The sequence below is a fragment of the Blautia sp. 1033sp1_1033st1_G9_1033SCRN_220408 genome (assembly GCF_040929965.1).
Taxonomy (GTDB): domain Bacteria; phylum Bacillota; class Clostridia; order Lachnospirales; family Lachnospiraceae; genus Blautia_A; species Blautia_A ammoniilytica.
In genome coordinates, this window is record NZ_JBFKZO010000003.1 from 1 (window position 1) to 57671 (window position 57671).

The window sequence follows — 57671 nt, forward strand, 5'->3', positions numbered from 1 at the left end:
AACGCCGGGCTTTTCGAAGCTCGGCGTTTTGTGTTGGATATATAAAATGAGCTGCCGCACGTTAGTGCGACAGCCCCTTTTTCTGTTAAGCTTCAGTGTCTTTCTCAGGTTCTTCTTTAATAGAATCACCTAAGACTTTTTCTGTCTGGCGGCAGTATTTGGAATCGCCAAAAGCAAGGATCATGACAAATACTGTGTTCAGTAAAAGCAGTCCTACAGTAAAAGCAGGACCATGTCCGAAACATACAGATAAGTGATGTAACAGACGGATGCTCCATACAAGGATTGCAATGTTTAAAGCAAGGATGACCAGTGTTACGAAAAGATTACTTCCAAGAGCAGTAAATACTGCTGAACCAATCATCAATCCAAAGTAAATCCAGAACTGTTTTGTTTCCCATACCATGTCATACAAAACATAGACATTGTACACCGGAATCAGACATTTCCATCCTTCCCTGCCGGCTTTTGTATATACTTTCCAGTTTGCAATAATAGAAATAACTGCGATAACAATTGTAACTACACAGAAGATTCCAAGATAAGCGCCCAGAAAAGCACCAATAGCCATTCCCTTTGATTCGTACATTTTACTTTTCCTCCTTTCCCTGCTTAAAAAGCAGATATTCAGATTTAATATGTCATTTCAAAACACATCCTAGCAAATTTCTTATAAAAACATTCATATAAGGAAAAAGATGACATATTAAAAATAAAAAAGGAGCAATTGTATGATCCAAACAAACGCACAGCGAAAATGCTCTTTCTGTGGAAAATCCAATCCGGTCATGGGAGGTTCTGCAAATGGGGTAACTATATGCAAGAAATGCGTATCATCCATGTATGAATGGATGTTTGAAGATGAAGATAAAAACAGCAGCCTTGATAAAGTTCAGAAGGAATCTTTTATTCCTTTAAAACCATCAAAGATAAAAGCTTGCCTTGACGAATACGTTATCAGTCAGGATGAAGCGAAAATTGTACTTTCCGTCGCCGTTTATAACCATTATAAAAGGGTTTTGACTGACGATAAAGATATTAAGATTCAGAAATCCAATATTCTTATGATTGGTCCTACCGGTAGTGGAAAAACCTATTTAGTCCAGACTCTTGCAAAAATCCTGGATGTGCCATTTGTGATTGCTGATGCAACTTCTTTGACTCAGGCCGGATACGCAGGTGAAGATGTTGAAGATATTATCACAAGACTTCTTTCAAATGCGAATGGAAATGTTGAAAGAGCAGAAAAAGGAATCGTTTATATAGATGAAATTGATAAGCTCTCTATGGCTTCTTCCAATTTTTCTTTTGAAAAAGATGTTTCTGGAGCAGGAGTGCAACAGGCTCTTTTAAAACTACTGGAAGGATCCGAAATAGAAGTTCCTGTTAAAAACATAAGGTCTGGTAAAACATCTCCTTTTTCTAATGTAAACCAGACTGTGACTATCAATACGACGAATATCCTTTTTATCTGTGGAGGAGCTTTTGAAGGACTGGAAAAATCTTTGCAGGATGCAGGTTCAAAACCAATCGGATTCGGTAAAACCGAAGAAAAAAAAGAAATTAAGCAGATTGAAAACCAAGATTTAGTCAAGTATGGATTAATGCCTGAATTTGTTGGAAGATTTCCAGTAATAACCATTCTAAATTCCATTGATAAGGAATCTCTGCTCCGTATTTTAACAGAACCTAAAAATGCCATTGTAAAACAATATCAGAAGCTTTTGCTAATGGATGGGGTACAGCTGGATTTTGATAAATCAGCATTGGAATATATCGCAGAAAAAGCCATACAAAAAGGCAGCGGTGCCAGAGGCCTTCGTTCAATCATAGAAAACTGTATGACCAGGATCATGTACGAAGTCCCTGATATGGATGATATTGAGGAAATACAGGTTATTGACACCACTATAGAAACAGGAATCCCTGTAATGGTGCATTCTCAGCATCTACAGAAGATCAGAGCCGGAAGATAAGTTTATATTTGCTATTTTTCCTCACATTCTGTATAATTATGATTTGTGCAAAGGAGAAAAAGCTATGATATTAATTACAGTTGTGGATGACCGAATGGGGCTTTGTTTTAACCATCGAAGATTAAGTCAGGATAAACTCCTGTCAAAAAAAATACTGGATATGACAGAAAATAAAACGCTCTGGATGAGTGCCTATTCTTCAAGGATGTTTGGACTTGAACATACCCAGATCAATGTAGATGATAATTGCCTGCATGAAGCTGCAGAAAGAGAATACTGCTTCATTGAAACAGAAGATCCTGTTATTGCAGAAAAATGGATTGAAAAAATTATTTTATTTCGTTGGAACCGGAAATATCCTTCAGATATCCGCTTTACTATAGACCTTAGTAAATGGAAGCTTTCGTCAACAAAAGAGTTTACTGGAAACTCTCATGATAAAATAACGATGGAGGTGTACGATGCCGATTAAAAAAGTTCTACTTCCTGTTTTTACTGCCATAACGATTCTTCTATCCGGATGTAATTTGGTGCAGGCAGATCCCGTTAAGCTTGCAGATATCCCAGAATATAATGGTGAAGCATATACGGAGATAAATGATAATGTTCCAGATTTTCCTGACGATGATTTTACCTCAACATCTTTTGAAACTTACAGTGATCTTGACTCATTAGGAAGATGCGGGGGCGCTTATGCAAATATAGGGCAAGACCTGATGCCTACAGAAAAAAGAGGCTCCATTGGTCAGGTGAAGCCTTCAGGCTGGCATACAGTGAAATATGATAATGTAGATGGGAAATATTTGTATAACCGTTGTCATTTGATCGGATATCAGCTTACAGCCGAAAATGCAAACGAAAAAAACTTGATCACCGGAACCAGATATCTTAATACGGAGGGTATGTTACCGTTCGAAAATATGGTTGCTGATTATATTAAAGAAACCGGAAATCATGTATTATATCGGGTAACACCCATTTTTGATGGAAATAACCTGGTAGCTTCCGGGGTTCAGATGGAAGCAGAATCAGTAGAAGATAAGGGAGAAGGTATTCTTTACAATGTCTTTTGTTATAATGTTCAGCCTGGAATTTCTATTGATTATGCGACCGGAGAAAGCTCTGACAACGGTACTCAAAAGTCAAGTTCAGAAAATTCAAAAGTTGAATATATTTTAAATACAAATTCCAAAAAATTTCATAAACCATCTTGTTCCAGTGTCTTTTCTATAAAATCTGAAAATAAAGAAATATATACTGGATCACGGGATGACCTTATCACACAAGGTTATGATCCCTGTAAAAAATGTAATTCATGAAAGAAGCCCCGTCATCTGACGGTGCTTCTCTTATTTCTTCTTTTCCGTTCTTCATCCTCCATGATCATCTGCTCATACAGAATGTCCTGCTGCCTCTGCATATCATTTCTCATATGATACTGATCTGTCTGCATCTGAAGAAGTGTATTCTGCTGCATTAACTGGTTCTGTTGCTGCAACATCCAATCCATGTTGTTTGCCATAAAAACACCTCCCTTTTGCTTTAATATGTATTTTTAAACTGTGCTTAATGAAAATTTCTCTATTACAGATGAACTCACCCACCGCCTGTGCTAACCGCTTAGAGGCAGAGAACTTTTCCTTATTCTGGGTTAAAAATGACATATTAAAAGAAAAAAAGGAGGTCTCTCATCATGAGAAGTACAGTCAAAAAACTTATGGTGATATTTACCGTTTTCTGTATGCTACTTGCATCTTTGCCAGTTCAGGCAGCATCTCCAGTAATCAGTAAAAAAGCTATCACTCTGACAGTTGGTAAATCAACAACTTTAAAAGTAAAAAATGCCAAGGGTAAGATCAAATGGAAATCTTCTAACTCAAAGATTGCCTCTGTCAGTAAAAGAGGAAAAGTAATTGGTAAAAAGACAGGAAAAGCTAAAATCACAGCAACTGTGAATAAAAGAAACTACAATTGCACCGTTATAGTAAAAGCCGCCAGAAAAGTAACCAAAGTAACAAATGTAAAATTGAATAAAAAGAATATCACTTTAAAAGCAGGAAAAGTTTATACATTAAAAGCTTCTGTATCTCCATCAAAAGCTTCTAATAAAACGTTAGTATGGAAGAGCAGTAACAACAGTATAGCTTCTGTAAACAGTAAAGGTGTTGTCTCAGCGAAGGAAGCTGGAACAGTAACAATTACAGCAACAGCTAAAGATGGTAGCAAAAAGAAAGCGTCTTGCAAAGTAACTGTAAAAAAGGCTTCTAAACCTGCCTCTGATAAGCGTGTTTCAAAAATCATCGTTAGCTCTAAAAAAAGTGTTAATATAAATGGAACACTTCAGTTAAATGTTTCCGTACAGCCATCCGAACTATCCAAAACTTTTACCTGGAAATCAGATAATACAAAAATCGCAACCGTATCCAGTACTGGGCTTGTAAAAGGTGTTTCTGCCGGAACAGTTAAAATCACTGTTACCACTAACGATAAATGGAAAGATTCCATTTCTGTATATATCACGGTAAATAAACCTCAGAATACTCCAACTCCGAAACCAGTCCATAAAACTATCACCGGCATAGAAGCTGTGTGCGGTATTACGGAAGCATCCTCTATTGATGATATCAAAAATCGTCTGACTGTTTACGTAAAATATTCGGACGGAACAAAAGATGAAGTAAAAAGCTATTCAGTAAAAGCAGAGTCAACTTCTGATGGTTATAAATGTACAGTCACAATAACTGGAACAAGCTTCTCAACCGTAATCAATGTAAAAAAGAAAGAATCTCCATCCTCAGTTACATTGGAGAGTATCGAAGCCTCCTGCAAACATTCAGAAGTAGAAAGCGGGTATACTTTTAAAACATCAGACTTTGATGTAAAAGGTGTTTATTCTGACGGTTCTAAAAAGAATATTGGATTTAAAGTAGATATTTCTTATTCCAACGGGGCGTATAAAGCTATCATTACTGCAGAAAATCACTCTGTAACATTAACTATCCTTGTAAAGAAGTCCAGCACACCCGAAGTAACAGGTATGACTTACTCTTTAAATCCTTCCTATGTATATGTGGATCAAAATCTGGCAAGCGGTCAGCTTAAAGTGACAGCTAAATATTCAGACGGTTCTCAAAAAGAAGTTACTGATTACGCTTGCGATTTCAAACCACAGTCCTCCGCAGGAGCTTATACTTTCAATGTGACATGGGGAACCTTTAAGAAGGCAATTTCTATTACTATTAAAGAAAAAACAGTCCCAACACCTGCCCTGACCGGATTAGATGCCCAATATAACAACAGTTATGTATATGCTGAAGAACCTTTTGATGCTTCTAAGATCATTTTAACCGGAACTTATAGTGATGGAAGCACAAAACAGATTACTGACTATACTTATGATTTTACACCAGCTACAGAACATCTTGGAAAAGCAACCCTGGTCATTCATTATGCCGGACAGAATATGACTATTCGCATTACTTCGATTGTAAAAACAGAACCTAAGTCAGTAAAGTTCAAATTTATGAATGTTCCTATCGGGGTTGGAGAGAATATCGATAAGAATAATATTACGCTCACGGCAACTGATTATGCTGGTACAGTAACAAATCCAACTGATTTTACAATTGATTTTTCCCCTAAAGCAGAAGCAGGAACTTATCCTTTTACCGTATCTTATAAAGGATTTTCTGAAACATTCAATGTAACCGTTAAATAAGTATCAAAGGTGCATCTTACGATGCACCTTTTTTCTTATAAAAATCAGCCAGCTTATAAAAAATATGACATATTAAATATGAAATTCCTGTATGGGATCCATACAGTTATATATACACATTATTATAAGGAGGAACCTATATGTTCAAATCAATCAAGTCCGCATTCCGAATAAAAGACCTGCGGCGAAAGCTTTTATTTACCCTACTTATGATCATCCTAGTAAGGGTAGGATCACAGATTCCGGTCCCAGGAATTAATACCTCTTATTTCAAACAGTGGTTTTCAAAAAATAACGATGGGGCGTTTAATATCTTTTCTGCATTTACCGGCGGCTCATTTGAGAATTTCTCAATTTTTGCTCTTGGTATTACCCCTTACATTACGGCATCTATCATCATCCAGCTTCTTTCAGTTTGTATTCCGGCCCTGGAACAGTTCCAGAGAGACGGAGAGTATGGAAGAAAAAAAATGGAATGGGTAAACCGTTGGACCGCTATTGGATTATCTGTAGTAGAAAGTGTATGCATGGCATACGGTTTTGGAAAATCTGGACTTATTCCGAATATGTCTATTTTTAGAGGGATTATCATTACCGTATTCCTTACCGGCGGCTGCGGATTAATGATATTCATGGGTGAAATGATCAAGAAACATGGTATTGGCAATGGAATATCTATTATCCTTGCGGTCAACATCCTGTCACGTATCCCTGGAAGCCTGTCTGTATTATTTGAAACTTTCGTATTCAATAAAACGATTGCAAAAGGATCCCTGTCTGCCCTTATCATTATCGCTATTATCGTAGCAACCATTGTGTTAGTCGTTATCCTGAATGATGGACACAGAGATGTCCCTGTCCAGTACTCTCAGAAAATGAATGGACGTCGTCTTACAGGTACGCAGGCATCAAAAATTCCGATCAAAGTCAATGTGGCAAATGTTATGCCTGTTATCTTTGCATCTTCTTTATTATCCCTTCCTCAGATGGTTGCTTCTATTACAGGAAAGGGATACGGTAGCGGAGTCAGCCGTATTATCCTTGAAGAAGTTAACCAGAATAACTGGTTTAATCCATCAACGCCTTGGTATTCTCTAGGATTGGTTATTTATATCGCTATGCTTTACTTTTTTGCATTTTTCTATACATCCATTTCCTTTAACCCTCTGGAAGTTGCTTCAAATCTGAAAAAAAGTGGTGGATGTATTCCTGGATTAAGACCTGGAAAACCTACTGAAGACTATCTTGCAAAGGTTCTCAGCCATATGGTGGTTATCGGGGCTACAGCTCTTATGATCATCGTGTTCATTCCAACGTTCTTTAACGGAATGTTTCATGCAAGTGTATCTTTTGGTGGAACTTCTATCATCATTATTGTCGGTGTCATGCTTGAAACTTTGGAGCTGATTGAAGCCCATATGCAGGTAAGAAAACACCAAGGTTTCCTTACAAAGGACAGGAGGGAATTTTAAAATGAGCAAAGTACGAGAATATTTTAAAGGTGTTAAATCTGACTGGAATAAGATTATCTGGTCTGATAAGAAAACCCTTATAAAAGAAACAGCTGTTGTAATTGGTTTTTGTGCCGTTCTTATCGTATTAATTGTTGGTGTAGATACCGCAACCCAGTATGCAGTGAATTTTGTTACAGGATTAATTGCAAAGTCATGAACCCCGAGCGACTTCGTCGGTCTGGTATATGTGAACTAGCCCTCCGTAAACTGGCGCTTATATCCCGCAGACGACTGCTTCGGCTGGGGTTTTTACGCGCTATTTCGATTATATATATATCCTATTGCTTATTTGATAGTGGGATATTAAGAAAGGAAATTTATTATGTTTTATTTAAACGAAGGAGAGAGCAAGGTATTCCGTGTTCTTATTAAAAGAGTGGAAGAAAAAATAGGTGCTAAAAATACCTATGTCAATGTCGCTTTTACAGACGGGGATGCCGAAATGACTGCGAATTCCTGGTGTACCGCAGCTGATTTTCCTTATGCAGGAAAAGTTGTCGATCTTACACTAACCATGAAAAATGGCTACATCAATATAAAGAATGCAGTCCCTGTTCCTGATGGGAATCCTTCTCAGTTTTTGATACATGCTCCGATTGACCCAGATGCCTGTATGAAAATGTTATACCATTACATAGCTGAGATCAATGACCGCGATTTAAAAACTGTAACAGAATATCTGATACGTGAAAATGAACAGAACTTTAGTAAATGGTCTGCGGCAAAGTCCGTGCATCATAACTATCTTAACGGTCTTCTGTATCATATCTGCAGAATCACAGCTAACGTAAAAACACTTTCTCATGTGTACTCTCTGAACAAAGATCTTCTGATGGCAGCAGCTATCTTGCATGATATCGGAAAGCTCCGTGAACTTAAAATGGATACTCTTGGAAACGCAGAGTATACAACAGAAGGTAACCTTTACGGGCATTTATACCTTGGGGCAATGATGGTTACAGAAGCCTGTAATTCCTGCATGATCAATACGAATTCTTCCAGTATCCAGCTCCTTATCCATATGATCCTTTCACACCATGGAAAAATGGAATACGGGGCAGTAAAAATACCGGAAACAAGGGAAGCATATATTCTTCATATACTGGATGATATGGACAGCAAGCTTTGGATATATGAAGATGTTATGCGTAATACAGAACCAGGGACTTTCTCTCAGCCAAACAGATGGCTGGATGGTGCTGTGGTTTACAATACAGATTCTGCCTTGAATTAATGTGATTCCCCCGGATATTAGACCGGGGGATTTTTTACTTTTCTTATAAAAACCAGCCAGCTTCTTCAATAAATGACATATTAAAAATAAAACAGGAGGAATTTACTATGGCAGCAAATATTATTCAGACGAATCAGATTGCTAAGATTCAGACAAATAAAAAGCTGATAGCTTTTTATGATAAACTTCAGCCTGCACCACTCACGCATTATGCACAGCTTCATGCAAAGGGAGAACAGAATGAATCAGATTTTAAGGTCAATTCCCTTATCGGTGTTTCAATTCAGGACTATTCTAACGGCACTGGTCAAAACAATACAATTGTATCTTTTAATCTTACGCCTGAACAAATCCAGTTCCTTTTGACTCGTATTGAAGTCGGATATCAGGATTTTGAATGGAATTTGGACAAAATCTTCGGAAGTCCGGATCGAAACGGCTACTCCATTGCACAGAAGTTTTTAATTAACCGGCATCCTATGAAGCCGGATGGAACAGTTTCTAATAATCCCTGGTTTATTTCCATTTCCAATGGGCATGGTATCCGCGTACAGAATAAAATGGGAGGATATTACATGAAAGGCGGTTCATATGCCCAGGATAAAGCGGCTTTTATTAATCTGAACGATATGGATCTGTATATGCTTCTCAAACGTACAGATTCCTTTATCCGTAACTGGGAAATGGTTACCGCAAACCGCATTATCCTGCAGGGACAGGCTTCTTACGCTAATTATCTGACCAGTTTAAGGCAGGCTTCGCAAAATCCATCACATCCGTCTGTACAACGTGAAATCGGTGACAACTATGGAGATAACGGATACCAGTCAACTTCTGCACAATCCTATCAGAGGGGAAATACTTATCCTGCTGATAGAGGTAACGGTAATTATAGAGATAACGGTTATCAGACGTCTTCTACACAGTCCTATCAGAGAAGCAGCACTTATTCTGATAATGGAAACGGATATTATGGCAGGTGATTCTTACAGGTCTGTTCTTAGATATCCTGGAAGCAAGTGGAGAATAGCAAAGAAGTTGTGTAGTCTGATTCCAGATCATCATTCGTATCTGGAGCCTTATTTTGGGAGCGGGGCGGTATTTTTTACAAAACCGCCCTCTGATATTGAAACAATCAATGATCTTGATACAGATGTCGTGAACCTTTTTCGATGCATTAAAGATGATCCTGATAAAATTGCAGCCATGGTTTATGCTTCTCCTTATTCCAAAGCTCTATATGAACAGCAATTTTCCGCAAACACAGATGATCCATATGAAAAAGCCCTGTCTTTTCTCATTAAATGTTGGATGGGACACGGTTTCCGCACTTCTGGATATAAAAGTGGCTGGAAAAATGATGTACACGGAAGAGAACGGGCCTATGCCTTATTAAATTGGAACAGACTGCCGGAATGGGTCTTACAGACAGCAGAACGTCTGAAACAAGCCCAGATAGAATGCAGCCCAGCTTTGGAATTAATACAGAGATTTAATTATGCTGATGTGTTCATGTATGTAGATCCGCCTTATGTTTTAAATACAAGGTATACAAAACAGTATAAACACGAGATGACAGATGACGATCATAAAAATCTTTTAGATGTTTTATTATCTTCAAAAGCCAAAATTATGCTCAGTGGTTATAGCAGCCCTTTATATGAAAATTTACTTTCTGACTGGGAAAAAACTGAGATATCTAATTATACGGAATCCGGTAAAAAAGCCGTTGAAGTAGTATGGATGAATTATCCGAAAGATACCTACTTCCAACAAACATTATTCTGAAAAGGAGATTAACTATTATGACAAAAAAAGATCTTGCGTTTATAAAAAGAATTATCGGAAAACCAGAGAGTACTTCCGTTGTTAAGACTGTATCCTGTTATGTAGATATCAATAGAGATGATATCCGTTTCCAGGAACCACAGACTTTTATGACTCTTGATGAGTCAGAACTTGATCAGTACTGTGCTTTTTTTAAAAAGGGCGTTTCCGGAAAACTTGGTTCCAGTGCCATTGAAGTCAAAGTTGAAGAAAATCTCTTAGAACCTTTAAGGGACACTGAGCTTAAGAACATGGAAAGAATTGAAAATGTCGCAATGAATATCAGGGATCATTACCTGGCTGACGAAAATTACAGCATCTTTTTCGCTTATGGAGCTTTCGACCTGCCTGGAAGCAATGGTGGAGACAGTGAAGAGGTTTACACTTTTGTTCTTGCGCTTATTCAGCCATGTGGCCTCAGTAAGCCTGGTATTAAGTATGATTCTCCTCAGAATGAATTTAAAAACAGGCTTACAGAGCCAATGTTGGGAGCCCCAACTTATACTTTCTTATATCCGGCTCTCGATAATCTTCATACTGATATAGAACACGCAGTATTTTATTCTAAAAATGAAAAAGCTGCAAGTAGAGCTGCAGACCTTATCCCTGTTCTTTTTGGTGCAAATTTTCCGTTAAGTCCGAAAGAACAAAGGGAAGGATTTCAGGAACTTTTGGATTCGGCGTATAAAGACAATGTTCCTTTTGATTCTGTTAATAGTATATTTGAACATTTTCAGGAGACACTAATTGATATGCAGATGACTGGCGAAGATGTTAGTATTTCAGGAAAAGAACTTGCGGATGCTATTATTGAATACGGAGATGTTCCAGAAGAAAGGCAAGAAGAATTAAAACAGGCAGCAGAGGCTTATGAAGGACAAAATTTTTCTGTAAATAATATCATTTCCGACAGCATAAACATAAATGCACGTGATATACTAATTAAAACAAAACTCGAAAGTCTTGCATCAATTGAACGTCGGAATATAAATGGAAAAGATTACTTTCTTATTCCGGCAAATAATGCTACTATTAATGATATCGTGTTAGCTAATTCATCAACTGAAAAATAAGGAAACCCCACCTCTAAGCAAAACGTAGGTAGAGGGTCAACTACCCACGGTCATATCCTTATGGACTGGCCGGAATATTACAGGCACCCCGGGATCTCCTGGCTATGGAAACCGAATATCACAATGACCGTAGAAAGAACCGTCGGACAGCCGGAACCATAAAATGTTTCGGAAACCAAAGTTTGACAACTGGGCGAAGAACCCGGTGGATGGGCATAAAAAATGGTTTGGTCCAAGCATCCAGCACAAGCTGGAAATTCAGGCCAGGCTGTTCCGTGAGTTTTGCAGCGTGGTCCCGGTTACCAGTGCTGTCTTTGAAATGGGGAAAGATAAGCCGGAACCACCAAAAAGACAGTGAGAACTTCCGTAAATACCGTAGGCATAAGCTTTCCAAAGGATGTTTTTCCATCCGCAAGGCGTGAACGTGGAATTTACCAGTCCTGCATCTAACGGCAGGAAATTCGCATCGCTGAAAAGTGCAACATCCTTACAAGGAACTATAACACTGGCTGGGTATCTTACCGGCCTGCATTAAAACGAAAGGAGGACGCATTCCGCCCTGGACATTATAAAAAAGGAGTGTTTATGATATCAGTGAATTTAGATAATCTTATTTCAGAACAAATTAAAGATGTTCTTTTTCTGAAAGAACATGGAACAAAGACGGATTTAGAACCCCTCATATTTCCATATTTAATAGCAAACAATGAAAAACTTTGTGTTGAAACTGAACAGTTTCCAGATATACCTATTATAACCTGGAATGGTTTTAAGATGACTTACATTTTAAACTGGAACATCCGTTTTACTACAATTACCACGTGGGATCCTCTGACGATTTATAAAATGGGAGAACTTGGGATTGAAGCTGCAGAAGTGTTTCCGATTGCATATCGTAATCTAAAAAAAATGAAAATAGTGTTTAATGAAAGAAAAGTTTCCAACATAACCTATTATGCATTTCAATTCGATAAGCACTTTGTAAATCCATCTTTCTGCAATAGCATGTTATTGATGAATGATATATGGAAGAGAGCAGCGGCTAAATTTCACTTTACAGATTGTTGCATTTTTCCTATTTATCGGGACTATATCTTTATAGCTGATAAAAATGAAATTGTAAAAAAAGGGTATAGCGTTCAGGCTTTCAGAGATATACTAAAAATAAAAGAGGATTATTATACAATCCCTTTTACAGACAGGATATTTGAATATAAATCGATAAATATGAAAAATCCAGCTACTTACTCCCATAACTTTAATTACGAGCAGCTTCACCAGAAAAACATATCAGTAATACCTTATCTGAACGAACTAATCTGACTGTGAACATTCCCCCTGCCTACGCTTGAGCTTAGAGGCAGGGGCTTCAGCCTCACGGCTTTCATTTCCTGCCTTACCGGGTGACATTTTCAGGGATGGCTGCGACCATCCGCGCCGTAGATGTACAGGCTACCCCCGGTGTCCCGACCGGTTGGGGTTACTGGTATCTTCAGGCTGCCTTTTGGCGGCCTGTTCTTTTTGCTTTATCCTGACCACGGAGAATACCCTCGCCTCTAAGCATTAGCGTAGGCGGGGGGATGAATTCGCTCTAGGTTCTCTTATTCGAGGGAGTTTTAGTTTTTGTTCCCAGATGCCAATTCTGACGGATACTTTCACTTTCTGATATCACAATCAATAAATTCTTCTGGGATTTCATAGATTTGAGAATACATTTTTAATTGTGCAATAGTAGGTTTTACTTTACCGGTTTCATGATTAACAATAGTTGTATTGGAAGTATGCATGAGTTCTGCAACTTCTTTTTGTTTTAGCCCTTTATTAATGCGGCATGCCGCCAGTTTCCATTTCATATAAAAATAAGTGTATGGTGCTCTATCTCTTTTTTTTGATATCTGGAGCAAAATACACAGCCTCCTTTCACTTGTATTTATATATTTAATATGTAAGAAAAAAAAATTTTTGTCAAAAATCCTTCTTCTCCAAAAATCCAAATAAAAAAGACCAGAAATCTGGTCTTTTTCATTCACTCTTGCTCTAATTGTAAGTATCTTATAATGTCTTTTACCTCATCATACATACTCCCCATAGATTTAATTTTTACGATATGATCTGCAAGAACCTTATTTTTTTCTTCAAATTCAAAAGAAATTATGCGGTCTGCAATCTGCTCTCTTTTAAGAGCTGGTTTTTGTATGATAGACATAACGCAGTCCCATTTATTACGGTCTGCATAAATAATCTCACACTGTCCAGGATAGACATTATAAACGCTCAGGCAACCAGATATATCCATCACAATTACCGGATATTTTCCCTTTTTTAAAGCTCTATCAATATCGTTTTTCCTGATTCCAAATCTTTCATGATTATACCAGGTTGTTTCGATAAATTCTCCAGCTTTATGTATACGGTCAAATTCATCCTGTGAAACTCGGTTTGCCCCCGCCTTTTTGGGTCTGGCTGTTGTACAGGTACTTATTCTTTCAAAAACACCGGCATTCATGCAGAGATAATCTGCAAGATCCTGTTTTCTGCTGCCAGATGGACCAACGATACAAAGTATCTTCGGGATTCTGGATACGGCTACTTTATCGCCATTCATAAAGTCTACCAAAGTCAAAAAATCTTCATAATTGTCTACGCAACAGATTCCAGATGCACTCTGGTTCCATGGTTGGCGGAACAATACTGGTAAATTACAATTTGATTCCAAAAGATTATCTATTTTATCATCCAGCATGATATCTCCCTGCAAAAGATCTTTCCTTTTTCCCATAATAATATGATCCACTGGAAATTCAGGAAACAATTCCTGTATTTTTGCAATCCGTTCTCCCATATGTTCCGGAGCCACTGCAGTAGCAATAAACACATCTGCTTTTTCCATCAGGGAAATAAGAAACTTCCTTGCTCCATTTAAAGCCGGCTGAGTATTATAAAAGAAATCTGTATTAAAATAATCCATCCTTTGATCGATCTCTTTTCCAAGAATTCCCCAGTCAGTAATTTCAGAAAGATCATACTTGTTCCCAGTGGCTGCAGATAGAAGATGCAATGCATATTCATTACAGGACATCAATACATCATCCGCATCGCAGACCACTTTTAGTTTCCTATAAGTATTTTTATAAACCATCGTATTTCCTCCTTTATTCTAAACTTATTTTTCATAACTAATATGTAATTTTAAAAAATTTCATATAAAAATGGCGCACATTTCTTAAATTCTTACATATTAAGTCTGTAAATATGGTTAAGAAAGAAGGTGTTCATTATTTCTCCCTGTAAAGTACGTTCAAATTACTATGATAATTTTCGATTCGAATTTAATGGACGAGTATTCAATAGCATAAAAAAATGTTGTACCTATTATGAAATCAGCTACAAAAACGTGATTCAAAGAAAATCTGATACTGGATGCTCAACTGAAGAATCCATACGATATTATATAGACTTAAAACGTAATAAAGCCTTTATTTTCAGAAATCGAAAATGGGATAATATTCATAATTGCTGCGTTTTTTACGGTCTAAATGAAGCTTCTGTAAAAAACACTGCTTGGAGTGATCATATTTCCATACAGGAGGCATTGGAGCGAAATATAACCTGGAAAAAAAATCATCAAATTATCTACCATGGGGAAAAATTTGCTTCTAAAACAGAATGCTGCAATAAATATGGAATTGTTCCCTGTACAATGCGAGCTTACTTAAAGAAACATCCAGAAGTTTCATTTACAAAAGCAATGTCTTTTCTCATTAGGGATAAGGAAAAAAGAAATATATTAAAAGGCAGACCTCAAGAAGTTGTTTTTCGTGATAAAATTTATGCTTCTATAAAAATATGTTGCGAAGAATACGGTTTGAGTCCTGAAGTTGTGACGCTTTATATGCGGAAGGAAAAAAATAAAAATGTAACACTTTCAAAAACAATTACTTTTCTTCTACAGCTCAAAAAAAGAAGCATCATTTTTCAAGGTAATTCTTTTTCCACCTTAGAAGAGTGTTGTAACCAATACAGCCTAGACATCAATAAGGTATTGTCCTATGTCATAAAAGACGAAATAACTTTGAATAAGGCTGTAAAACTCACAATATTAATGGATACCGCAATTGTAATTGATGGAAAAAGATATGCTTCAGTATCCGAATGCTGTAATGAATACGGAATTAACAGAAGCAGTGTAGGCAGCAGATGTACCCGGCTGCATTGTTCTGTTGAAGATTCCATTTATTATTACATAAAAAAGAAGCAAAAAGAAAAGAAGTTGGAGCCTATTGAATATAATGGGGTAGAATATCCAAGTATGACAGCATGCTGTCATGCTTATGGAATTTCTCCATCAACAGTTACTACTTACATGAATAAGCATGGCTGTAAGATGAACGACGCATTAAAAAATTGTATAACAAATAAACAAAATCGAAAAAATTCTTTCTTTGTTTTTGACGGCAGGCAATATAAATCACTGGTAGAATGCTGCAAAAAACTGGGGATAAATAAATCTAGTGTAGTTTCCAGAAAACACCGATTGAACTGTTCCTATGATGAAGCTATTAATCACTTTTTACACCAAAAAAGCGGAGAGGTATGATTATGATTAAAAAAGAAAAACAAACAAATGTTGAAGAATCAAAAATCCTGATTTCTGTAAAAGAAGCTTGTGAATACACTGGACTCTCTGAAAAAACAATGAGATCTTTGATGCGTAATAATGGCTTTATGATCCGAATCGGACGAAGAACACTTATTCATAAAGACCGATTTGAAAAATGGCTTATTAAACAAACAGACAGATTGTAGTAAACCACAGAATATTTTATCGTAATCCAGGTGAATACCCCTCTAAGTGTTAACATAGGCGTTTGGTGAGTTCACTTGGCTATAATCAATATGGCAGCAAAAGTCAGAATCTTCATGATTCTGACTTTTGGTTATTTATGCGTTATAAGGGCTATACAAATACTTCTGCCATAGAAATGGTAGTTCAACAAAAAATCAGTTCAGCAGATATTGGATTGTAAAATCATGTCTTGAAACTCCTTTTGGGGCATGTTATTATACTGTCGAGCTGTGTTTTAGGAGAAAAACATGGGAAAAGGAATAAACGGAAAGGAATTAGGAAAAGGAATACGCCAGCGTAAAGATGGCAGATATGAAACTCGAATATACAATCAAGGCACAAGAAAATACGTATCTTTGTATGCAACAAACCTTCAAAAGCTAAAAAAAACACGGAGTGCATATTTGGAAGGCAAAAGTTATGGAATCGCAGGTTATGATCTCAGTATAACTGTATCCCAGTGGTACAACAAATGGATGGAACTTTACGTTATCCATAGTAAGAAAAATACTACTATTAACAATTACGTCAATGGATATGAAAGGATAAGGGAGTATATTGGATACTTCAAGATGATTGAGGTAAAACCTGATAATATTCTCAGTGTAATCAAAAGTTTACGGAATGAAGGCTATAAACGTGCCACTATCGTTCATTCACTTACAATATTGAAACTGATGTTCCAAAAAGCTTTTGATAGTAAAATGATACCATCAAATCCAGTCCAGGATATAAAATTACCTGCCAGGGATTATGCACCGGCATCAAATGATGTTGAAAAAGATCTGCAGTGCATAAGTGTAACTCAATCAGAAACTTTTTTTAAGGCATGTAAAGATACAAGATATTATGAACTATTTTATCTATTAATACATACAGGAATGCGCATCGGGGAGGCCTGTGCTCTTACATGGACAGATATTGATTTTGATAATAAATTAATTCATATCAATAAAACTCTGAACCAGGTTTCCATATATTATGACAATGATGGAAATCCTCTTCCGGAACATAAATTTGTTATACAGATAACGACCCCGAAACAAACCAAAAGCTGCAGAAATGTTCCTTTGTCAGAACAAGTTTCAGAAGCACTTCTCATGTGGAAAGCAAAACAAACGGCTGATAAAAAGCAATGTAAGCACTGGGGAGACGAAAACAGTTTACTAACGATGTATCCAGATCTGGTATTTACCACCTGCAACGGCAAAGCATATACGCCTAACGATGCAAGTAAAGAATGTAGAAGAATCATGGATAAAATAAATGCAAATGAAAAAAAACTTGCTGAACTGGAAAAGAGAATGCCTGTGCTGTTAAATATTCATCCTCACATGTTCCGGCACACATTTATTACACGCTGCATACAGTCAGGAATTCCCGCAGAAACTACTGCCAAAATAGTAGGCCATGCAGATATAAAGATGACGCATTATTATACCCATATTGAGGATGAATTTATGAAAAAGGAATATGCAAAGTTCTCAGAAAACTATACAGAAGAAAGAGGAAATTAAATTGCCAACAGAAAAACCAACCCAGAATACCAGTTCGAACACAGATATGGGTAATATATGGGTCAAATCGGCCTCAGCGAAGCCTGAAACCCGCATAAACACAGGGGTTTTGGCCGATATTCCCAAGTTATCACCGATGATGAGGGAATACTGTAAAACTAAGGAAGAGTACAAGGACTGTGTCCTTTTTTACAGATTGGGCGACTTTTATGAAATGTTCTTTGATGATGCCATCATGGTTTCAAAGGAACTGGAACTAACCCTCACCGGAAAGGACTGCGGACTGGAAGAACGGGCACCTATGTGCGGGATTCCCTTTCATGCAGCAGAAACCTACATAAACCGTCTGATCGAGCGTGGACATAAAGTGGCCATCTGTGAACAGGTGGAAGATCCAAAGCTTGCCAAAGGACTGGTAAAGCGTGCAGTAATACGGATCGTTACACCTGGCACTACACTGGACGCACAGGCCTTGGATGAAACAAAGAATAATTATCTTATGTCTATTGTTTCTATTGAAGACCATTTTGGTTGTGCCATTGCAGATGTTACTACCGGCGACTGTTTCCTCACGGAAGTAGATAAGCCTCAGAAGCTGTTGGATGAAATCAATAAATTTGTACCTGCTGAGATCATCTGTAACGATGCATTTTATATGAGCGGAATAGATACAGATGACCTGAAGAATCGACTGGGAATCTGTATTTTTTCTCTGGATTCATGGTATTTTGACGATGAATCCTGTAAACGCGTATTAAAGGATCATTTTCACGTGAATACGCTGGATGGCCTTGGGATTGCAGATTATGAAAGCGGCGTCATTGCCGCTGGTTCGCTTTTTCTTTATCTGAAAGAGACACAGAAGACAGCTTTATCCCAAATGACCAGTATTCATCCCTACACTGCTGAGAAATATATGCTGATCGACAGTTCCAGCCGCCGCAATCTGGAGCTTGTGGAAACCCTGCGTGAAAAGCAGAAGCGGGGATCCCTTTTATGGGTACTGGACAAAACCCGGACAGCTATGGGGGCAAGGACGCTTCGCTCTTATGTGGAGCAGCCGCTGATCGATGTAGATGAGATCAACAACCGGCTTATGGCAGTGGAAGAGCTGAAAGAAAAGCCTATGCTGCGTGATGAGATCCGTGAATACCTGAATCCAATTTATGATCTGGAACGACTGATCAGCCGGATCAGTTATAAATCAGCAAATCCCAGAGATTTGGTAGCCTTTGCATCCTCTTTGGAGATGATCCCCTATATCAGGCAGATCCTGAAGGATTTTGATGCTCCTATCATAAAGAGGATTTACGAAGATATGGATGATCTGGAAGATGTAACAGGCCTGATCAAAAGTGCCATTATCGAAGATCCACCACTTGCCCAGAAGGAAGGCGGCATCATCCGGGAAGGATATAATCCGGATGTAGATAAATTCCGCACAGCCCGTACGGATGGCAAGAAATGGCTGGGAGAACTGGAAGCAAGAGAGCGGGAGCGTACCGGGATCAAATCCTTAAAGATCAAATATAACCGAGTATTCGGATATTCTCTGGAAGTAACCAATACCTTTAAAGATCTTGTGCCTGAGAATTACATCCGCAAACAGACCCTGGTAAATGCCGAGCGCTACATTACACAGGAATTAAAAGACCTGGAAGATGTGATCCTTGGTGCAGAGGACAAGCTTTATGCTTTGGAATACCAGCTGTTTTCTGATGTAAGGGATAAAGTTGGAAATGAAGTGGTACGTATCCAGCGTACTGCCAAGGCTGTAGCCGCCCTGGATGTTTTTGCATCTCTTGCACTTGTAGCAGAACGGAATAATTATGTGCGCCCCAAGGTAAGCGAAAATGGGATCATTGACATTAAAAACGGACGCCATCCAGTGGTGGAACGTGTGATTGAAAATGACATGTTTATTGCCAATGATACTTTCCTGGACAATCATAAAAAGAGGATCTCCATTATTACCGGCCCTAATATGGCGGGTAAATCCACTTATATGAGACAGACTGCACTGATCGTGCTGATGGCACAGATTGGCTGCTTTGTTCCAGCTCAGAAAGCCTCCATCGGGATTGTTGACCGGATATTTACCAGAGTGGGGGCTTCTGATGACCTGGCCAGCGGTCAAAGTACCTTTATGGTAGAGATGACAGAGGTTGCCAATATCCTGCGGAATGCAACCTCCAAAAGTCTGCTGATCCTGGATGAGATTGGAAGAGGAACCAGCACCTTTGATGGGCTGGCAATTGCCTGGGCTGTGATCGAGCATATCAGCAATACAAAACTGTGCGGTGCAAAAACGCTGTTTGCCACTCATTACCATGAGCTTACCGAACTGGAAGGCAAGATCTCAGGTGTGAATAACTACTGTATTGCAGTCAAAGAAAAGGGGGACGATATTGTATTCCTCCGAAAGATCGTAAAAGGGGGAGCTGATAAAAGTTATGGTATCCAGGTAGCCAAGCTTGCCGGCGTACCGGAGCCTGTGATCCAGCGTGCCAAAGAACTGGTAGAAGAACTAAGCGATGCAGATATTACAGCCGCAGTAAAGGATCTTACAGCCCCAAAGAAAAAACAGAAAGTTGTTTATGATCAGGTAGATATGGCACAAATGTCTTTATTTGATACAGTACAGGATAATGATATCATTGAGGAATTAAAATCCATAGACATCGGAAATCTGACTCCTATGGAAGCGTTGAATACACTTTACAATCTTCAGAACAAGATCAAGAACAGATGGTGATAAATATTGAGAAAAATAGCAGTTTTAGATAAACATACCATAGATAAGATCGCAGCCGGAGAAGTGGTGGAGCGCCCTTCTTCCGTAGTAAAGGAGCTTGTAGAAAATGCCATTGATGCAGGTGCTACTGCTGTGACGGTTGAGATTGCAGACGGTGGGAAACGGCTGATCCGCATCACAGACAATGGAAGCGGCATGGAAGCAGATCAGGTTCCGGTTGCGTTTTTAAGTCATGCCACCAGCAAAATTGAAAAAGTAGAAGATCTGGAAAACATTGCCTCTCTCGGATTCCGTGGAGAGGCTCTTTCCAGTATTGCAGCAGTTTCTCAGGTGGAACTGATCACAAAAACTCCGTCTGCATTAAGCGGAGTCCGTTATGTGATCGAAGGAGGAGCAGAGCGATCTATGGAAGAAATGGGTGCTCCGGAAGGTACTACATTTCTTGTAAGAAATCTGTTTTATAATACGCCTGCCAGAAGCAAATTCCTGAAATCCGATGCAGCAGAAGGAAATTACATTTCTTCATTAATGGAGCAGCTGGCACTTTCCCACCCGGAGATCTCATTTAAATATATTCAGAATAAGCAGGTTAAGCTGCATACTTCCGGAAATTATAATGTTAAAGATGTGATCTATAATGTTTATGGACGGGATATTGCCCGGGCGCTTTTAGAGGTATCTTACGAAAATGATTTTCTGAAGATCCAGGGATATGTGGGAAAGCCTGAAATATCCAGAGGCACCCGTTCTTTTGAAAACTATTATATTAATGGCAGATATGTAAAAAATAATATTATTGCAAAAGCAATAGAAGATGCTTATAAAGGCTTTCTTATGCAGCACAAATTTCCATTTGTCTCTCTTCATATCCAGATGACAGGAAATGATCTGGATGTTAATGTTCATCCAAGAAAAATGGAAGTCCGTTTTGCAAGAGGACCTGAAGTATATGATTGCATTTATGAAGCAGTGAGAAATGTACTGACTCACAGGGAAATGATCCCAAAGGTCTCACCAGGTCCTGAGGAAACTGCTGCCAAAGCAAAAACAATCGTAGAACGAAAAGACATTCCTGAGCCCTTTGAAACAAAAAGGCTGACTCAGATGCAGCAAAATATACATCCGGTTGTTCAGAAGGATCGACTTTATGAAGAACTTCCGGTTTATAAAAGCAACACATTTACAAAAGCAGAAGAAGCTCTTTTCAGCGGAAATCTCCATAAAGAAGAATCATCTGCAAATACAACCGATCCTATTGACAAGCAGGAGCCGAAAATACAGGAATCCAAAACGCAAAAAATGAAAACGCAGGAAATATCTGATTCAGCCATAAATATTTCAGCCCACAAAACATTGGAATCGGAAATCCTAAAGCAAGAGCAGGAGGCTCCTAAACAACTGGAGTTGTTTGAGGAAAAGCTGTTGGCACCTGAATCCAGAAGTCGTCACCGGCTGATCGGCCAGCTGTTTGAAACCTATTGGCTGGTAGAATTTGATGATCGTTTTTTCATCATTGACCAGCACGCCGCCCATGAAAAAGTAAATTACGAACGTTTTGTAAAACAATTTAAAGAACAGGAAACACATTCCCAATATCTTAGCCCTCCGCTGATCGTAAGCCTTAGTCTGGAAGAGGAAGCAAGTCTTTTGGCAAACCGGGAGTTTTTTGAAAAAGCAGGATTTGAGATCGAGCCCTTTGGCGGCCGTGAATATAGTATCAGCGCAGTACCGGCAGACCTGTACGGATTTTCCGAGGAAGATCTTTTCCTGGAAATGCTAGATAACCTGGCAGGAGAAGGGGAAAAGGATGCATTGAATATTTTTGCAGCAAGGCTAGCTACTATGGCCTGCAAATCAGCAGTGAAAGGAAATAACAAACTGTCCTTCCAGGAGGCTGACCAGCTGATCGACCAGCTGCTGACTCTTAACAATCCTTATCATTGTCCTCATGGCCGGCCAACCATCATTTCCATGACAAAAACAGAGATAGAAAAGAAATTTAAGAGGATCATATAATGAAGCAGCCTTTACTGGTTTTAACCGGCCCTACTGCTGTAGGAAAAACAAAATTGTCCATCGCCCTTGCCAAGGCAATCGGCGGTGAGATCATTTCCGCAGATTCTATGCAGGTGTATCGGCATATGGATATCGGCTCTGCCAAAATCACTCCCAGCGAAATGGATGGTGTGCCCCATTACCTGGTAGATGTACTGGAACCGGATGAAGAATTTCATATTGTAAAATTTCAACAGATGGCAAAAGAAGCCATGTCTCAGATTTATGCAAATGGACATATTCCTATTTTGGTAGGTGGAACCGGATTTTACATCCAGGCAGTTACAAGAGATATTGATTTTACCCAGGCACAGTGTGAAGACGATTATCGCAAAGAACTGGAGCAGATGGTACAGGAAAAAGGCAGTCATTATCTGCACCAGATGCTGAAAGAGGTAGACCCTGTAAGCGCAGAAGAGATCCATGAAAATAACGTAAAACGGGTCATCCGGGCACTGGAATTTTATCATCAGAATAAAACTCCTATCTCCAGCCATAATCAGGAGCAAAAAGAGAGGAGCAGCCCGTACAATCTGGCGTATTTTGTATTGAATGCGCCAAGAGAGCTTTTGTATCAGCGGATTGATGCCCGCGTAGACGAAATGCTTGCAAACGGACTTGTAAAAGAAGTGGAAAACCTTCAGAAAATGGGCTGCCATAAGGGAATGGTTTCCATGCAGGGGCTTGGATATAAAGAAATCCTTGCATACCTTGAAGGTGAATATCCATTAGATGAAGCATTATGTATTCTGAAAAGAGATACAAGGCATTTTGCCAAAAGACAGTTGACCTGGTTCCGCAGAGAACAGGATGTGATCTGGGTCAACAAAGATCAATTTGCTTATAATGACCAGGAAATATTAAATTACATGCTTTCATGCTGTAAAGAAAGAGGAATATTATGAAAGAGCTTTATGAACAGCTGGGGATTTCTTCCAGAGTTTATGATTTTTGCCACGAAATAGAAGAAAGTTTAAAAGAACGTTTTATACAGTTTGATAAAACAGCAGAATATAACCAGATGAAAGTGCTTCTGGCCATGCAGAAAAATAAAGTAAGTGAAGAATGCTTTGGTTCTTCCTCAGGTTATGGTTATAACGATCATGGACGTGATACCCTGGAAAAGGTATATGCTGATACTTTTCATACAGAAGCAGCCCTTGTACGGCCACAGATCGCCTGTGGCACTCATGCTCTGGCAATTGCCCTTTTTGGAAATCTTCGGCCCGGAGATGAGCTTTTAGCCCCGGCCGGAAAACCATATGATACATTGGAGGAAGTGATCGGGATCCGTCCTTCCAAAGGCTCACTGAAGGAATACGGGGTATCTTACCGTCAGGTAGATCTTTTGCCGGATGGTACCTTTGATTATGAAAATATCCGTAAGTCTATTAACGAAAAAACAAAGCTTGTTGCGATCCAGCGCTCCAAAGGATATCAGACAAGACCTTCTTTTTCTGTAAAGCAGATCGGAGAACTGATCGCTTTTGTAAAATCCATAAAACCGGATGCAATCTGTATGGTAGACAACTGTTATGGTGAATTTGTAGATACCATTGAGCCAAGTGATGTAGGGGCAGATATGATGGTGGGTTCCCTGATCAAGAATCCAGGCGGCGGACTTGCACCTATCGGCGGTTATATTGCAGGCACCAGGGAATGTGTGGAAAATGCTTCTTACCGTATGACATGTCCTGGCCTTGGTATGGAGGTAGGTGCTACCTTAGGAGTAAACCGGTCATTTTACCAGGGATTTTTCCTGGCACCTATGGTAACAAAAGGTGCATTAAAAGGTGCTGTGTTTGCTGCCAATATTTATGAACGGCTTGGTTTTCCGGTTGTTCCGGATTCCAAAGAGCCCAGACAGGACATTATCCAGGCTGTTACTTTAGGAACTCCGGAAGGTCTGATCGCTTTTTGCCAGGGGATCCAGGCAGCTGCACCAGTAGACAGCTATGTTTCCCCTGAACCATGGGATATGCCCGGCTATGACAGCCAGGTGATCATGGCGGCAGGTGCCTTTGTCCAGGGTTCTTCTATTGAGCTGTCTGCAGACGGTCCATTAAAACCGCCATATGCCGTATATTTCCAGGGAGGTCTTACCTGGGAGCATGCAAAGCTAGGAGTGATGATGTCTCTTCAGAAGCTTGTGGATGCAAAGCTTGTTTCTTTAAATTAAATTATTAATAATGCGATACCAGGGTCAAAGTCATTTGCTCCTGGTATCTGTCAATAATAGCTGAGGAATATTATGTCAGATGTGATAATTGTAGGTGGCGGTGCTTCCGGTTTAATAGCCTCTGTGATGGCTGCCAGAGCCGGTGCCCGTGTTACAGTGCTGGAACAAAATGATAAACCAGGAAAGAAGCTTTCCGCTACAGGAAACGGAAAATGTAATCTTACAAATCTAAGCCAGACTCCAGAGGACTACCGTGGCACTGATCCGGATTTTTCTTCTTTTGCCAGGAAAGATTTTTCTGTTTCCGATACTTTAGATTTCTTCACAGAGCTGGGTCTTTGCCCGGTAAATAAAAACAATTATATTTATCCCCGCAGCTGCCAGGCTTCCAGCGTAACAGAACTTCTATGCATGGAAGCTGCCCGGCTTGGAGTGAAAATAAAAACAAAAGAAAAGGCTACAGAGCTTCATCAGAAAAAAGGCAAATGGACCGTTTTGACAAAGACATGGCATTATGAAGCAGATGCGGTGATCCTTTCCGGAGGTTCCAGTGCATCTGCGATTGCCGGTTCTGACGGCAGCTGTTATCAGCTTGCAGCCGCACTTGGACATAAGATCATCAAGCCTTTGCCTGCACTTACAGCTTTCAAATGCAGCGGCAGCTATTTCTCCGGATGGGCAGGAGTGCGGACACAGGCAAATGTGACTCTTCTAATTGATGGAAATCCCAGGCATAGTGCAGAGGGAGAAGTACAGCTTACAGAATATGGAATTTCCGGGATTCCGGTTTTTCAGGTCAGCCGATATGGGATCCGCAGCCTCTATAATAAGGAAAAAGTGTCACTTAGCATTGATTTTCTGCCTGAAATCCAAAGTTCGGATCTGGATCGTTTCTGGGAAGATCGAAAAAAGAGATGTCCATTAAAAAATGAAAAAGAACTTCTGATCGGCCTTTTTCCTGAAAAGCTTAACAAAGTAATCTATAATTATTCAAAAAAACGCCATATAGAACTGCCCTGTTTATTAAAACGCTTTCCATTGGAAGTGTGTGGATACCTGCCCTATGAACAGGCCCAGGTATGCTCCGGCGGTGTTGATACCAGTGAAATCGATCCACATACTATGGAGTCCAGGCTATGCCCGGGATTATATTTTGCAGGGGAGCTGATGGATGTGGATGGCACCTGTGGCGGTTATAATCTTCAATGGGCCTGGTCCAGCGGTGCCTGTGCAGGGCTTCACAGTGCAGGAGTAACAGGTAGTTCTTATAAGCAGGGAGAAAACATATGATCAGAATCAGTCAGCTAAAGCTTCCTATAGGGCATACTACAACAGCCCTGGAAAAGAAAATACAAAAAGCCTTGCATCTTCAAAATCAGCCTTTTACCTATCAGATCAGAAGACAGTCTTTGGATGCAAGACATAAAGAAGACAAAAAATTTGTTTATACCATAGATGTAAAAACAGATAATGAAAACCGTACATTAAAAAAGGTTCACGATAAAAACATTACGTTAACCAACGAAAAGGCCTATTGTTTTCCTAAACCTGGGCCAGCCCCATTACACTCCAGACCTGTCATAGTTGGAAGCGGTCCTGCAGGGCTGATGTGCGCCTGGTATCTTGCGAAAGCAGGTTATGCACCTTTGCTGCTGGAACGGGGTGAGGAAGCACATCTGCGGCAGCAAAAGGTTGAAGCATTCTGGAAAAACGGCTTACTTGATCCTGACTCCAATGTTCAGTTTGGAGAAGGTGGTGCAGGTACTTTTTCTGATGGCAAACTAAATACCCTTGTAAAAGATACCTTTGGCCGTAACCAGGAGGTACTGAAGCGATTTGTGGAAGCAGGAGCAGGAGAGGAGATCCTTTACCAGCAAAAGCCTCATTTAGGCACAGACATGCTGGTTGGAATTGTAGAAAATCTCCGGAATCAGATCCAGGAAATGGGTGGAACCGTGCGGTTCAATGCAAAGGTAACGGATCTGATTTTTGAACAGGATAAGCTGCAGGCAGTAAAGGTCAATGATCAGGAAGTGATTCCTGCACAAATCTGTGTCCTTGCAATCGGCCACAGCGCCAGAGATACTTTTGGGATGCTTTATGAAAAAGAACTTTATATGGAATCCAAATCCTTTGCTGTAGGACTTCGGATCCAGCATCCCCAGTCTATGATCAATCAGGCTCTTTACGGGGAAGCCGAGAATCCTATACTTGGGCCTGCCAGCTATAAAGTGACCCATACCTGTGACAATCAAAGGGGCGTTTATTCTTTTTGTATGTGTCCAGGCGGATATGTAGTGAATGCCTCTTCAGAAGAGCAGATGCTGGCGGTAAATGGTATGAGTTATCAGGCCAGGGACAGTGAAAATGCCAACAGTGCTATTATCGTAACTGTTTCACCCGATGATTTTCCTGGAAATGATCCTATGGCAGGGATCCGGTTTCAGCGTGATCTGGAGCGTAAAGCCTGGGAAGCAGGGAAGGGAAAAGTGCCGGTACAGTTGTTTGAGGATTATCAGAAGCATCAGGAAAGCACCTCCTTTGGTCAGGTCAAGCCTTGCATCTGCGGCGCTTATACTCTTACAGATGTACGAAAGATTCTTCCTGAAGAAATCGGAGATTCTATTGAAGAAGGGATTCTGGCATTTGGTAAAAGGCTGCCCGGATTTGACAGACCGGATGCTCTTTTGTGCGGAATAGAAAGCCGTACTTCATCCCCGGTAAGGATTGTCCGGAATAAGGAATTGGAAGGAAGCAAAAGAGGGGTTTATCCCTGTGGTGAAGGTGCAGGTTATGCAGGGGGGATTACTTCTGCTGCTATGGATGGACTGAAAGTAGCAGAGGCAATTGCACGGAAGTATTCTATTCCTTCCAGTGATGCTGATAAAAACTCTTGACACAAGTAATCAAGCCCGGAGATACACTTCTGATCCTGGGGGATGACAAACAAGGAATGGCAATTCCACCAAAAGAAATGTTTGCATCATATTTTGAACAGATATTCGGAAAATAACAGTAAATTCGGATATCTGTGTAAAGGAAGGAGAAACAGGTATGCCGAAGATATTTGGGATTCCGCTGATTGGCGTGATCCAGATGGTTTTAGGGGCTGTTATATTTCTTCTGATCCGCTGGCCATTCCGGGTGCACAGGTGATCCAGGGCAAGGGTAAGACCTTGATGCCAGGCCTTATTGACTGTCATGTGCATATTCAGGGGCTGAATAACCGTTGTGAAGCAGACAGTATGGCATTTCTTAAGGATGAAGTGCCCAGGATCTTCCAGGAAAAGGTATTTCCATACGGAATCACTACCATTAAAGATTTGTGTGCTCCCAGACATTTCATCTATCAGCTTCGTGAACAGCTTCGTTCCGGAAAGCTGGAAGGTCCGGAGCTGCTGATCGTAGGTCCTAACTTCACTGCTCCGGATGGACATCCTGCCAATACACTGGGAGGAGATAATCCTTGGATCCGTAAGGAAATGGCCATTGAAGTTACCACACCAGAGCAGGTGCATGAAGGAATCTTGGAATTAAAAAAAGCCGGCGTGGATTTCCTGAAATTCACGTATCAGGGAGGCGATTACTGGTATTTTGATAAAAAGATCCCTATTGCCAAGATCAAGAAAGAGCTTATGGAGCAGATCATCCGTGAAGGCAAGGAAAACGGTTTGAAGACCACTGCCCATGTATTTTACAAAGAAGATGTACGACAGCTGCTGAAAGCAGGGATTTATGGCATTGAACATGGCGTTCTGGATGAGACTCTGGAACCGGATGATGACCTGATCCGCCTTTGGAAAGAAAGCGGTGCACACTTTGTACCTACTGTAAATGCTATGACCTATGAAAAAGATCCAGCACGTCTGACAAACAGCCTTCATAATCTGAAAGTACTTTATGACGCAGGAATCCCTATCGCCATGGGTACTGACAATATGCTGGAAATGATGGGCGGCGAGGTGGAGCATAAGGAACTTGCCTATTATGTGGAAGCAGGTTTAACCCCTATGGAAGCCATCACACTTGCAACTGGCAATGCAGCCCGGCATCTGGGGATTGAAGACCGGAAAGGTTTTGTAAAAGAAGGCATGGAAGCAGATCTGATCCTTCTTGACCAGGATCCATCCCAGGATATTTCCAATATCCAATTTATCCATCAGGTTTTCTGCAAAGGAAAGATCGTATATTCCCAGAATGTGATCCAAAGCTATGATATACCTGAATTTCATTATCCAACATCTGTGAACCAGATCCGATTGAAAAGCACAGATGGAAAGGAAGAGAAGGTTTTGGATGTTTCCGGGTATAATTCCTCTGGAAAGATCGTACAGAGAATTACCCGGGAGGGTATTCTTTGGTCTGAAGAGATCTGCCAGGCAGACAGGAACCTTTCTCTTATTTCCTGGGAATATACACGTTCTTCTGATCATACCTTCTTAAAAGCAGTCAAAGAGAGCAGTTTTATTCATATGACAGGCACTTTTAAAGGCAAAGAGCAGGACAAACGATTCCGTATCGAAGACGGCCTGTGGTATCAGATGATGGAAATGGCTCTTCCTGCATTTCTTAAATCCAGTGAAAATGAAATCCTGCTGTATTCTATCGGTACAGGCAACAATCGGGGAGCCATGAACCTTGGTGAATTTGCCGCCAAAAAGCTGGGTATAGAGCAGATCATAGTGAATGGCAATGCCTATTCCTGTTATAAGGTAAGCCTTGTTCTTACCATGTTTTCATGGGCATGGACCGGGCTGTACTGGTATGATACACAAACAGGACAGTTGATCCAGAGTGGAGAAAAGAAAGGAAAAACTGAAAAGATTTTATACAGGATCTGTTAAGAGCAAGCCTGCAGGTATGGCATATCTGCAGGCTTGTGTATTCATTATAAGCTTCCATACTCTTTATAAAAAAGAAATTAAATTTTTTCAGAGAGTGTACATCCCCCTGTTTTTATGCTAAAATGGGTTTCGTATTCCAGAAGCTAAGGAATCATATGAAAAAATCAGATCAAATCCATACATTACCGGCACAGGGCAGACCTTACAGGATGATGGATCTGCCGCCCTCTCAGCGCCCATATGAGAAGTGCCTGAAGGATGGCCCTGGGATTCTAAGCGACAGTGAGCTGCTGGCAGTGATCCTGCGCAGCGGCACTAAAGACGCAAGTTCTCTTACGCTTGCACACGAAATACTGAATCATACAGAGAAGACTTCATTTCCCGGACTACTTGGGATCCTGCATATGTCCCTTCCGGAACTGATGAAAATAAACGGCATTGGCAAGGTAAAAGCCATCCAGCTGAAATGTATCGGGGAATTATCCAAGCGGATGGCACGTCAGGCAGCAAGACCACAGCTCTCACTGAATAGCCCGGATACAATTGCAAAGTATTATATGGAGCAGCTCAGACACGAAGAACAGGAGCTGCTTCTGTGCATGATGTTTGATACGCGCAGCCATCTTCTGGGAGAGGAGATTTTATCCAAGGGTACAGTGAACAGCACTTTGATCACCCCCAGGGAGGTATATCTTGCTGCCCTTAAATATCATGCCACCTGTATTGTGCTTGTACATAACCACCCAAGTGGGGTAACAGAGCCAAGTGCAGGAGATATACAGACAACACAGCGTATTCTCCGTGCCGGGGAAATGCTTGGTATTACTCTGCTGGATCATATTATTATCGGGGATCATACATACACCAGCCTTAGAGAAAATGGAATGATGGAATAGTTTTGTGATAAAGGGGCAGATGCATGCTTTTTGAAAAAACATACGGAATAGACCTTGGCAGCAGTTCTGTAAAGGTATATTCTCTGATCAGAAATAAAAGTTATTTAGAGAAAAATATGATCGCATCCAAAGGACGCAGGATCATTGCTGTTGGTAATGAAGCATATGAGATGTTTGAGAAAGCACCTGTGGGTATTTCCGTAACTTCCCCTATGTCTTTTGGTATGATTGCCAACCTGGAATTGCAGGAGATCGTATTATATAGTATGATGCGCAGGATCGATAAGATCCTTGGGATCGGTTCAGTAATGTATTTTGCCGTTCCACTGGATATGACGGCCATTGAAAAAAGAGCCTATTACCAAGTAGCAAACGGGCATTGGCTTCGTAAAAACCGGGTTTATATGGTAGAAAGCCCCATTGCAGACGCTATTGCCATGGGGGTTGATATTGAGAAGAATGAGGGCAGTATGATCGTAAACATTGGTGCCCAGACGACCCGTTTTTCTATTATTACCGGGGGCAAGATCATTATCAGCCGTAAGATCCCAATTGGAGGCAGGCAGATGAATGAAGCTATCTGCAGTGAAGTGCGCAAGCGGTATAACCTTCAGATCGGTACACGTACAGGCAAGCGTCTGAAGATTGTTATGGGACGTCTTTCGGATCAACGTAAAGAAGCCAGGAAAGTAGTTGGGATCGACAGTGTTTCCGGGCTTCCAAGGGAAGAGATCATCTCTGCCTATGTGGTAAATGACGGGATCATGAACTGTGTGAACGAGATAGCTGCTGAAATGAAAACATTTCTTGAGCGTACTCCGCCCCAGATCACTTATCATGTGGCAAAAGAGGGTATTTACCTTACAGGCGGCAGCACCAGGGTTCCATACATAGACCAGTATCTTGCCAGCTATACCGGATTTGCTTTTAATCTGTCACCTCTGTATGAGAATTCAGCAGTGACAGGTCTTGAAAAAATCATGAAGAACAGAGAACTTCGTAAATGGGCACAGCCCATTAAACAGAGAAAATTGTAATTTAGGGGATATATAGTAAATGAAAAACCTGAAAAGGAAAATCCATTTTCGGATCAATCTGAAAAGTAAACATCTGCTTGCAGTTATGACCTTGTTTTGCGTAAGCTGCATTGTAGCCACATTTGCATCCGGTGCTGCCACAGCTCCTTTACAGGAAGCAGCAGGACTTGTGGTAGTTCCCTTTGAGAAAAGCATTAACAGGATCGGGCAGCTTTTGTCTGTCACAAGACAAAGCCTGAAGGATAAGCAGGAGCTGATCAGTGCAAATGAAGAGCTTCAAAGCCAGATCGATAACCTGACTCAGCAGAACAACAAGCTGATCCAGGATCAGGGAGAACTTCTCCGTTTGCGGGAATTGTATAAGCTTGATGCTGAATATGCAGATTATCCCAAGGTTGCTGCCAGGATCATTTCCAAAGATCCTGGGAACTGGTACGATACGTTTATGATCAATAAAGGCTCCAATGACGGGATCCGTGTAGATAATAATGTGATCGCAGGAAAGGGGCTGGTTGGGATCGTAACAGAAGTGGGCCCCGGATGGGCTACGGTACGTTCTATCATTGATGACAGCAGCAGTGTAAGTGCCATGACTGTCAGCACCTCTGATAATTGTGTTATTACCGGTGACCTGGAACTGATCGATGAAGGCAAGCTTCGTTTTGAACAGCTTTACGATCAGGAAAATAAAGTTACTGCCGGAGAGCGGATCGTTACCTCTAACATCAGTGAGAAATACGTTGAAGGTCTTTTTATTGGCTATGTAAATGATGTGGAGCAGGACAGCAACAATCTGACAAAGACAGGCACGATTGTTACACCTGTAGATTTCCAGCATCTTAAGGATGTTTTTGTGATCACAGTAAACAAACAGGATTCCATACAGCAGGAGGCTTCCAGTGAAGAGTAAGATTGTATGGTTTATTACCATCATTATATGCTTTTTATTGCAGTGTACCATTCTGAATCTGATATCCATTGGATCCATTACCCCTAATCTGATGCTGATCCTTACCGTTTCCATGGGACTTATGCGTGGACGGAAAATGGGCTTGTGGACCGGATTTTTCTCCGGGCTGCTGGTGGATCTTTTTTATGGATCCTTATTCGGGTTTTATGCACTGATCTATATGTATATTGGTTTTTTCAGCGGGTATGCCCACAGAATCTATTATGATGATGATATTAAGGTACCTATGGTGCTGGCTGCTGTGGGAGATATTCTTTATAATTTTGCTGTTTATGGCCTGCAATTCCTTCTTAGGGGCAGGCTGGGACTTCATACCTATCTGTTCCGGATCATTTTGCCGGAAGCAGCCTATACCGTATTTTTGACCCTGATCGTATACAGGGTATTCCGTTTTATCAATTATCGATTTATGGATATTGCAAGGAAAGAAAGTGAGTCAATGTGGGTAATAAAATAAAACGATTTTTCAAAAAAATAAGCATAAAAAGAACAACTGTATTGGCCCTGGTATTTATTTTTATGGGCTGCATCCTGGTCCGCAGGCTTTTTGACCTGCAGATCATTCAGGGAGAAGATTATATCAATAAGTTTCAGACAAGAACCACCAAAAACCGTGTTTTAAAAAGTACTCGTGGCAATATACTGGACAGAAACGGGGAGATCATCGCTTCCAATGTCCTGTCTTATTCCCTTACCTTTGAGGATAATGGCACATATAATACCACCAGGGAAAAGAACCTTACCCTGAACGGCATCGCCTATCAGGTACTGAAAATCCTTAAGAAAAACGGAGACAGTCTGTCCAGCAGTTTCCATATCTATATAGATGAGAATGGAAAATATGCCTTTGATGTAGATGAAGGCTTTACTTTAAACCGTTTTAAAGCAGATATTTATGGTCATCCGCTGATCGATGACCTTACAGAAGAAGAAAAAAATGCCACAGCAGCAGATATGGTGGCATTTCTTGGTGGGTCTAAAAGTGGGGGATTCTCCATTGTTCTTGAAGGAGACAATGCCTATACAGAAGAAGAGTTATCTTCCCATGGGCTGCCTTCCCAGCTGACAAAAGAGGAGATCCTTGAGATTGCCATTATCCGTTATGAACTGAATACAAACAGCTATAAGAAATATATGCCGGTTACCATTGCAACAAATGTAAGTGAAGAATCGGTAGCCGCTATCATGGAAAACAAAACTTCCTTTCAGGGAATCGAAGTAGTGGATGACTCCATACGTAAATATGTTGACGAAGAAAGCATGGGACCTATCCTTGGTTATACAGGAAAGGCATCTGCTGAAGAGCTGGAATCACTCCGCAAACAGAATCCGGATTATTCCAGTGATACTATTATAGGAAAGGCCGGTCTGGAACAGTATATGGAGCTGACTTTGCAGGGTACAGATGGCCATGAGACCGTTTCGGTTGATAATCTTGGAAAAGTATTGAAGATTGATGAGAATACAAGGGTGGCTCCGATTGCAGGAAATGATGTACAGATCACCATAGACACAGACTGGCAGTCCGGTATTTATGAGATCTTGAAGCAAAGGGTGGCAGGTATTCTTCTTTCCAAGATTGAAGCATCCAAGACCTTTGACTTTGAAGGGATCAAAAACGCCAGCCAGATACGGATCCCTATTTATGATGTTTACAATGCACTGGTGGAAAACAGTGTGATCGATATTAATAAATTTCAGAACGAAAACGCCTCTGATATAGAAAAAAACTTATATGCCAAATTTCAACAAAAGCAGCAGCAGGTTTTTGATATAATAGACAGCAGGCTTACAGGAGACAATCCACCAGCTTACAAGGATGAAGATGTTCAGATACAGGCATACCTTTCCTATATCTGTAATGACATGCTGCGTGATACCTTAAAGATCATCAAAAGTGATGCTGTAAACACATCTGATGACACTTACAAAGCCTGGGTAACGGATGAAAGTATCAGTCTGAAGGATTATCTTACTTATGCTACCAGTCAGAACTGGATCGATATTTCCAAGATTTCCCCGGAAGGAGAGTACCTGGATTCAGCAGAAGTATACCGCAGTCTTACCGATTATATTATTGATTATCTGAAAACAGACACCGGATTTTCAAAGCTGCTGTATAAGTACATGCTTCAGGAAGATACCATTTCCGGTCAGGAGCTTTGCCTGGTGCTTTATGAGCAGGGGATCCTGTCCAAGGATGACGGTATGTACGAAAGTCTTGCTTCCGGATCTATGGGTGCATATGATTTTATGGTCAGCAAGATTTCCACTTTGGAGATCGAGCCTGCACAGCTGGCACTTGAACCATGTTCTGCATCTGCAGTACTGGTAGATGTACACACAGGGAAGGTTCTTGCCTGCGTTACTTATCCAGGATATGACAATAACCGTCTTACAAATAACATGGATACGGATTACTACACCAAGCTTGCACTGGATGAGTCCAGCCCATTCTTTAACAAGGCAACCCAACAGACTACTGCGCCTGGTTCTACCTTTAAGCTGGTTTCCACCATTGCAGGCATGATGGAAGGTGTGATCGATGACAGCACTTATTTTGACTGTACTGGATCTTTTGATTATGTTACACCGCCCATCAACTGCTGGAATACTTATGGACATGGTGCACTGGATATCCGCAGTGCCATTGAGCAGTCCTGTAACTATTATTTCAGTATGATCGGATTCCAGCTTGGTAAGGTTGGTGATAACCAGTTTTCTGAGAATCAGAGTCTGTCAAAGCTGAAGGAATACGCTTCCTTGTTAGGACTGGATCAGAAGAGTGGGATTGAGCTTTCAGAAGCAACACCGCAGGTATCCAACCAATATGCAGTTCCGTCTTATATCGGACAGGGTACGAACCTTTATACTACAGTAGGCCTTGCCAGATATGCGGCAGCTCTTGCCAATTCAGGAACTGTATTCCAGCTGTCTCTTCTTGACAATGTAAAGGATGCGTCCGGCCAGACTCTGCAGACTTATGATCCGGTTGTCCTTAACAACCTTACAGAGATCCCACAGAATGTGTGGGACGATATCCATGACGGTATGTACAGGGTAGTACAGACCCACAATCAGTTTAATGGACTGGGCATGGCTGTATCCGGAAAGACAGGAACAGCTGAGGTGGATTATTACCATCCCAATCATGGCCTTTTTATTGGCTATGCACCGTCCACAGATCCTAAGTATGCTATATCCGTGCGTATTGCAAACGGATATACCTCTGGTAATGCATGTTTGATTGCTAATGATATTTTTAAATACATTTTTGAACTTGCTGATAAAGAATCCATTATCACAGGTATGGCTTCCAGCGATACAAGTGATGTTTCAAATGACTAAAGAGACCACCAGAAAGTTGGAACAATTTGTTTAGGAGGATTCATTGAAATGAGTGAAGTTATTGTGATCACTTCCGGTAAAGGAGGTGTAGGCAAGACGACCACAGTTGCAAATATCGGTACCGGTCTTGCCATGCTAGGCAAAAAGGTAGCAGTGGTAGACACAGATATAGGCCTTCGGAATCTGGATGTGGTTCTGGGTCTTGAGAACCGGATCGTATATAATCTTGTAGATGTGGTGAATGGCAGCTGCCGTCTGCGGCAGGCCTTGATCCGGGACAAGCGTCACCCGGAGCTGTATCTTCTTCCTTCTGCTCAGACAAAGGATAAGACAGCCGTTTCACCGGAGCAGATGATCAAGCTGACCCAGGAATTACGGGAAGAATTTGATTATGTTCTTCTTGATTGTCCGGCAGGTATTGAGCAGGGATTCAAAAACGCCATTGCAGGTGCAGACAAGGCTATTGTGGTTACTACTCCTGAAGTTTCTGCTATCCGTGATGCAGACCGGATCATCGGTCTTCTGGAAGCTGGCGATATCCGTGATATTCGGCTGATCATTAACCGCCTGCGTCCGGATATGATCGCTAGGGGTGATATGATGTCTGTGGATGATGTTCTTGAGATCCTGGCTGTAGATCTTCTGGGTACGATCCTGGATGACGAGCAGATCGTAGTGGCTACCAATCAGGGAGAGCCTTTGTCAGGTAAGAATTCCCAGGCAGAGGAAGAATACCAGAATATCTGCAAACGTATTCTTGGGGAAGATATTCCTTTTGTTACCATTCGTCAGAAAAAGGGCATGTTCAGCAGACTTGGCAGTATATTCAAAAAATAATAACAGGCATATATGAGGAGGATCTCTTACATGAAATCCATTTTGCGTGAAAAACGGCGTTCAGCCGGGTATGCCAGAGATCGTATGAAGCTTCTTCTGATCTCTGAACGTATTGAATGCTCTCCGCAAATGATAAAAATGCTTCGCAGTGATCTGATACATACAGTAAAAAAATACGTAGTGGTAGAAGAAGATCAGGTCAGGGTCAAGATTTCCAAAGATCCGGCTGTGATCATGGCATATATTCCTGTACTTACGAAAAAGGACTGATAATAACATATGATTAAACAATATAAACTTCGCTTTTATAATTTCAGACTTGTACTGCTCCTGATTGCCATCAGTTCCATAGGAGTTGTACTTGTGACCAGTGCCAGGGCAGATTTGAGAAACAAGCAGCTGGTTGGTCTGATTCTTGGATTGGTTGTTATGGTGGTTCTGTCTCTCATGGATTATTCCTGGATCCTTAATTTCCAGTGGATCATGTATGGGGTTAATATTGTTATGCTTTTAGGAGTCCGGCTGTTCGGATCCAATGCAGGTGGTGCTACCAGATGGCTTCAGATCGGCGGATTCCGTTTCCAGCCTACTGAGCTTTCCAAGATTATTATTATTTTGTTCTTTGCGAAGTTTTTTATGGATCATGAGGAAGATCTGAATACATTAAAAGTTCTTGCAGAAGCAGCTGTCCTTCTTGCTATCCCACTAGTGCTGATCTATGCACAGCCGGATATGAAGAATACCATTATGGTTACTTTGGTTTTTTGTATTCTTTTATATATGGCCGGGCTTCGGTACCGGATCATAGGAGGGGCAATTCTGATCGCAATACCTTTGATTATTATTTTTCTTTCCATCGTTGTGCAGCCGGATCAGAAGCTGATCCAGGATTATCAGAGAAAGCGAATTATGTCCTTCCTGTATCCTGAAAATGAAGAATACTCTGAAAATATTGAACAGCAGAATAATTCAAAAACAGCCATTGCTTCAGGAGAGCTTGTAGGGAAAAAGCTTACAGGTGATGACAGCACATCCTCTGTAAATGAGGGAAACTTTGTTGCAGAGAACCAGACTGACTTTATTTTTGCAGTAGCAGGAGAGGAGTATGGTTTTATCGGCTGTACAGTGGTCGTATGTCTGTTAATGGCCATTGCATTGGAATGTATCAGGATGAGTCTTCGTGCAAAGGATATGGCAGGCAGGATCCTTTGCTGCGGTATTGGCAGTATTGTGGCCTTGCAAAGCTTTCTGAATATCTGTGTAGCCACAGGACTTGCTCCCAATACAGGTACGCCTCTTCCCTTTGTAAGCTATGGCCTGACTTCACTGATCAGTCTTTATATCGGAATGGGAATTGTTCTGAATGTAGGTCTTCAGAGCAGTGCATACAATAAAGAAATCCAAAGAAAAGAAATATATGAGAAAGAGGAATACTTATGACATCAGCTAAACCAAGAAGAACGGTAAATAACAAAGCAGCCAGATTAAAAAAAATGCGCCGCAGGCGGATCCGTCATACCATTCTTCTGGTTTTATTATTGATCGCAGTTGTTGGAGGCGGAGTTTTTGCTATTTATACTTTACGTGGCGGTTCCTTAAGTACACCGGTAATCCCTTTTCAAGCGTCCAATGAATTTAGTTCTTCTGTCACAGCCAGAGATTCCCTGAAAGGGAATGGTTTTGCCAAGGATCTGGTAGTTTCAGCTCAGGATACACCTCTTGACGGAGTGGCATTGGAAACTGACCAGAAGGGGCTTTTATTCGATCTTGCAAACAATAAAGTACTATTTGCAAAGGGTGCATATGAAAGAGTTTATCCTGCCAGTATTACTAAGATCATGACTGCCATGCTTGCCTTGAAATACGGCAATATGGACGAAACGGTTACCATTACCCAGGAAAATGTTACATTGGAGGATGGTTCCCAGGTCTGTGGGTTTGGCGCAGGAGATAAGGTTACTATGGGACAGCTGGTACGGTGTCTTCTGGTATATTCCGGTAATGACGCTGCGTCAGCCATAGCAGAACATATTGGAGGCACAACCGATAATTTTGTTGATATGATGAACAGCTATGCTGCACAGCTGGGCTGTACAGGAACTCATTTTTCCAACCCTCATGGTCTTCAGGACGAGAACCATTATACAACTCCTTATGATATTTACCTGATGCTGAAGGAGGCAATGAATTATCCTTCCTTTACAGAGATCACGCAACTTCCTTCCTATACAGTAGAATATACAAAAGCGGATGGCTCCACTATGAGTACTGTGCTTGAAGCTACAGACCATTATCTTACAGGGGAAGCTGCAACACCTAAGGATGTAAAGATCCTTGGTGGAAAAACAGGAACTACCAGCCTGGCAGGCAACTGTCTGGCCCTTCTTTGCCAGAATGCATATGGACAGCCATTTGTATCCATTGTAATGGGAGCTTCTTCCAAGGAACTGCTTTACCAGGAAATGTCTTCTCTTTTACAGCATATTAACTAAACAGGTACGTTGCCCACAGGAGGCATTACCATAATCTTATACCAGGATCAAAAAGTCACCTTATGCCAGGCATGATGCATTGCATGAGGTGGCTTTTTCAGACCACAAAATAATTTCTTATAATCTGTAACATTTTACAGACTGGATTGTTATATAAGTAGAATACAAACAATAAAGAAAGCACTGCAGGCAGGTAAAGCATGGATAAAAAGATATTGGAAGAAACATATCAAAAATTTCAAAAAGAATTATATCTGTACCTGTTTTCCTTATGCCAGAACAGACAGCTGACAGAAGACCTCCTTCAGGAAACCTTTCTGAAAGCCTTATTGTCCCTTTCGGACAGTCATGGAAATATACGGGCGTGGCTGTACGCAGTGGCAAGAAATCTGTTTTACAATCATCAGAAAAAGGCAAAACAGGAGGTACTGTCTGAAGATATTTCAGATGCCCAGCTTACAGAAGATATTTTAGATCAGATCCTTCAGGAGGAAAAATTAAAAAATCTCTATGATGGGATCCGCAAGCTGGAAAACCGGAAACAGGAAGTGCTGCAGCTTCAGTATTTTGCACACCTTTCCCAGAAGGAAATTGCTGCAGTACTGCACCTGACTCCGGAGCACGTGCGTATCCTGGCATACAGGGCCAGAAAGGAACTTAAAGCATTAATGGATAAAGAATACCAGGAGGACAGAACATGACGTATAAGGAGCTTTTAAGGCTATATAAAGAGGGCAAATTAAATGAGCAACAAAGACAGCAAATAGAGCAGGATATTCAGCGGCAGGATGCCATCAGTGAATATCTTTACGAGGAGGGAGAGATTCCAGGCATGGAAGAGACTGTTCCTTTTCAGACGGAAGGATCTGAAAAGGAACAGTCTCCTGGTAAAAATGTGGATCCGTCAGAAATCCATTTTCAGGAAAAACTTACATCCCAGATTCAAAAGACTCTCCGGAAAGCATTCATTAAACTGGGGGTGATCACTGGGGGGCTGGTTCTGGTAATCATCCTATGTGCTGTTTTTATCCTTCCCCAGGTGGTATCCCTGTTTTATTACAATCCAAACAGGTCTGCTGGCACAAGCAGTGAAACCGGCATATCTACCACGCAGATGAGTCTGGATCTATCCGTTTATTCAGAACTTTTCCTGCCAGGAGGACATAGAGATTATGTAAGCGCAATGCCGCTTGGTTATGGAGCCTATGATATCCAGATTCCCCAGACAATTTCCAGAAATGGCAGATTTACCTCTGCAGGCGGTAAACTGGTCCGTGGAAAGCTGACACTGTATGACAGTAATGTGCTTGCACAGCCTTTGCTTCAGTTCTATATTCCAGGAGATACAAGTAACCGGGTGATTTATACAAAGGATGAACAGGGCAATGTAACAGAAGAGGATAGTATGAAAGACGATATTGCCGCTTCCAAAGAGCAGATTGCAGGTTACAACGATACGGACTGGTATCTGGCCTATGTTTCTCTGTCAGAGATCACAGATTATGGCACATTTATCAGTTGGATCAATACTTTGGATCAGCAGGAAGTGCTGAATGCAGGAGATCTGTGGTGTGCTGTTTATGTCCAGAATCAGGATGGCCATTCTATTTCTTATCCACCGGTTGGATTTTCCCCGGAACCTTCCGGTTCCTCAATGAATTGGGACAGAGAAAAGTATCCTTATCTTTCCCTGTTAGATGATGAGAAGGAAGAATATACAGATATATCAGACGAAGCTACAATGAAAACCCATTTCCAGAGTATGCTGTCCTATATGGGTGAGCATAGTGATATTCTGAAAATGCTTGGTCATTCAAACTGGGCTGATGATTTTTCACAGATAAATACCTGGATAGACGAGAATGGGCTGAAAACTTATGGTTTTGCAATCTGTGCTACGAAAAATACCCTTCAACAGCTGTATGATGACAGCCATGTAAGTTATATCCAGTCTGCACCTCTTTCATAAAAGTATATCTCCGGATTTTGCCATATACATGATACAAAACCTCGAGTGATATTACCTGTGAAAAGAATTACGAAACATGTAAAAATTATACAATTTTTATTAAAAAGGGCTTGCTATTTTTGATAATATACACTATAATTGAAACATCTTAAATAAGATTTTTAGCAAAAATTATTATATGTGTCTAAGGAGGAAAACAGCATGGTTGAACTGATTGTAGGAAAGAAAGGCAAGGGCAAAACAAAAGTACTTTTAGACAGAGTAAATGGCGCCGTTAAAGACGCTAATGGCAGCATCGTCTACTTAGACAAAAGCACTAAGCATATGTATGAACTGAACAATAAGGTTCGTCTTATTAATGTGACAACTTATCCTATCAAAAATGCAGATGAATTTGTAGGATTTATCTGTGGGATTATTTCTCAGGATCATGACCTTGAGCAGATCTATCTTGACAGCTTCCTCAGAATTGCAAATCTTGAAGGTGCAGATGTTACAAGCACACTTCAGCAGCTGGATGATATCGGTAATGCCTTTAAAGTATCTATTATCATCAGCATATCCCTTGACAAAGAAGAAATTCCTGAAGCATTCCAGGACAAGATTGCAGTTGCTTTATAAGGATTTGCAAAGCTATACATATAATTAATTAAGTATATAATACAGCTAAGTCAAACCGCTGCAGAGGTTGAAAATTCTGTAGCGGTTTTTATATTATTAAACAATTCATTTATCTCTCATAATATAGTTATTTATTTCTTTTATTTATTATAGTGTTTAAAATAGTGTTTTATAACGAAGGTGATTATTAAAATGAAAAAGAGAAGAAAAGTTTGTATTAAAATTTTTTTATCATTACTATTAATTGGAATAGCATTGTTGATTTTATTCAAAAATAATATAAAAAGCTTAAAGTCCATAAAAAAACTTAATGATTATGGAATATATGAAATGACATATTATGGAGATTATAAACTTGACACATTCTTAAAAGACAGCGTTGATGGTAATGGCGAGATGCAACAATATGTTGCAAAAAAAGCATCAGAAAATGCCCCTGATTCCTTAGACATTCCCAATAATGGATGCACTACTTTTGTAACCAATGACAGCCAGAATAATTTAATTTATGCCAGGAATTTTGATTTTTCTTATACACCATCTATGTTATTGCACACAAATCCATCAAATGGATATGCATCTGTATCCGTCATCAATTTGACCTTTTTAGGATATTCTGAGGATAATATTCCAGCAAACTTCCTAGGAATGTATTATGATTTTCCGGTACAGACATTACCGTTTTTTCCTATTGATGGAATGAATGAAAAGGGTGTAAGTATATCCTTACTTGCAACTGCAAATAATCAATCGGAAAATATTGTTAATAAAATATTTAACTTGAATACGACAGCCGCAATACGTTTAGTATTAGACAAAGCATCCAATGTTGAAGATGCCATAAATATTTTAAAAAATTATCATATGTATATATCAGATGATAGTTATTTTAATTACTTAATTGCAGACAATACCGGTTCTTCTGTAATAATTGATTATTGTAATGATGATTTTTTTATCTCAAAGTCCGACCAAAACCCTCAAATCATAAGTACAGATAACTGTACCTTACCAATTTTAACAGTATTTTTTGATGAGGGAACGTCTGACGAAGATATTCAGAATGTTGGGAATCAAATTAAGTCCCAGCCTGAAGTTTTAGAAATTAAATCCGAATCTGCTGATGAAGCCTGGGAAAAAATGAAAAAAGAATATTGGAAAAATACAGGTACAAACGATGGATTTAATGATGATAATCCATTAGTAAACTCTTTTAATTATCAAATATATGTCAAAAAAAACTACTCCCTAACTAGACTAATATCATATATTCAATCTCTAGAACATGTTAGAGGAATAAATCAAGGTAATATAACAGCAGAAGAATGGATTACCTCAAGAATTAAAACAAGCGCTTCAAAATTAGATATGTATAATACAATATTTCTTCTAAATGCAACCTCTCTATTTGATATTAAAAGCTACAATAATACACAGTATTCTATCATTTATAATTTAACAGAACAAACAGGAAAAATATGGACGCACAAAAATGAACAAAATATATTAGACTTTAAACTTTAAAATTTGCAAACAATAGTTTTTATTTAAGAACGAGGAATTGGCCGCCCAGAGTCTGGCAGAAACAGCCAATCCGGTCTTCATGTGCTTTAACAACAATTTCTAGTAGGATGAGCCGTCGGAAACAGGCCGTTTAGCCATTGTCTGAGAACCATATCAAGGCCAAGCACTAACGTGTGGCTGGTTGTTCTCCCTCTGGCTCAGATGCTTTTTTCAGCTGCACAATATTGGCAGCACGCCGTTTATTCTCGTTGTTCATCTGGGCATAGTGTTTCTTGGTGGTATTTACGTCCTTATGGCCAAGAACCTCTGCCACTAGGTAAATATCACCTGTTTCCCTGTAAAGTGCCGTACCGTAGGTGCTGCGCAGCTTGTGAGGGGTAATCCTTTTATTGGTATTGATCATAGTGCAGTATTTCTTCACCATAACCTCAATACTGCGTACAGCCATCCGGTTTCCACGAAGGGAAAGGAAAAGAGCCGGTTCATCCGGATTATCTTCTTTCAGAAGCAGTGATCTGGGTGCCTGAGCCAGATTTGCAGCGTTTTCATTATCAGATCCTGCTGTATCTGTATTGGAATCAACATCAGATGATCCATCCGGATAGCCAAGATAATAGGAGAGTGCGTCCCGGATATCATCTCCAAAGTAAATATAAGCCTCATTTCCACCTTTCCGTATTACACGGAATGTCTGATTATTAAAGTCCACATCTGTAACGTCAAGACCAGCAAGCTCGGAGACACGCATGCCAGTGCCTAAAAATGCGGTAAGGATGGCACGGTCACGATCCACAGTCAGATTATGGAATTTCTTTTGCCTGTCAGTCATGTTTTTAGGGGTTTCCACAGCATCCATCAAATCGAAAACCTGTTCCTGGTCAAGGGTAATGATCGCTTTTTCGTGCAGCTTGGGACGTCTGACTGCATTTAAAGGATTGTTTTTTACGATCTGACGTTTATTAAAAAAGCTGTACATATTACTTAATGCAGACAGCTTTCTGGCTTTTGCAGATTCACCATTTTTGTATACAATTCCATCAAATTCATAATAATTCAGAAATTCCATATACTCATCAATATCAGAGGAATTCAGTTCTTCAAGAACCTGCAGAGGAATATCCTTGATCTGGCAGGACTGGTATAAGGGATTACAGGAAACAATAAACTGTAAAAACGTATAAATGTCCCTGCAATAACCGGTTTGAGTCCTTGGTGATGTGGATGTGGCAATCCCGCGTAAATAATCACTGCAAAACGGAGGCATCTTTTTCAGAAGCCCCCGTAAAGTGAGTATATTATTTATTTTTACGGATTCTGTATATTCATTCATAAAAAACACCTCAGTTACAATACATACGCTGAAAAACTGGATATCCGGAAGTAGTGCCTGCTTTTCATACATATTATTGCGTAAAATCTGCATTTCACGCAATAATATGTAATACTTCCCCAGTCCATATTTACATGATTTTTTCATCTAAAATAATGGTAAACGGTCCGTCGTTTTCCAGGCTTACTTTCATATCTGCACCAAATATGCCATTTTCTACTATAGGAACAATCTTCCTTGCTTCAAGGATCATATGCTCATAAAGTTCTTTTGCCTGATCCGGATCACCGGATTCTATAAAGCTGGGACGATTGCCTTTTTTGCAGTTTGCATACAAGGTAAACTGGGAAACGATCAGAAGGCTTCCCTTCACATCTGCTAATGACAGATTTGTTTTGCCTTCACTGTCCTGGAAAATACGCAGACCAAGCAGCTTTTTCAGATATTTATCTGCAATCTCCTTTGTATCCTCCCTACCTACGCCTACAAACACAAGCAGGCCTTTTCCAATGCTTCCCACCAGCTTTTCGTCTACTTTTACCTCTGCGTGATTTACACGCTGTATTAACAGTCTCATACTGCTCCTCCCCTTTGATGTTCTATATCTGCAGTCCGGTATCTCCACGGTATGTTATTATCTTCTGTTCTTTTTCATATCCTGATACCATTTGGTAATACGCCGTTTTACGGATACACATGTACAGTATATTTTAGCATAGACTATTTTTATCACTGCACATAATAGCTTCCATATCTTTACAAGATCTTCCCATACAATATCCCAGAAACGGGAAGATGGTCCTCTCCTCTTGGCTTGAGTTTTTTTAGGCTTTGCAGGCTTTTCGGGGAACTGGACAGGTTCTTTTGTCTCAGGATTCAGCCGGTCAATATTCATATAGGTATTTTCATCCCGTGGGAAATCCTTTCTTGCCAGCAAATGAAACAGGAATTTTTCCCATGCTGCATAAAGCACAGCAAATACAGGTACTCCTATGATCATTCCAGGAATACCAAACAGACCGCCGCCAATGAGAATAGCTACGATCACCATGAAACTAGACAGACCTGTGGAATCTCCAAGGATCTTTGGTCCAAGAATATTGCCGTCAAACTGCTGTAATACCAGAATAAATATGGCAAAGTACAAAGCCTTGATGGGATCCACTAGCAGGATCAGTAAAATACAGGGAATGGCTCCCAGGTAAGGACCAAAAAACGGGATAACATTGGTAACACCAACCACTACACTTACCAAAGTTGCATAAGGCATATCCAGAAGCGTAGTTCCAATATAGCATAACACCCCTATAATGGCAGAATCCAGGATCTTTCCTGTGATAAAACCGATAAAGGTCTTACTGGTAAAACGCATGGAGCGGATAATAAAATCTGCCTGTTTTAAAGGAAATAAACCATAAGTGATCATCTTCCCTTTTGCTACAAACTTTTCTTTGTCTGCCATCAGATACAGAGAGACAATAGCACCGATTATAAAATTCTTTAAAAATGTAAGAATGTCAAAGAATCCTGCGGATACATTTTTAAGCATCCCCTGCATCTGGGGAAGTATGGTGGTAGTAAGATAATTTTGTGCCTTCTGGGAAGACTGATTCAGAATATCAAAGGTATTCCCATCCAGATCCCAGCCCTTTTCTACAATGGAATCAAGGAATTTTCTTACTGCATTCACATAATCAGGAAAGCTGTATATAAAATTCATGATACTTCGGATCAATTCCGGAAGAATCATCATAACAAGAGCGTAAATTACAAAAAACAAAAAACAGACACAAAGAATCACACAGATCCAGCGAACCACCTTCTGTCCTTTTTTTTGCAGTGTAATCTCCTTTTTATGAAAAACAGGATAAATCACTTTCTGTTCCAGAAAATTAACGATAGGGCTCATTAAAAAGGCAATGGCAATACCATAAATAATAGGTGCCATGATCCCCATAAAATACTGAATCCCTAAGATCAAAGTCCCCATATGGAAAATTCCGTAATAAAAAAGCATACTTGCTGCAACTACTGCAAATGCTGTCACTCCCAAACGTAAATATCTGCTGTCCCAACGAAATTTCATATATTCCTTTATGCCTCCGCTAACTCTTTTAAAAAGGCTGCCGCATCAGCGACAGCCATCTCCTGCATGTCTATAATCTTACTGCTTACACTGGTCAAAGACCTGAACGGTCTGAATAATAGCCTGAGCTGCTCCTTCGATCCCCAGCTTGCCACTGTCTAAACAAAGGGTATAGCCTGCTGCAGAGCCCCATTTCTTGTTTGTATAATAATTATAATAGCTGGCACGGCTCTTATCTGTTTTGGTGATCATATCCTTTGCTTCTTTTAAGGTCTTATTGTACTTGCCTGATATACGACTGATACGCCAGTCAAGGTCTGCATGTATAAATACACTGAAACAGTTATTATTATCTGCAAGTGCATAATCTGCACATCTTCCCACCATAACACAGGGGCCCTCACCAGCCAGCTTCTTAATGGCTTCAAACTGTGCAAGGAAAACCTTGTGGTTCATAGGCATATCAGTAAATCCAGCAGAAGAATAACCAAATGAATAGGTATCCATTACCAGAGAATAGAGAAAACTGTTCGTTGGTTTCTCATCGTGATTCTCAAATAATTCTTTACAAATGCCGCTGTCATTGGCTGCATGCTCAAGAAGCTCCTTGTCGTAACATTTGATACCGAAGTATTTTGCAACTTCCTGTCCGATCTGTCTGCCTGCACTTCCATATTCACGGCCGATGGTTATAATTGAACTTGTGCTGTTGTTCATATTAAGCCACTCCCTTCTGCATAAATTGTTATCTCAATTATACATCAATTTCGCCAAATGTGCCAACTATTTTCTTAATTTTTCCAAAAGTTTTATAAAATATTCAGGCAGTGGTGCTTCAAACTCCATATATTCACCAGTACGTGGATGTACAAATCCAAGGATCATGGCATGAAGCGCCTGCCCCTGAAGGTGATATGGATTTCGAGCAGATCCGTAAACCTGATCTCCAAGAAGAGGATGTCCCTTACTTGCCATGTGTACCCTGATCTGATGTGTACGTCCTGTTTCCAGCCGGCACTCCACATAAGTGGCATTTCCGAAACGCTCCAGAACCTGATAATGGGTCACTGCATCTTTGCCGTTTTTGTAATTAATGGCCATTTTCTTACGGTCAATGGGATGACGCCCGATGGGTCCTTCGATCCTGCCAGTATCTTCTTTAAGGTTTCCACTGACGATTGCCCGGTACCGTCTTTTGATAGAATGCTCTTTTAACTGCTCTGCAAGATCCTTATGGGCAAAATCACTCTTACATACCAGGATAGCCCCTGTGGTGTCCATATCGATCCTGTGGACGATACCCGGCCGCATAATCCCATTGATCCCGGACAGATGCCCCTGACAATGATATAAAATAGCATTTACAAGAGTACCGGATAAATGACCGGCACTTGGATGCACAACCATTCCCTTAGGCTTATTTACTACCATCAGATCTTCATCCTCATAAAGGATGTCCAGTGGAATATCCTCAGGAAGAATATCCGGCTCTGTCAGCTCCGGAACGGTAAGAAGGATCTGATCCTCCTGCTGTACCTTATAATTTGCCTTTACCGGAATCCCATTTACGGAAATTTCCTGGTTCTTCAACAGTTTCTGTATATAAGATCTGGAAAGATCTGTATTTTTTTCTGCAAGATAACGGTCGATCCGAAGCCCACATTCCTCTTCGGATACGCAATAAGTAACACTGTTCATGCATTGCTCCTTTTCCCAATATTCCTGAGCTATCTTAAAATGTTACTGATCATCTGTTTTGGGAATGCTTTGTTTTTGATTTTGATTTCAGAAAAGCAAAATCATTGTCATCCTTATATTTAAAAAGCACAAATAATACAGTAAGTATCCCTCCGCAGACTACATAAATATCCGCCACATTAAAGGTAGGAAAATCAATCAGAGAAAAATAAATAAAATCTACTACATAACCTCTGAAAAAGCGATCCACAAAATTGCCTAGCGCACCGGCAAATACCACCATATCAAGCACCATCAATGGAATATAATAGGCAGTTTTAGGCATACGGATATAAATATACAGGGCAAGGATAAGAAAGAAAAAACACATGATCAGAAGAAAAGGGATCTTCCCCTGAAGCATGCCAAATGCCATGCCGCGGTTTTCAACGTAAGATAACTCTAAAACACCGGGAATCAAAATCTTTCCATTGGTATTTTTAAGGAAAACAATGGACAGATACTTGGTAAACTGGTCGATCAGCGTAAGCAAAAGAACAGGAAAAATCCAGAAAAGCAAAGCCTTTTTCCCTGAAAATAAAGGTGTCTGTTCTTTCATACACAGATCTCCCGGATCCCGGCAAGCATTTCCTCATCTGTAAGATCTGTGGAAATAAAGGTTTTACCCAATCCATCCATAAAAATAAATTTAATATGTCCCCGTTCCATTTTCTTGTCTTTTTTGGTGGCAGATAATACTTCCTCAGGATCAAGTCCTGAAACTGTAAGCGGCAATCCATAGGATGCACAGCAGCTGCGAACCTGTTCATATTCACTGACAGTAAGAAGTCCTCTCTGCATAGAAACATATCCGGCTGCGATCAATCCCAGTCCTACACACTGTCCGTGAAGAAGCTGAAAATCCTTCAGCTTTTCAACTGCATGGCCAATGGTATGCCCAAGATTAAGTAAAGCACGCTCGCCCTTTTCCCTAGGATCACGCTCTACCACGCCTGCCTTGATGGTACAGCATCTGCGAACCATGGAAGCAAGCACTGACAGATCCATCTGAGATACCTTTGCCTGGCAGTTCTGTACATACTGGAAAAAGTCCTTATCACAAATCAGACCTGTTTTGATCACTTCTCCCATCCCACAGCTAAACTCTTTTGGGGGAAGAGTTTTCAAAGTAGAAAGATTCATATAGACCAGTCTTGGCTGGTGGAAAGCCCCTACCATATTCTTGTATTGTTCAAAATCCACACCTGTCTTACCTCCTACACTGCTGTCTACCTGTGCAAGAAGCGTAGTAGGGATCTGGATAAAATCAATGCCCCGAAGATATGTGGCTGCACCAAAGCCGGTCAGATCCCCGGTAACACCGCCGCCAAGAGCAGCCAGGATCCCTGTTCTGTCAATTTCATGCTGAATCAGAAAACGGTACAAGTCCTTTACAGTATCCAGGTTTTTATTGGGTTCCCCTGCTGAAAATACAAACATTAAGACTTCTGCAGCTGCCATGGACAGTTCCTTTTGGACTGCTTCTCCATACAATGCAGCAGTATTGGAATCAGCTACAACACAGATCCTTCTTCCTTCCATCTGCTCATCCTTTAATACTTGGGAAAGATTGGAAAAGTCTTCCTCAAAATAAATGGGATAATGAAAATCGCCATTCCTTTTTACAAGTAATTTTTCTTCTGCCATAATACCTCCATTATATATACTTGCGAATCGTAATACTATTCCGACCTTTCTTGGTCTGTCTGGCTATCCCATCGTATATAAAACGGCCTTTGCCTCTTACAGAGATAATATCTCCCTCTTTCGGCTCATGTCCGTTGGATGTGATCAGCTTGCCATTTACAAAAACAAGGCCTCCCTCTATATAAGAAACCATGCTGCTGCGGGATGCTCCAAAAGCAAGAGCGATCAGCGTATCCAGACGTACTGAGGAACAAGTTCCCTGGATTTCCTGGAAATGTGCCTTTGGCATCAATCCCGGATCCTCTACCTTCTCTGCCAGAACAGTAGTATGCCGTACTCTGCACAGATTTTCAAGGAAAAAGCCGGTCATTTTTGACAGACAGAAAAACCAGGCAGTATTGCCATCTACAAGAATATCTCCAACAACACTTCTGTCTACTCCAAGATTCAGGATCGCCCCAAGGTAATCCCGATGGGTTAATTCCTCTGAAAACTTTAAAGCCTTAGGAGTGATGCGGATACAATCTACCGGATATTCCCACTGAAACATAAGAGCATCAGGGTGAAAAGCAACCATCTGACGCTCAGCATTCTCATAGCCACCGTAAAACTCCACTATAACGCCCAGCTCCTGGAGTTTTTGGCTATGCACCATATTCTGTTCGTTTAAATTAAGAAAATCCGAAAAAGTGACGATATCACGCTGATAGGACAGCTTTGCCAGTTCACGGATTCTCTTAAGTAAAAATTCATCTTTTTCCATTTGAATGAATACCTGTTCTTATTAATAACCTGCTCTTACGGAAGGAACAGATCCTCCTAAAATATTCTGGAGATCACCTGTAATATCTACATTATACGGTCCAAGTACAAAAATATAACTTGAAATCTTCTGAAGGCTGCCATTTAAAGAATAGCAGGCACCGGAAGCGAAATCGATAATCCTCTGTGCAAGCTCTACATCAATACCCTCCAGATTCAGGATCACGGTAGAATTGTCCAGAAGTGTGTCTGCAATCTCCCTGGTATCTTCCATAGAGGATGGCTTGATCACACATACTTCAACATTCTGGGACTGCCCGGATCTGCGGCTGCTTCTCATAGGTGTAATCTTGGAGGATGGTGCGGTAGAACGAACCGGTTTGTCTGCCTTCTCTGTCTGTTTTGCAGGAGCAGCTTTAGTGGCTGCGGCTGCCTTTACAGGACTTTTGGCAGGTGCATCATCAAAATCCTCGAATTCGTCAAATTCATCATCTGATGATTTCTTCTTTGTAAACTTCTCAAAGAACTTCTTCTTGGGACGTGCTTCCTCTTCATCATCAAGGAAATCATCATCATCATCTGCCCCATCCAGATCTTCATCCAGAAATTCATCATCATCGTAATCATCATTTAACTTGATCGCATCTAAAAATTTATCTAAAACGCCCATTTTAATCTCCAATCTTACTTATCTGCTGAATAATCCCTTTCACCAAAAATGCCTGTTCCTACACGCACCATGGTGGCGCCCTCCTGTACAGCAACCATATAATCACCGGTCATACCCATACTCAGGACACTCATAGTAGTATTATTAATGTTTTTGGCTTCAATGTCAACACTTAATTTTTTTAATTTGCGAAAAATTTCCCTGTTATCCTCTGGATTTGAAACAAAAGGTGCAATGGTCATAAGCCCTTTTACCTGAACATGGGGCAATTCTGAAATCTGTTGTACAAGAGGCAATACCTCATCCATTTTCAGGCCGAATTTGCTTTCTTCTTCTGCAACATTTACTTCCAGGAGCACGGAAACAGTAACATTTTTCTTAGCAGCTTCTGTCTCAATAGTCTGTGCAAGACGATAGGAATCTACGGAATGAATCATGTCAACCTTATCTACAATATATTTTACTTTATTACGCTGAAGATGGCCAATCATCTGCCAGCGGATATCTCCTGGTAAATGATCATATTTGTCCATAATCTCTTGAACTTTATTTTCACCAAACACTCTGGCTCCTGCATCGTAAACCTGCTGAAGCATTTCTACAGGCTTTGTTTTGCTTACTGCCACCAGTGTTACTTCCTTAGGATCTCTTCCTACAGCCTGGCAGGCATCCTGAATATTATTAAGAACCTGTCTGTAATTATCTGCTAACATCTATAAGCCTCCTCCTGCTTTAATAAAGTATATCTTCTTCCTTTACTTTTGAAGCATCCTTCACAATATGATCGTATCGTACCAGACCGTAATCCGTATCCTTGGCTACAATGGCATATTCTTCATTCTGATCTATGATCTCTACCCTGCGGAACACAGCATACCCCTGGTTAATGCAATATACGCCTTCCAGCATTTCCGTGCTGCCGATAATATACTTCTCCTTAGAATCCGGTTTCAATATGGCATCCCCTTCTTTGAAGGAGCTTTTGTCAATATAATATGTATAAGTGACTTCCTGTGAATCATCCGTCACAGGATCTGCCAGTCTTGCATAAATACGTGGAGTTACAAAGGTGGTTACATCTTTACCCTCTTTATTTTTATCTGCAAGCATAAACCCAATGTCAGAGCTGTCTTCATTCCTTGTAGCATAAACAGCAGGAACTGTATAAAATTCCTTAGAAACAATGGATGTAAGAGGGATCTTCAGCCCACTGTTAGTATTAGTCACAAGCTCTATATCCAGGAAACGGTCTGATGCATAACGGATCAATCCCTTACTGAAATCAATCTTCCCGTAATTGCTCCCATCAATGGTGATAATGGAAAAATCACCTGTCTGAGTATTATCATCCTTCAGAAATTTCACACGGATAGCTGTCCGGTCCGCAAGCTTCACTGCCTGTTTCTCGCTAAGAGGTATCAGCAGGCTCCATCTTTCATCTGTAATAATAGTATATACCGGATCGCCGGTTTTCACCTGGCTTTGTGTCTTCAGGTCCGTTTCTTGGTAGGAATTCTGGTTAAAATCTTCTGCAGTCAGTTCATCAACTGTTTTGCCTTCATAACCATCTTTGGCATAAAGAATGATTCCATCTGCCGGTGCCTTGCTGATATTCTGATTTCCAAGGGTCACTACCTGAGCGGAGGAATCGCTGACCACATTGCCATATTCATCTGTTACTGCAGCAACGGATGTCTCCTGTGTGACTCCTGCATACTGAAGGATCTCGCCCTCCAGCTGATATTTGAAACTATATGTAGAATTAAATTTACTAGGGGAAAAGCTTTTGGAAAAACTTAACATATCACTACGGATATTAGACAGCTCTTCTGCTCTGAGGGATACCGTAGATTCCGGAACCTTGGTAGAACTCAATCCATATACAGCACCGCCGGCATTGATCTTACTGCCCTCTCTGGCATAATAATTCACATATCCTCCGGAATCTGCCTTACATACACTTTCTTCTCGCAAGGAAAGTCCTGTATAAGTCTCATTCCTTGAAAGCGGTCCGGAAGACACCTGATAGGATTCGATATGGGACGATGTAAGATACATAAATGCACTGACGATCATATATAGAAAAAGCACGCCAAAAATAGCTGTTCCTATATTCAGACTGAATATTTTTCTCAGTTTTATAAGATGCTCTGTGATTTTGTGGGAAAAATTCTGATTCTGATTAGGCAAAAAAATGCCTCCTTTTTCTCTTCTCTGATTTCATTCCGAAATATTGTATCATTTTTCCCGGACAAAAACAAGGCGTTGAAGAAAGTTCACAGGAACTCCATATTTTATTTGAAGTACAGTAATCAGTTGTGGTTGTTCATAATTATATTATGTCAATTACTATGGTATAAATAATACCAGGACCGCTTTCCTGATGATGCATAGAAAGCAGCCCTGGTGTTGTGGAGTCAGGACACAAAAACTGACTGCGGAACCCTTTGATTACTGGAAAACACGGAATACGCCAAAAACCTTGCCAAGAATCTGGATATCACCATGAATGATAATAGGATCCATAGAGTCATTCTCAGGCTGAAGACGATAATAGCCGTTCTCTTTGTAGAAAGTCTTTACAGTGGCAGAATCATCCACAAGAGCTACTACAATATCTCCATTAGATGCGGTCGGCTGCTGCTTTACAAGTACCTGATCACCATCAAGGATACCTGCATTGACCATACTTTCTCCCTTAACTTTCAACATAAAACTCTGGGCATTTGGCATAATCTCTGCCGGGATAGGAAAATATCCCTCAATATTCTCTACTGCAAGGATCGGCTGCCCTGCAGCAACTGTACCGATCAGGGGAACATTCACAACTTCTCTGCGTACTAGGTTAAAATTGTCGTCTATGATCTCAATCGCTCTGGGCTTGGTGGCATCTCTGCGGATGTAACCGTTCTTCTCCAGTGCTTCCAGATGAGCATGTACGGAAGAAGTAGACTTCAGATTAACCGCCTCACAGATCTCACGAACTGCGGGGGGAAAACCACGGTTCAGGATCTCATTCTTTATATAATCAAGTATTTCCTGCTGTTTCTTACTGATTTTGCCATATGCCATAAGGATACCTCCATCAATTACGTGCTGTGTAACTGTTCAGTATCTTCCCAGTTACTGTATTTTTCTTTATCATACCACAAATCTTCATTAAAAGCAAACAGATATTCGGAAAATACGTTCGTAATAATTGGGGCTCTTTATTTCAAAAACTCTTCCATATCCAAAGTTTTGCCATCACGCCAGATTCTTTCCAGATCATAGAAAAGACGATTCTCCTCATCAAATACATGAACGATCACATCGCCATAATCCATAAGGATCCAGCTGGAATTGCGCACTCCTTCTACCTGCTTAGGCTCAAAGCCGGCACGGCCAAGCTGCTCTTCTACATTATCTACCATTGCCTGTACCTGGTTCTGGTTGGAGCCACTGGCAATTACAAAATAATCTGCGATCACGGAAACATCATGTATATCGATCACCTTGATGTCACGTCCCTTTTTTTCATCTAGTGCACGGCATACAAGCTGTGCCATCTGCTTTTCTGTAGTCATTTAGTCTGCACCTTTCCTTTCTGTAAATCATTATAATAGATAAAGGCTTTTCTGGACATTTCATCAATAGCATCCGGGTCTGTGTCCAGATAGGCGAGGGTATCTTTCAAAATTTCATACATACATGCATCCAGATCCTGGAATGCCATCTTACGGATTTTGGGAAGATTAGGTGCCTTATCACGCAGAGGTTCTATATAGTCCGCAATGTAGACAATTTTTTCCAGAAGAGTCATTTCCGGCTTTCCAGTGGTATGCCATGTAATGGCTGACAATATTTCAGGATCTGTAATATGATACTTTTCTCTGGCAATGTATGCACCAAGTTTGGCATGCAGCAAAAAAGGATGTACCTTTTCAAAATCTGTTACAGGAATTTTATTTTTACTGCAAAGCTTTAATTTCTTTTTGTTGGGAATGCATTTGGCACAATCATGGAGCAATCCCGCAACCTGTGCTTTTTGCAGATCACAGTCGTGAACCATGGCAAGGCTTGCACTGGTGTACATCACACCCATCGTATGCAAAAACCTTGGCTGATCAAGATACTTTGCCAGTTTTTTTTCTATTTTGCCAAAATCATATTCCATGGTTTTTACTTCTTTCTTCAATCTCATCACCTCTGTGATAAATATGGTTCTCTTCTATATAAGAGATTACCGAATCCGGCACATAATACCGCAGACTCTTATCTTCCCTGCACCACTGGCGCAGGAGCTGGCTGGAAACATCAATGTTCATCATGTCCAGCAGAAGAAAACAGCCCTGGTATTTATTGGTAAGCCGTTCCACTTCCATGCACAGCTTTGTGGTCGGCATATGATTTCTTACAGCAACCACCAGCGTACAGGCTTGGCAGATCCGCCCCGGCTCCATCCAGGTTTCAAAAGAAAAAAGTGAATCGGCCCCAATGATAAAGTAATAATCCGTATCCGGATGTTCTTTTTTCAGATTTTCCAGAGTCCGATAAGTATAAGTATACCCTTCTTCATTCATTTCAATAAGAGATAAAGCAAAGTGAGGATTTCCGTTAATGGCACGACGGACCATTTCCACCCGTTGTTCATCACTGGCTCTTCCTGCACGGTTCCGCTTATGGGGAGGATTACCTGCCGGCATGAAAAGTACCTGATCCAGTGAAAACTGTTCGTATGCTTTTTCACCAAGGATCAGATGCCCCATATGGATAGGATCAAAGGTGCCGCCCATAATACCGATCCGCTTTCTTTTGCACTCCATCTGTCAGACCTCCAGAAAAAACTTAAAAATTTATTTGACAGGAAGGACGATCTTCTTCTTATCGTCTTTACCTTCTCTATATAAAACGATTTTCTTGCCGATCACCTGTACCACTTGGGAATGGGTACGTTCAGAAAGAACCTGTGCCATTTCTTTTGGGTCTTCCATGCAGTTCTGCAGGACGCTGATCTTAATCAGTTCCCTGGCCGCAAGAGCCTCTTCTACAGCAGCTGTATTCTGGGGAGTAAGGCCGCCCTTACCCAGCTGAAGAATAGGTGTCATTGTCATAGCAAGACTTTTCAGATATGCTCTTTGCTTTGTTGTCATTTTTGCTCCTCCCTGAATATTATTTATAATAATCAAATTCAAAGCCATACATACGTACAGTATCTCCGTCCTGTATTCCGGCTTTTTCCAGTTCTTCCAAAATACCGCCTTCTTTCAGGAATTTCTGGAAGAAAGCAAAACCTTTCTCTGAGTCCAAATTGGTGTAGCCCAGCATTTTCTCAATACGTGGGCCTTCCACGATAAATACAGAAGAATCCTCAGGATCTGCTTCCACAGTAAATGGAAGATTTTCTGCCACAAGTGCATCCTCAGGGAAGAATTCCTGCTCAAACACAATAGATTTCCGCGGGCAGGCATCCAGAAGCTCTTTTACGTGGAAAAGAAGTTCCCGTACTCCCTGGCCGGTCACAGCAGAAATCGGATATACCTTGATCCCCTTTGGCTCAAATTCCTGTTTCAGACGCTGGATAGGATCCTCTTCTTCGTTATTGTAGATACAGTCAATCTTATTGGCTGCGATCACCTGGGGTCTGGAAGCAATTTCCTGGTTGTAAGCCTCCAGTTCCTTATTGATCTTATAAATATCCTCTACCGGATCTCTGCCTTCCGTAGATGCAGCATCCACAATATGGATGATCACACGGGTACGTTCAATGTGACGGAGGAACTCATGTCCCAGTCCCACTCCTTCCGATGCGCCTTCGATCAATCCTGGAATATCCGCAATAATAAATCCCCCATTCTCTGTGTCTACAACACCAAGATTAGGGCTAAGCGTAGTAAAATGGTAATTAGCGATCTTAGGCCGGGCATTTGTAACCCGGGAAAGGAAGGTGGATTTCCCTACATTTGGAAATCCTACAAGTCCCACATCTGCAATCACCTTAAGCTCCAGAAGGACCTCCAGTTCCTGGGCTGGCTGTCCTGGCTGTGCATACTTTGGCACTTGCATGGTAGGTGTGGCATAATGCTGGTTCCCTTTACCTCCATGGCCGCCTTTTAATACAACCTGGCGTCTGTTTTCACCGGACATATCAGCAATGACCTTGCCGGACTGTGCATCCATGATCACAGTTCCTTCCGGAACCTTCAGAACAACGTCATTACCATTGGA

At 40.6% G+C, this 57671-nt stretch carries 56 protein-coding genes (1 of these 56 running past the window's edge); 35 read left to right on the forward strand and 21 right to left on the reverse strand.

Translation table 11 applies throughout. The annotated features are described in order from the left end of the window. Nucleotides 1-85: 85 nt before the first annotated feature. A complete protein-coding gene (locus AB5916_RS03080; RefSeq protein WP_368189201.1) occupies nucleotides 86-589 on the reverse strand; it encodes a DUF5684 domain-containing protein in 504 nt (167 codons plus the stop codon). Nucleotides 590-731: 142 nt separating this feature from the next. Here AB5916_RS03080 and clpX point away from each other — a divergent pair, with 142 nt between their 5' ends. From clpX to AB5916_RS03095, 3 genes are all read left to right on the forward strand, one after another. Next, nucleotides 732-1976: an ATP-dependent Clp protease ATP-binding subunit ClpX gene (gene clpX / locus AB5916_RS03085; protein WP_368189202.1), complete on the forward strand. Its 1245-nt coding sequence runs from the start codon at nucleotides 732-734 to the stop codon at nucleotides 1974-1976. Between the two features lie 160 nt (nucleotides 1977-2136). Beyond that, a complete protein-coding gene (locus AB5916_RS03090; RefSeq protein ID WP_368189203.1) occupies nucleotides 2137-2448 on the forward strand; it encodes a ribonuclease Z in 312 nt (103 codons plus the stop codon). Continuing rightward, nucleotides 2438-3295: a DNA/RNA non-specific endonuclease gene (locus tag AB5916_RS03095; protein WP_368189204.1), complete on the forward strand. Its 858-nt coding sequence runs from the start codon at nucleotides 2438-2440 to the stop codon at nucleotides 3293-3295. The genes AB5916_RS03090 and AB5916_RS03095 overlap by 11 nt, the downstream gene beginning before the upstream one ends. Before the next feature lie 11 nt (nucleotides 3296-3306). On the opposite strand, the gene AB5916_RS03100 is transcribed toward AB5916_RS03095, so the two are convergent. Continuing rightward, the gene (locus AB5916_RS03100; protein ID WP_368189205.1) at nucleotides 3307-3498 is read right to left on the reverse strand and encodes a hypothetical protein; all 192 of its coding nucleotides are present in this window, start codon (nucleotides 3496-3498) and stop codon (nucleotides 3307-3309) included. A 171-nt stretch (nucleotides 3499-3669) separates the two neighbouring features. Here AB5916_RS03100 and AB5916_RS03105 point away from each other — a divergent pair, with 171 nt between their 5' ends. From AB5916_RS03105 to AB5916_RS03145, 9 genes are all read left to right on the forward strand, one after another. Then, on the forward strand, nucleotides 3670-5694 hold the full coding sequence (locus AB5916_RS03105; RefSeq protein WP_368189206.1) for an Ig-like domain-containing protein: 2025 nt from the start codon (nucleotides 3670-3672) through the stop codon (nucleotides 5692-5694). Nucleotides 5695-5834: 140 nt separating this feature from the next. Further along, nucleotides 5835-7166: a preprotein translocase subunit SecY gene (gene secY / locus AB5916_RS03110; RefSeq protein ID WP_368189207.1), complete on the forward strand. Its 1332-nt coding sequence runs from the start codon at nucleotides 5835-5837 to the stop codon at nucleotides 7164-7166. Between the two features lies 1 nt (nucleotide 7167). Next, entirely contained in the window at nucleotides 7168-7365 is a 198-nt protein-coding gene (gene secE / locus AB5916_RS03115) for a preprotein translocase subunit SecE (protein ID WP_368189209.1), read from the forward strand. A 165-nt stretch (nucleotides 7366-7530) separates the two neighbouring features. Next, entirely contained in the window at nucleotides 7531-8442 is a 912-nt protein-coding gene (locus AB5916_RS03120) for an HD domain-containing protein (protein WP_368189210.1), read from the forward strand. Between the two features lie 107 nt (nucleotides 8443-8549). Beyond that, the gene (locus AB5916_RS03125) at nucleotides 8550-9425 is read left to right on the forward strand and encodes a hypothetical protein (RefSeq protein ID WP_368189212.1); all 876 of its coding nucleotides are present in this window, start codon (nucleotides 8550-8552) and stop codon (nucleotides 9423-9425) included. After that, a complete protein-coding gene (locus AB5916_RS03130; protein WP_368189213.1) occupies nucleotides 9415-10230 on the forward strand; it encodes a DNA adenine methylase in 816 nt (271 codons plus the stop codon). The genes AB5916_RS03125 and AB5916_RS03130 overlap by 11 nt, the downstream gene beginning before the upstream one ends. A gap of 17 nt (nucleotides 10231-10247) precedes the next feature. Then, nucleotides 10248-11342: a DUF4317 family protein gene (locus AB5916_RS03135; RefSeq protein WP_368189214.1), complete on the forward strand. Its 1095-nt coding sequence runs from the start codon at nucleotides 10248-10250 to the stop codon at nucleotides 11340-11342. Between the two features lie 163 nt (nucleotides 11343-11505). Further along, on the forward strand, nucleotides 11506-11700 hold the full coding sequence (locus AB5916_RS03140) for an RRXRR domain-containing protein (protein ID WP_368189215.1): 195 nt from the start codon (nucleotides 11506-11508) through the stop codon (nucleotides 11698-11700). Nucleotides 11701-11927: 227 nt separating this feature from the next. Further along, complete coding sequence (locus AB5916_RS03145; RefSeq protein ID WP_368189216.1) at nucleotides 11928-12665, forward strand: hypothetical protein; 738 nt, start codon at nucleotides 11928-11930, stop codon at nucleotides 12663-12665. A gap of 332 nt (nucleotides 12666-12997) precedes the next feature. Here AB5916_RS03145 and AB5916_RS03150 read toward each other — a convergent pair whose 3' ends face one another. After that, entirely contained in the window at nucleotides 12998-13372 is a 375-nt protein-coding gene (locus AB5916_RS03150; protein WP_368189217.1) for a helix-turn-helix transcriptional regulator, read from the reverse strand. Beyond that, nucleotides 13369-14481, reverse strand: coding sequence for a hypothetical protein (locus AB5916_RS03155; protein ID WP_368189218.1), 1113 nt, complete (start codon nucleotides 14479-14481; stop codon nucleotides 13369-13371). The genes AB5916_RS03150 and AB5916_RS03155 overlap by 4 nt, the downstream gene beginning before the upstream one ends. A 255-nt stretch (nucleotides 14482-14736) precedes the next feature. Between AB5916_RS03155 and AB5916_RS03160 the strand changes: the two genes are divergently transcribed. From AB5916_RS03160 to AB5916_RS03270, 23 genes are all read left to right on the forward strand, one after another. Beyond that, nucleotides 14737-15939, forward strand: a complete 1203-nt coding sequence (locus AB5916_RS03160; RefSeq protein ID WP_368189219.1) for a hypothetical protein — start codon at nucleotides 14737-14739, stop codon at nucleotides 15937-15939. A 2-nt stretch (nucleotides 15940-15941) separates the two neighbouring features. Continuing rightward, entirely contained in the window at nucleotides 15942-16148 is a 207-nt protein-coding gene (locus AB5916_RS03165; RefSeq protein ID WP_368189220.1) for a helix-turn-helix domain-containing protein, read from the forward strand. 288 nt (nucleotides 16149-16436) lie between these two features. Then, nucleotides 16437-17705 carry a tyrosine-type recombinase/integrase gene (locus AB5916_RS03170; RefSeq protein WP_368189221.1) on the forward strand — a complete coding sequence of 423 codons (1269 nt, stop codon included), beginning with the start codon at nucleotides 16437-16439 and terminating at the stop codon, nucleotides 17703-17705. Nucleotides 17706-17841: 136 nt separating this feature from the next. Continuing rightward, nucleotides 17842-20460, forward strand: coding sequence for a DNA mismatch repair protein MutS (mutS, locus tag AB5916_RS03175; protein WP_368189375.1), 2619 nt, complete (start codon nucleotides 17842-17844; stop codon nucleotides 20458-20460). Between the two features lie 6 nt (nucleotides 20461-20466). After that, entirely contained in the window at nucleotides 20467-22476 is a 2010-nt protein-coding gene (gene mutL / locus AB5916_RS03180) for a DNA mismatch repair endonuclease MutL (protein ID WP_368189222.1), read from the forward strand. Beyond that, on the forward strand, nucleotides 22476-23420 hold the full coding sequence (gene miaA / locus AB5916_RS03185) for a tRNA (adenosine(37)-N6)-dimethylallyltransferase MiaA (RefSeq protein ID WP_173728026.1): 945 nt from the start codon (nucleotides 22476-22478) through the stop codon (nucleotides 23418-23420). The genes mutL and miaA overlap by 1 nt, the downstream gene beginning before the upstream one ends. Continuing rightward, a complete protein-coding gene (locus tag AB5916_RS03190) occupies nucleotides 23417-24694 on the forward strand; it encodes an aminotransferase class I/II-fold pyridoxal phosphate-dependent enzyme (protein ID WP_368189223.1) in 1278 nt (425 codons plus the stop codon). The genes miaA and AB5916_RS03190 overlap by 4 nt, the downstream gene beginning before the upstream one ends. A 72-nt stretch (nucleotides 24695-24766) precedes the next feature. Beyond that, nucleotides 24767-25984 carry an NAD(P)/FAD-dependent oxidoreductase gene (locus tag AB5916_RS03195; protein ID WP_368189224.1) on the forward strand — a complete coding sequence of 406 codons (1218 nt, stop codon included), beginning with the start codon at nucleotides 24767-24769 and terminating at the stop codon, nucleotides 25982-25984. After that, nucleotides 25981-27591: an NAD(P)/FAD-dependent oxidoreductase gene (locus AB5916_RS03200; RefSeq protein ID WP_368189226.1), complete on the forward strand. Its 1611-nt coding sequence runs from the start codon at nucleotides 25981-25983 to the stop codon at nucleotides 27589-27591. The genes AB5916_RS03195 and AB5916_RS03200 overlap by 4 nt, the downstream gene beginning before the upstream one ends. A gap of 93 nt (nucleotides 27592-27684) precedes the next feature. Continuing rightward, complete coding sequence (locus tag AB5916_RS03205; RefSeq protein WP_368189228.1) at nucleotides 27685-29538, forward strand: amidohydrolase family protein; 1854 nt, start codon at nucleotides 27685-27687, stop codon at nucleotides 29536-29538. Between the two features lie 155 nt (nucleotides 29539-29693). After that, entirely contained in the window at nucleotides 29694-30434 is a 741-nt protein-coding gene (radC, locus tag AB5916_RS03210) for a DNA repair protein RadC (RefSeq protein ID WP_244092977.1), read from the forward strand. Between the two features lie 23 nt (nucleotides 30435-30457). Next, a complete protein-coding gene (locus AB5916_RS03215; RefSeq protein ID WP_158420982.1) occupies nucleotides 30458-31471 on the forward strand; it encodes a rod shape-determining protein in 1014 nt (337 codons plus the stop codon). 19 nt (nucleotides 31472-31490) lie between these two features. Then, on the forward strand, nucleotides 31491-32381 hold the full coding sequence (gene mreC / locus AB5916_RS03220; RefSeq protein WP_368189229.1) for a rod shape-determining protein MreC: 891 nt from the start codon (nucleotides 31491-31493) through the stop codon (nucleotides 32379-32381). After that, a complete protein-coding gene (gene mreD / locus AB5916_RS03225) occupies nucleotides 32371-32898 on the forward strand; it encodes a rod shape-determining protein MreD (protein WP_158420980.1) in 528 nt (175 codons plus the stop codon). Before mreC ends, mreD begins: the two co-directional genes overlap by 11 nt. Nucleotides 32899-32960: 62 nt before the next feature. Next, entirely contained in the window at nucleotides 32961-35789 is a 2829-nt protein-coding gene (locus AB5916_RS03230; RefSeq protein WP_368189230.1) for a penicillin-binding transpeptidase domain-containing protein, read from the forward strand. Between the two features lie 48 nt (nucleotides 35790-35837). Further along, nucleotides 35838-36626, forward strand: coding sequence for a septum site-determining protein MinD (minD, locus tag AB5916_RS03235; RefSeq protein WP_158420978.1), 789 nt, complete (start codon nucleotides 35838-35840; stop codon nucleotides 36624-36626). Nucleotides 36627-36656: 30 nt separating this feature from the next. Then, on the forward strand, nucleotides 36657-36896 hold the full coding sequence (gene minE / locus AB5916_RS03240) for a cell division topological specificity factor MinE (RefSeq protein ID WP_158420977.1): 240 nt from the start codon (nucleotides 36657-36659) through the stop codon (nucleotides 36894-36896). 9 nt (nucleotides 36897-36905) lie between these two features. After that, on the forward strand, nucleotides 36906-38066 hold the full coding sequence (locus AB5916_RS03245; protein ID WP_158420976.1) for an FtsW/RodA/SpoVE family cell cycle protein: 1161 nt from the start codon (nucleotides 36906-36908) through the stop codon (nucleotides 38064-38066). Beyond that, nucleotides 38063-39118 carry a D-alanyl-D-alanine carboxypeptidase family protein gene (locus AB5916_RS03250; protein ID WP_262582704.1) on the forward strand — a complete coding sequence of 352 codons (1056 nt, stop codon included), beginning with the start codon at nucleotides 38063-38065 and terminating at the stop codon, nucleotides 39116-39118. The genes AB5916_RS03245 and AB5916_RS03250 overlap by 4 nt, the downstream gene beginning before the upstream one ends. 200 nt (nucleotides 39119-39318) lie before the next feature. Continuing rightward, complete coding sequence (locus AB5916_RS03255; protein ID WP_368189232.1) at nucleotides 39319-39819, forward strand: RNA polymerase sigma factor; 501 nt, start codon at nucleotides 39319-39321, stop codon at nucleotides 39817-39819. After that, entirely contained in the window at nucleotides 39816-41087 is a 1272-nt protein-coding gene (locus AB5916_RS03260; protein ID WP_368189233.1) for an anti sigma factor C-terminal domain-containing protein, read from the forward strand. Before AB5916_RS03255 ends, AB5916_RS03260 begins: the two co-directional genes overlap by 4 nt. Nucleotides 41088-41288: 201 nt before the next feature. Next, entirely contained in the window at nucleotides 41289-41708 is a 420-nt protein-coding gene (locus tag AB5916_RS03265; protein ID WP_158420973.1) for a twitching motility protein PilT, read from the forward strand. Between the two features lie 192 nt (nucleotides 41709-41900). After that, a complete protein-coding gene (locus tag AB5916_RS03270) occupies nucleotides 41901-43232 on the forward strand; it encodes a permease-like cell division protein FtsX (protein WP_368189234.1) in 1332 nt (443 codons plus the stop codon). Nucleotides 43233-43398: 166 nt separating this feature from the next. Here AB5916_RS03270 and AB5916_RS03275 read toward each other — a convergent pair whose 3' ends face one another. From AB5916_RS03275 to obgE, 17 genes are all read right to left on the reverse strand, one after another. Next, entirely contained in the window at nucleotides 43399-44709 is a 1311-nt protein-coding gene (locus AB5916_RS03275; protein WP_368189235.1) for a tyrosine-type recombinase/integrase, read from the reverse strand. Further along, the gene (gene dtd / locus AB5916_RS03280) at nucleotides 44693-45139 is read right to left on the reverse strand and encodes a D-aminoacyl-tRNA deacylase (RefSeq protein ID WP_158420972.1); all 447 of its coding nucleotides are present in this window, start codon (nucleotides 45137-45139) and stop codon (nucleotides 44693-44695) included. The genes AB5916_RS03275 and dtd overlap by 17 nt, the downstream gene beginning before the upstream one ends. 57 nt (nucleotides 45140-45196) lie before the next feature. After that, nucleotides 45197-46648, reverse strand: a complete 1452-nt coding sequence (locus AB5916_RS03285; RefSeq protein ID WP_368189236.1) for an AI-2E family transporter — start codon at nucleotides 46646-46648, stop codon at nucleotides 45197-45199. Nucleotides 46649-46726: 78 nt separating this feature from the next. Then, entirely contained in the window at nucleotides 46727-47365 is a 639-nt protein-coding gene (locus tag AB5916_RS03290; RefSeq protein WP_368189237.1) for an AAA family ATPase, read from the reverse strand. Between the two features lie 66 nt (nucleotides 47366-47431). Beyond that, nucleotides 47432-48346: an RluA family pseudouridine synthase gene (locus AB5916_RS03295; RefSeq protein WP_158420969.1), complete on the reverse strand. Its 915-nt coding sequence runs from the start codon at nucleotides 48344-48346 to the stop codon at nucleotides 47432-47434. Nucleotides 48347-48395: 49 nt separating this feature from the next. Continuing rightward, complete coding sequence (gene lspA, locus AB5916_RS03300) at nucleotides 48396-48944, reverse strand: signal peptidase II (protein ID WP_368189238.1); 549 nt, start codon at nucleotides 48942-48944, stop codon at nucleotides 48396-48398. Next, the gene (gene aroB, locus AB5916_RS03305) at nucleotides 48941-50032 is read right to left on the reverse strand and encodes a 3-dehydroquinate synthase (RefSeq protein WP_368189240.1); all 1092 of its coding nucleotides are present in this window, start codon (nucleotides 50030-50032) and stop codon (nucleotides 48941-48943) included. Before aroB ends, lspA begins: the two co-directional genes overlap by 4 nt. A gap of 10 nt (nucleotides 50033-50042) precedes the next feature. Continuing rightward, nucleotides 50043-50795, reverse strand: coding sequence for an RNA-binding protein (locus tag AB5916_RS03310; protein WP_173728050.1), 753 nt, complete (start codon nucleotides 50793-50795; stop codon nucleotides 50043-50045). Nucleotides 50796-50816: 21 nt separating this feature from the next. Beyond that, nucleotides 50817-51464: a cell division protein SepF gene (locus AB5916_RS03315; RefSeq protein ID WP_173728053.1), complete on the reverse strand. Its 648-nt coding sequence runs from the start codon at nucleotides 51462-51464 to the stop codon at nucleotides 50817-50819. 14 nt (nucleotides 51465-51478) lie between these two features. Further along, nucleotides 51479-52177, reverse strand: a complete 699-nt coding sequence (locus tag AB5916_RS03320; protein ID WP_158420964.1) for a YggS family pyridoxal phosphate-dependent enzyme — start codon at nucleotides 52175-52177, stop codon at nucleotides 51479-51481. A gap of 19 nt (nucleotides 52178-52196) precedes the next feature. Then, the gene (locus AB5916_RS03325) at nucleotides 52197-53654 is read right to left on the reverse strand and encodes an HlyD family efflux transporter periplasmic adaptor subunit (protein ID WP_262582702.1); all 1458 of its coding nucleotides are present in this window, start codon (nucleotides 53652-53654) and stop codon (nucleotides 52197-52199) included. A gap of 261 nt (nucleotides 53655-53915) precedes the next feature. Further along, nucleotides 53916-54536: a transcriptional repressor LexA gene (gene lexA, locus AB5916_RS03330; RefSeq protein ID WP_158420963.1), complete on the reverse strand. Its 621-nt coding sequence runs from the start codon at nucleotides 54534-54536 to the stop codon at nucleotides 53916-53918. Nucleotides 54537-54673: 137 nt separating this feature from the next. Further along, entirely contained in the window at nucleotides 54674-55030 is a 357-nt protein-coding gene (gene rsfS / locus AB5916_RS03335) for a ribosome silencing factor (protein WP_158420962.1), read from the reverse strand. Continuing rightward, entirely contained in the window at nucleotides 55027-55647 is a 621-nt protein-coding gene (gene yqeK, locus AB5916_RS03340) for a bis(5'-nucleosyl)-tetraphosphatase (symmetrical) YqeK (RefSeq protein ID WP_368189241.1), read from the reverse strand. The genes rsfS and yqeK overlap by 4 nt, the downstream gene beginning before the upstream one ends. Then, complete coding sequence (nadD, locus tag AB5916_RS03345) at nucleotides 55610-56269, reverse strand: nicotinate-nucleotide adenylyltransferase (protein ID WP_158420961.1); 660 nt, start codon at nucleotides 56267-56269, stop codon at nucleotides 55610-55612. The genes yqeK and nadD overlap by 38 nt, the downstream gene beginning before the upstream one ends. A 30-nt stretch (nucleotides 56270-56299) precedes the next feature. Further along, a complete protein-coding gene (gene yhbY, locus AB5916_RS03350) occupies nucleotides 56300-56596 on the reverse strand; it encodes a ribosome assembly RNA-binding protein YhbY (protein ID WP_368189243.1) in 297 nt (98 codons plus the stop codon). A 19-nt stretch (nucleotides 56597-56615) separates the two neighbouring features. Further along, nucleotides 56616-57671, reverse strand: the 3' portion of a protein-coding gene (gene obgE / locus AB5916_RS03355; RefSeq protein ID WP_158420959.1) for a GTPase ObgE. 237 nt of this gene lie beyond the right edge of the window; the window shows 1056 of its 1293 coding nt (coding positions 238-1293); its start codon lies beyond the right edge, outside the window; its stop codon occupies nucleotides 56616-56618.

Excerpts from the sequence above, each read along its gene's own strand:
- yhbY (WP_368189243.1), bottom strand. The coding sequence starts at position 56,596 with ATGACAACAAAGCAAAGAGCATATCTGAAAAGTCTTGCTATGACAATG.
- AB5916_RS03080 (WP_368189201.1), bottom strand. The coding sequence starts at position 589 with ATGTACGAATCAAAGGGAATGGCTATTGGTGCTTTTCTGGGCGCTTAT.
- AB5916_RS03145 (WP_368189216.1), top strand. The coding sequence starts at position 11,928 with ATGATATCAGTGAATTTAGATAATCTTATTTCAGAACAAATTAAAGAT.
- AB5916_RS03250 (WP_262582704.1), top strand. The coding sequence starts at position 38,063 with ATGACATCAGCTAAACCAAGAAGAACGGTAAATAACAAAGCAGCCAGA.
- AB5916_RS03170 (WP_368189221.1), top strand. The coding sequence starts at position 16,437 with ATGGGAAAAGGAATAAACGGAAAGGAATTAGGAAAAGGAATACGCCAG.
- AB5916_RS03315 (WP_173728053.1), bottom strand. The coding sequence starts at position 51,464 with ATGGGCGTTTTAGATAAATTTTTAGATGCGATCAAGTTAAATGATGAT.
- aroB (WP_368189240.1), bottom strand. The coding sequence starts at position 50,032 with ATGGCAGAAGAAAAATTACTTGTAAAAAGGAATGGCGATTTTCATTAT.
- AB5916_RS03090 (WP_368189203.1), top strand. The coding sequence starts at position 2,137 with ATGACAGAAAATAAAACGCTCTGGATGAGTGCCTATTCTTCAAGGATG.
- lexA (WP_158420963.1), bottom strand. The coding sequence starts at position 54,536 with ATGGCATATGGCAAAATCAGTAAGAAACAGCAGGAAATACTTGATTAT.
- lspA (WP_368189238.1), bottom strand. The coding sequence starts at position 48,944 with ATGAAAGAACAGACACCTTTATTTTCAGGGAAAAAGGCTTTGCTTTTC.
- yqeK (WP_368189241.1), bottom strand. The coding sequence starts at position 55,647 with ATGAGATTGAAGAAAGAAGTAAAAACCATGGAATATGATTTTGGCAAA.
- miaA (WP_173728026.1), top strand. The coding sequence starts at position 22,476 with ATGAAGCAGCCTTTACTGGTTTTAACCGGCCCTACTGCTGTAGGAAAA.
- AB5916_RS03260 (WP_368189233.1), top strand. The coding sequence starts at position 39,816 with ATGACGTATAAGGAGCTTTTAAGGCTATATAAAGAGGGCAAATTAAAT.
- nadD (WP_158420961.1), bottom strand. The coding sequence starts at position 56,269 with ATGGAGTGCAAAAGAAAGCGGATCGGTATTATGGGCGGCACCTTTGAT.
- mreC (WP_368189229.1), top strand. The coding sequence starts at position 31,491 with ATGAAAAACCTGAAAAGGAAAATCCATTTTCGGATCAATCTGAAAAGT.
- AB5916_RS03195 (WP_368189224.1), top strand. The coding sequence starts at position 24,767 with ATGTCAGATGTGATAATTGTAGGTGGCGGTGCTTCCGGTTTAATAGCC.
- AB5916_RS03310 (WP_173728050.1), bottom strand. The coding sequence starts at position 50,795 with ATGGAAAAAGATGAATTTTTACTTAAGAGAATCCGTGAACTGGCAAAG.
- AB5916_RS03095 (WP_368189204.1), top strand. The coding sequence starts at position 2,438 with ATGCCGATTAAAAAAGTTCTACTTCCTGTTTTTACTGCCATAACGATT.
- AB5916_RS03105 (WP_368189206.1), top strand. The coding sequence starts at position 3,670 with ATGAGAAGTACAGTCAAAAAACTTATGGTGATATTTACCGTTTTCTGT.
- clpX (WP_368189202.1), top strand. The coding sequence starts at position 732 with ATGATCCAAACAAACGCACAGCGAAAATGCTCTTTCTGTGGAAAATCC.
- AB5916_RS03265 (WP_158420973.1), top strand. The coding sequence starts at position 41,289 with ATGGTTGAACTGATTGTAGGAAAGAAAGGCAAGGGCAAAACAAAAGTA.
- secE (WP_368189209.1), top strand. The coding sequence starts at position 7,168 with ATGAGCAAAGTACGAGAATATTTTAAAGGTGTTAAATCTGACTGGAAT.
- AB5916_RS03155 (WP_368189218.1), bottom strand. The coding sequence starts at position 14,481 with ATGGTTTATAAAAATACTTATAGGAAACTAAAAGTGGTCTGCGATGCG.
- AB5916_RS03135 (WP_368189214.1), top strand. The coding sequence starts at position 10,248 with ATGACAAAAAAAGATCTTGCGTTTATAAAAAGAATTATCGGAAAACCA.
- mutS (WP_368189375.1), top strand. The coding sequence starts at position 17,842 with ATGATGAGGGAATACTGTAAAACTAAGGAAGAGTACAAGGACTGTGTC.
- AB5916_RS03130 (WP_368189213.1), top strand. The coding sequence starts at position 9,415 with ATGGCAGGTGATTCTTACAGGTCTGTTCTTAGATATCCTGGAAGCAAG.
- AB5916_RS03320 (WP_158420964.1), bottom strand. The coding sequence starts at position 52,177 with ATGTTAGCAGATAATTACAGACAGGTTCTTAATAATATTCAGGATGCC.
- AB5916_RS03215 (WP_158420982.1), top strand. The coding sequence starts at position 30,458 with ATGCTTTTTGAAAAAACATACGGAATAGACCTTGGCAGCAGTTCTGTA.
- AB5916_RS03125 (WP_368189212.1), top strand. The coding sequence starts at position 8,550 with ATGGCAGCAAATATTATTCAGACGAATCAGATTGCTAAGATTCAGACA.
- radC (WP_244092977.1), top strand. The coding sequence starts at position 29,694 with ATGAAAAAATCAGATCAAATCCATACATTACCGGCACAGGGCAGACCT.
- AB5916_RS03270 (WP_368189234.1), top strand. The coding sequence starts at position 41,901 with ATGAAAAAGAGAAGAAAAGTTTGTATTAAAATTTTTTTATCATTACTA.
- AB5916_RS03290 (WP_368189237.1), bottom strand. The coding sequence starts at position 47,365 with ATGAACAACAGCACAAGTTCAATTATAACCATCGGCCGTGAATATGGA.
- AB5916_RS03230 (WP_368189230.1), top strand. The coding sequence starts at position 32,961 with ATGGGCTGCATCCTGGTCCGCAGGCTTTTTGACCTGCAGATCATTCAG.
- rsfS (WP_158420962.1), bottom strand. The coding sequence starts at position 55,030 with ATGACTACAGAAAAGCAGATGGCACAGCTTGTATGCCGTGCACTAGAT.
- AB5916_RS03165 (WP_368189220.1), top strand. The coding sequence starts at position 15,942 with ATGATTAAAAAAGAAAAACAAACAAATGTTGAAGAATCAAAAATCCTG.
- AB5916_RS03140 (WP_368189215.1), top strand. The coding sequence starts at position 11,506 with ATGTTTCGGAAACCAAAGTTTGACAACTGGGCGAAGAACCCGGTGGAT.
- AB5916_RS03285 (WP_368189236.1), bottom strand. The coding sequence starts at position 46,648 with ATGAAATTTCGTTGGGACAGCAGATATTTACGTTTGGGAGTGACAGCA.
- minE (WP_158420977.1), top strand. The coding sequence starts at position 36,657 with ATGAAATCCATTTTGCGTGAAAAACGGCGTTCAGCCGGGTATGCCAGA.
- AB5916_RS03255 (WP_368189232.1), top strand. The coding sequence starts at position 39,319 with ATGGATAAAAAGATATTGGAAGAAACATATCAAAAATTTCAAAAAGAA.
- AB5916_RS03245 (WP_158420976.1), top strand. The coding sequence starts at position 36,906 with ATGATTAAACAATATAAACTTCGCTTTTATAATTTCAGACTTGTACTG.
- AB5916_RS03100 (WP_368189205.1), bottom strand. The coding sequence starts at position 3,498 with ATGGCAAACAACATGGATTGGATGTTGCAGCAACAGAACCAGTTAATG.
- AB5916_RS03295 (WP_158420969.1), bottom strand. The coding sequence starts at position 48,346 with ATGAACAGTGTTACTTATTGCGTATCCGAAGAGGAATGTGGGCTTCGG.
- AB5916_RS03190 (WP_368189223.1), top strand. The coding sequence starts at position 23,417 with ATGAAAGAGCTTTATGAACAGCTGGGGATTTCTTCCAGAGTTTATGAT.
- AB5916_RS03120 (WP_368189210.1), top strand. The coding sequence starts at position 7,531 with ATGTTTTATTTAAACGAAGGAGAGAGCAAGGTATTCCGTGTTCTTATT.
- dtd (WP_158420972.1), bottom strand. The coding sequence starts at position 45,139 with ATGAGACTGTTAATACAGCGTGTAAATCACGCAGAGGTAAAAGTAGAC.
- minD (WP_158420978.1), top strand. The coding sequence starts at position 35,838 with ATGAGTGAAGTTATTGTGATCACTTCCGGTAAAGGAGGTGTAGGCAAG.
- secY (WP_368189207.1), top strand. The coding sequence starts at position 5,835 with ATGTTCAAATCAATCAAGTCCGCATTCCGAATAAAAGACCTGCGGCGA.
- AB5916_RS03275 (WP_368189235.1), bottom strand. The coding sequence starts at position 44,709 with ATGAAAAAATCATGTAAATATGGACTGGGGAAGTATTACATATTATTG.
- AB5916_RS03200 (WP_368189226.1), top strand. The coding sequence starts at position 25,981 with ATGATCAGAATCAGTCAGCTAAAGCTTCCTATAGGGCATACTACAACA.